Origin of the sequence: Pseudomonas sp. Root401 (assembly GCF_001425105.1) — a bacterium.
Taxonomy (GTDB): Bacteria; Pseudomonadota; Gammaproteobacteria; order Pseudomonadales; family Pseudomonadaceae; genus Aquipseudomonas; species Aquipseudomonas brassicacearum.
Genome location: NZ_LMDO01000028.1, coordinates 1 through 52,364, shown reverse-complemented (window position 1 = coordinate 52,364; position 52,364 = coordinate 1). Strand labels below are relative to the sequence as shown.

The window sequence follows — 52,364 nt, the reverse complement described above, 5'->3', positions numbered from 1 at the left end:
CGGGGCCCGAAGGTGCCCAAATCCAAAGAGTGGCTGGAAGGCAAAGCCGCGAATGCTCACGTGTCGACGGATCGGGTGCTCAAGGCCGCTAAAGCCAAAAGACCTTGAAAGGGCTGGCCGTAAGGGCGAAACCATAAGTAGCCGTTACCGAAGAAACGGATATACACACCATTCCCCCTAAACAAAAAACTACCACTGCAACGAAATACCGCTCTCGAACACCCGCTCCTGACCAGTAACCGGATCAACAAAACGCAACCCTTGAGCCAGCAGCTTCAAAGGATTCGAGTAGTCATCCTCAACATCCCGAAGCACATCAGGATAAAACGGATCATTGCAGATCCCCGCCCCAAGGGCATTCATGTGAACCCGCAACTGATGCTTCTTACCCGTAACCGGATACAAGCCATAGCGCCACAACTCGCCGTTCCTTTCCAGCACTTCGATGGCCGTTTCGGTATTGGGCTCGCCGGGTCCTTCCTGCATTCGGAAGAACGGTTCGCCATCGATCATCCGGCTTTTGTGCACCATGGGAAAGGTCAACCCAGGCAACGCGCGGGCAATGGCCTGGTAGCGTTTTTCGATCTGCCGCGTCGGAAATAACGACTGATACGCCGAGCGGGTGTTCGGGTTGGCCGAAAACAACACCAGCCCGGCCGTGTGCCGGTCGATGCGGTGCAGGGGCACCAGATGAGGATTGTCCAGCCGCCGGATCAGCCGTCGCAACAAGGTTTGCTCGACGTATTCACCCGCCGGGGTGACAGGCAGAAAATGCGGTTTGTCTGCCACCACCAGATGCTCGTCGGCATACAGGATCGACTCCACCACCGGGATCGGCTTCTCATCGGGCACTTCACGGAAATAGTGGATGCGCAGGCCTTCGCGGTATGGCAAGTCGACCTGGATGGCCCTGCCCTCCCCGTCCAATACCCGGCCCCGAGCGATCCGGTCCAGCCACTGCTCGCGACTGATGGCGCTGAAATGCTCGCACAGGCACTCCAGCACTGTCTGCCAGGAACCGGGCGGCAGGTACAGCGTACTGGCCTGATGATGAGCGGCGGAAAACGATGAACCGGGCATTGAAAACTCTTAGGCATTTTTGCGAGGCGGTATTATCCGACAGTCGCACAGGCCAGCCCAGCAATGATTGCTCACGCGGTGACTGACGTCGATTTTGCCGCCGCTTCGGTGAATTCTTTCAACCAGCGCAGCACTTCCACCGCCTCCCAGCGACCTGGATCGTACAGCGCGTACAACAGGCCCTGGTAACCCACCACATCCAACTGTTTGTGATAGCCGGCACGCTGGAACAACGCTTCAATCTCGGCGAAACAGGTGTTGAAATGCAGTTTATTGAAGGGTGTCTTGCCTTCGGTAACCAAGCCATCCAGGCGCAGCTCCAGGACTGCCTCGCGCACAACGTCCGCGGACATCCTGTTCACGCTGCTTTTCAGTTGTTCGACATTGACCAAGGGGATGCACTCCAGATAACTGTATAGACATACAGTAACCGAAGCACGATACTTTCGCCAACCGCAGTATCAGGAACTGACGAATGAACTGTTCAACCGAGAAAGTTCACGATTTGTTCGGCCTCGAAGGGCCAGTCCAGCTCGGCACCGGTATCCAGCCTGCGCAGCACGGGAATACGCAGCCCATAACTGTCCACCCAGTCTTCGCGTTCTGAAATGTCCACCAGTTCCACCAACAATCCATGTTCGACGAAAGGCATCAGTTCAGCTTCGGCTACTTCGCATAGATGACACCCCAGGGTGCCGAACAACTGGCATTCAGGAAGCATGGCGGGTAGACCCAAAAAAGATAGACGGTCATTCTAGGCCCGAGCCGGGAAACCGTCGAGTCGCTGGCTCGCTTCAAGGCGTTTCGGTAAAACGCTGATGCAAATCACTGAGCGCCAATGCTTTTCCAGCGACGCTTGTCGCATTTTCCCCTCTACGCTGTGCGTTGTAGCCTTGAAACGGAGTTCCCCTTGTTTGCCAACCTGCTGATCATCCTTGCCTCGTCCCTGGTGGTCATCGCCTTGTTCAGGCGGCTGCGCCTGCCACCCGTGCTGGGTTATCTCTGCGTCGGGCTGGCGGTCGGGCCTACCGCTCTGGACTGGGTCAACGACAGCGAAGAACTGCCTGACTTGGCCGAGCTCGGGGTGGTGTTCCTGCTGTTCTCGTTGGGGCTGGAGTTTTCCCTGTCGAAAATGCTCGAACTGCGGCGGGTCGTGTTCGGCCTCGGTAGCCTGCAGGTGCTGTGCTCGGGGGCGGTCCTGGCGGGATTGCTGGCGTTGGGCGGCGCGCCTGTGATCGTCGCGTTGTTGCTCGGCGCCGGGCTGGCCTTGTCCTCCACTGCCATCGTCAGCAAGGAATTGACCAGCCTGGGAGAGATCTTCAGCAGCCACGGCCAGAACGCCATCGGCGTGTTGTTGTTCCAGGACGTTATCGCGGTGCTGTTGTTGACGCTGGTGCCGGTATTCGCCGGCAGCAGCGACCACCCGTGGTACTGGGCGCTGCCCTTGACCTTGGGCAAGACCCTGGTTCTGTTCGGCGGCCTGCTGCTGGCCAGCCGGCTGCTGTTGCCCCGGCTGTTCCATGAAGTGGCGGCGTCCCGATCCGCAGAACTGTTCGTGCTGCTGGCCCTGGTGATCGTGTTGCTGACGGCATGGCTGACCCACCTGCTTGGCTTGTCGCCGGCCCTGGGCGCTTTCCTGGCGGGCATGCTGCTGGGGGAAAGCCACTACCGGCATCAGATCGAGGCCGACATACGCCCGTTCCGCGACATCCTGCTGGGGCTGTTCTTTGTCAGCATTGGCATGCTGATCGACCTGCAGCTGTTCCTCGATGACGGCTTGTTGATCCTCGGATTGACTCTCGGCTTGATGCTCATCAAGGGCTTTGTGGTCGCCGTCCTGGTGAAATGGCGCGGCAGCGACGTTGAAACCGCCTGGCGCAGTGGCCTGGCGTTGGCCCAGGGCGGTGAATTCTGCTTTGCCCTGATGGCCCTGATGCAGCAGAACCACCTCATCCCCGCCGACATCAGCGGCCTGCTGCTGGCCGCGACTTTCTGCTCGATGCTACTGACTCCACTGTTGCTGCGCGCCGCGCCACGCGTCGCCGCGCGCCTGCATCGCAAACCCAACGAAGAGGCGCAACTGGACCAGATCAGCGCACTCAATGCCGGCTTGTCGGGCCATGTGGTCATTTGCGGCTATGGGCGCGTCGGTCAATCCATCGGGCGGTTCCTGCGCCGCGAAGGCCAGGCGTTCGTCGCCCTGGATGACGACCCAGTGATCATCCAGGAAGCCACCGTCGGGGAAAACTGCGTGCATTATGGGGATTCGCGACGAGGAGACCTGCTGGCGGCCGTTGGCTTGAGCCGCGCCAGGTTGCTGGTGATCGCGGTGGACAAGACCGACATCGCCATCACCGTGCTCAAGGCGGCCCGACAGGTCAACCACCATGTACCTATCCTGGTGCGCACCCGTGACGACAGCCAACTGGCCGAGTTGCAGGCTGCCGGGGCCAGCGAAGTGGTCCCGGAGCTGCTGGAGTCGAGCCTGATGCTGGCCTCCCACGCCCTGATCATGCTCGGCCTGCCCGAGCAGCAGGTCCGGCATCATGTGGATCAGGTTCGTCATGACCGCTATCGCCTGCTCCATGGCTTTTATCCCGGCAACCAGGACAAGGAGCCATAGTGCGACGCTCAGTCCTGGCTGACCGCGCCGATCTTGTGAATCGACAGGTCGGCGCCGTAATACTCTTCTTCCTGGGTCAGGCGCAGCCCCAGTACGGCCTTGATCACGCCATAGACCGCAAACCCGCCGGCCAAGGCGACGACAACCCCCAACGCCGTGCCGATCAATTGGCTGACCAGGCTGACCCCACCCAGGCCGCCCAGGGCGCTCTGGCCAAAGACGCCACAAGCAATGCCGCCCCAGACCCCGCACAGCCCGTGCAGCGGCCAGACGCCGAGCACATCGTCGATCTTCCACTTGCCCTGGGCCGCGGTGAAGCACCAGACAAACAAGGCACCGGCAATGGCCCCCGTGACCAGCGCACCGACCGGGTGCATCAGGTCGGAACCGGCACAGACCGCCACCAAACCGGCCAGCGGACCGTTGTGCAGGAAGCCCGGGTCATTGCGCCCGACAATCAACGCCGCCACGGTACCGCCCACCATGGCCATCAACGAATTGACCGCCACCAGCCCGCTCACCCCGGGCAAGGTCTGGGCACTCATCACGTTGAAACCGAACCAGCCGACAATCAGGATCCACGAACCCAGGGCCAGGAAGGGAATGCTCGAAGGCGCAAACGCCACCAGGCGGCCGTCCCGGTAGCGGCCGTTACGCGGGCCGAGCAAAAGCACGGCAGCCAACGCCAGCCAGCCGCCCATGGCATGTACCACCACGGAGCCGGCGAAGTCATGGAAGTTGGCGCCGAACCGGGCTTGCAGCCAGGCCTGCAGGCCAAAATTGCCGTTCCAGACCACGCCTTCGAAAAACGGATAGACAAACGCCACGATCAGCACCGTGGCGCACAACTGCGGTGCAAACCGGGCACGTTCGGCAATACCACCGGAGATGATGGCCGGAATCGCGGCGGCAAAGGTCAGCAGGAAGAAAAACTTCACCAGGCTGTAGCCGTGATCGGCGCTGAGCTCCGCTGCCGGTTGCAGGAAGGTCACACCGTAGGCAATCCAATAGCCTATAAAGAAATAGGCCAGGGTCGAGACCGCGAAATCGCTGAGGATTTTCGACAGTGCATTGACTTGGTTCTTTTGCCGGACCGTTCCCACTTCAAGAAACGCAAAGCCGGCATGCATGGCCAGGACCATGACTGCACCGAGCAGGATGAACAGCGTGTTGGAGCTGTGGACCAGACCGTCCACGGCACTTTGCATATTTTCCATGGTATTGGCAGACCTGAAAAAGTTGAAAAAAGCACCAAACCGGTTCGCTTGCCTTGCGAGCGCACCAAGTTGAAACGACTCATTGGCCGAACGCAGGCCGATGAACCGCTTTGGTGCGCAAGAACGGTCAAAACGAAATCCCGCTTGGAGGTGCTTCGCGGGTTTTGATTATTTGGGTTAAGGTTTTTCGGGCTTTCGCCCAGCTTCAGCGCACTGGCGCAGGCTGATGCACCAGTACATGGCAAAAGCCTGAGCAAAAGTTGTACCAGTCACTTGTACTGAACCTTCCAGCAAGGCTCATACTCGAACGTTTCAGACGTCACTTACGGAGATCCACCGATGGCCAGAACCCAGGCAAAGACTGCTCAAGAAACCCTGATGGAAGATTTCCAGACGCTGGTCAGCGACACGGAACGGTTGCTCGATCACACCGCGACGCTGGCAGGCGATCAAGCCGATGCACTGCGCAGCCAGATTCACGAAACCCTCCTGCGCGCACGCGAAACACTCAAGCTGACGGAAGATTCCATGCGCGAACGCGGCCAGGCTGCGGTGGTCGCCACCGAGGAATATGTACAGGCCAACCCTTGGCAATCGGTGGGCATTGCCGCAGGCGTTGGCTTCCTGATTGGTCTGCTGGCGACACGGCGCTAAATGATGGGTATCGACGAATCCGGCTCGTCCGAAGCGGGCACACAACCTACAGCACGCCGCCTGGGCGCGGCGTTCCTTGGCTTGCTGCACAGCCACGTCGAATTGTTCGGCATGGAATTGCAGGAACAGAAGGCACGCACCGTCAGCCTCCTGCTGTTCGCCGGCCTTGCGCTGGTGTTCGGCCTGCTGCTGTTGGTCGGGCTTTCGGCGCTGGTACTGATCCTGGTGTGGGACACCTATCGCCTGGCGGGCATTATCGGCCTGTGCCTGTTCTACCTGCTGGCAGCGCTGTTCTGCGGTCTGCGGCTCAAGGCAGCGATCTATGACGAGTCCTCCCCTTTTAACGCCACCCTCGAAGAACTGGCCAATGACCGGGAGCGCCTGTTGCCATGAGCCTGCCTGATATTCCTCAAGCCCGAACCCGACAGGAAATGCGCAAGGCGCTGGTGCGTCTGCGCATGGAAATGCATCGCCAGGAAATCCGTCAGGAAACGCGCCAATTGCTACAGCCCTTGCAACGGGTGCGCGGCTTGACGCAAAGCTGGCACGAAGGCTTCGGTATCAAGCACGCGCCCCTGTGGGGCGTGGCGGCGGTGTCCCTGCTCGGTTTCATCACCGGCAAACGGACCCGCAATGGCGGTGGCGGTGGCTTGACTGGCCTGATCCGCCTGGCAACGACATTGCTGCCCTTGGTCAAGCTGGCCAAAGACCTGCGCAAGCCCTGAGGACCTACACATCGCGGCGAGCTTGCCCCCGCGGGATTGCATAGTAAGCGCGGTGTAGGAGCTGTGTAGGAGCTGTCGAGTGCAACGAGGCTGCGATCTTGCCCCAGCCAATTGAATCCTGAGTGAACGAAAAGATCGCAGCCTTCGGCAACTCCTACTCCCATAAGCCTTGCAGCGCGCCCCACGAACCGGGAAGCTAGGACACCGACATCATCAAACGGAGCAACCGGCCTTGGATTGGCACACCCTGCTGACTCGCGAACGTCTCGGAAAACCGCTGCACAGTCCGCAAGAACTGGGCCGCAGTCCTTTCCACAAGGACCACGACCGCATCATCTTTTCCGGCGCCTTCCGCCGCCTCGGACGCAAGACGCAAGTGCATCCGGTCTCCAGCAACGACCACATCCATACGCGCCTGACCCATTCCCTGGAAGTCAGCTGCGTCGGGCGCTCCCTGGGCATGCGCGTGGGAGAAACCATCCGCAATGCCCTGCCTGACTGGTGCGAGCCAAGCGACCTGGGCATGGTGGTGCAATCGGCCTGCCTGGCCCACGACATTGGCAACCCGCCGTTCGGTCACTCCGGCGAGGATGCTATCCGCTATTGGTTCCAGCAGGCCGCCGGCCGTGGCTGGCTCGATGCAATGAGCGAAGCCGAGCGCAACGACTTCCTCAACTTCGAAGGCAACGCCCAAGGATTCCGCGTCCTCACTCAACTTGAATACCATCAGTTCGACGGCGGAACGCGGCTGACCTATGCCACCCTCGGCACCTATTTGAAATACCCCTGGACTGCCCGCCACGCGGACTCGCTGGGCTACAAGAAACACAAGTTCGGTTGCTACCAGAGCGAACTGCCGCTGTTGGAGCAGATTGCCCACAAACTCGGTTTGCCACAGATCGAGGATCAACGCTGGGCACGGCATCCCTTGGTGTACCTGATGGAAGCCGCCGACGACATCTGCTACGCGCTGATCGACCTGGAAGACGGCGTGGAGATGGATCTCCTGGAATACCCCCAGGTGGAATCGCTGCTCCTGGACCTGGTGGGCGACGATCTTCCGGACACCTACCGGCAGCTGGGGCCGCTGGACTCGCGGCGACGCAAACTGGCGATCCTGCGGGGCAAGGCCATCGAACACCTGACCAACGCCGCCGCCCGGGCTTTTGTCGAACAGCAGGAAGCATTGCTTGCCGGCACATTGCCAGGGGATCTGGTGGAGCATATGCACGGCCCGGCAAAACGCTGCGTGTTGAATGCCAAGGACATGGCGCGCCGGAAAATTTTCCAGGACAAGCGCAAGACCCTGCACGAAATCGGCGCCTACACCACGCTGGAAATCCTGCTCAACGGATTTTGCGGAGCGGCCCTTGAACAGCACGGGGGCCGCACGCCTTCGTTCAAGAATCGCCGCATTCTCGACCTGCTGGGGAACAACGCGCCGGACCCCAATGGCCCTTTGCATAGCGCGTTCCTGCGAATGATCGATTTCATCGCCGGGATGACTGACAGCTACGCCAGCGAAATGGCCCAGGAGATGACCGGCCGCACGCGCCAATAAAAGGCGTGGATCGACAGTGTGCTGCACCTGGCACAAAACCTGTGGGAGCGAGCTTGCTCGCGATGGCAGTGGATCTGTGCGCATCAATGCAGGATGTGCCACCGTCATCGCGAGCAAGCTCGCTGCCACAGGGAATTGGCGGTGAATGTGAATTTTGTAGCGCTGCGCCACAAGGAGTTTGAAGTAGATAAATAACTATATGGTTTACAAAAAACCTCGATTAAAACGCTTTTTTTGTTTGCACAAACAACACTATCAAAGAAATATCCCTTCACACACAGCCAACTCTTCCCCCTCCTGTTGCCACCCGCCTACTAAAAAACCGATTACATCGTAATACGTTGCCTCTTTTTTTGTAGGAAACTTCTGAAATTGAAGTTGCATGCCCGTCTGTTCGTACGACCCTGGTTGTAAGTGGGCTAAGGTGCGCGCTTTATTCAAGTTCGCAGGGTAATTTATTCATGAACTCCGTTTTCATTGTCGACGATCATCCGGTCATCCGCCTCGCTGTTCGCATGCTTCTGGAGCATGAAGGCTATAAGGTCGTAGGTGAAACTGACAACGGCGTCGATGCGATGCAAATGGTGCGCGAATGCATGCCAGACCTGGTTATCCTGGATATCAGCATTCCCAAACTCGACGGGCTGGAAATCCTCTCGCGCTTCAACGCCATGACCACTCCACTCAAGACGCTGGTGCTCACGGCCCAGTCGCCGACGCTCTTCGGCATTCGATGCATGCAGTCGGGTGCCTCTGGTTACGTTTGTAAACAGGAAGACCTCAGCGAACTTGTCAGCGCGATCAAAGCAGTATTGTCCGGCTATAACTATTTCCCCAGCCAGGCGCTGAATCCGGTACGCCCGGATGATCCACGCAGTATCGAGCTGGACCTTTTCAAAAGTGTCAATGATCGGGAACTGATGGTGCTGCAACTTTTTGCCCAGGGTCGTACCAACAAGGAAATAGCCAAGGGAATGTTTCTAAGCAATAAGACCGTCAGTACTTATAAGAAGCGGCTGATGCAGAAGCTCAAGGTCAAGTCCTTGGTCGATCTGATTGAAATGGCGAAGCGCAACGCGCTGGTGTGAGAAAAACAGGATGCTCAGACGCATAACCGAATGTCTCCTGCTGATCAGTGCGGCGTTATGTACAGGAATGCTCGCGGCGGCGGCGAATGCGTCCGAGCAATATACCCTGCTGGGCCACTCGTCCATGGCCCATACCGAGGTCAAGCTGGATGATGTTCACCGCGCCTGGCTACAGGATCGGCAAGCGCTGGTCCTGGGAACTTCCGCCCCGGATTACCCGCCCTTCGATCTCTCCACCAGCGGACGCGACTACGAAGGCCTGACGGCCGATTACGCCGACATCATCGCCAAGGCCACTGGCCTGCCCATGAGCGTCCTGCGCTTCGACTCCCGCGAGGCGGCCATGGCAGCACTCAAGGATGGGCAAATCGACATGCTTGGCACCGCCAACGGTTTCGAAGCCCGCAACCCCGACATCGTGCTGTCGACGCCGTACGCAGTGGACCAACCCGTTCTCGTCACCCGAACGAATGAAAGCCGCTCCCTGACCGACGATCTCGAAGGGTTGCGGCTGAGCATGGTCTATCACTACCTGCCGCTGCGGGAAATTGAAAAACTCTACCCCAAGGCTCTCATCACCACCTACCCGTCCTACCAGAACGCCATCAATGCTGTCGCCTTCGGTCAGGCCGATGTATTTCTCGGCGATACCCTCTCCACCCATTACATGATCAACAAGGGCTACTTGAGCAATATCCGCATGGCCAGCTTCGGCAAACACGAATCCCACGGGTTCGGTTTTGCCGTACGACGTAGCGACACCCGCTTGTTGGAAGTCATCAACGCTACGCTGAACCAGGTCTCCATTACCGAGCAAGCCGCCATCTCCAAACGCTGGAGCGCAGGCAGCGACCTGTACCTCACGGACCACAGGATACAACTGACCGACCGCGAGCAACGCTGGCTGGCGAGGCATCCGGTGGTCCGGGTGGTGGTGAACGAAACCTCCGCGCCCTTCACCTTCTTCGATGCGGATGGGGACTTTCGCGGCATCAGTGCCGATCTGCTGGAATTGATCCGGCTGCGCACCGGCCTGCGCCTGGACATCCAGCGCCGCCAGAACGACAGCGAAATGATCGCTGCGGTCCTCAACGATCAAGCCGACATGATCGCCGCACTTTTGCCCAGCAGTGAACGACAACTCCAGTTGAAGTTCAGCCGCCCCTACGTCGACAGTTCGTTCGTCCTGCTGACCCGCAAACAGTCCGACACACCCACGACACTCGATCAGTTCGGCCACGCCAGCCTGGCAATCGCCAAAGGCAATCCGGTCATTGAATGGCTACGCAACCAGTACCCGAACATTCAAATCATCGAAACGGACGGCCCCTTGCACGCCGTGGAAATGCTCGCCCATGGCCAGGTCGACGGCAGCGTGAACTCGCAGGTGATGGCCAACTACTTCATTTCTTCCTATGCATGGCGCGACAGGTTGCAAATCAGCAGCACGGTGGGCACCCAACAGGCCATGTTCGCGCTGGCCACGGCAAAAAACGCCACAGCGTTGAACGCCATCCTCGACAAGGCCCTGACCAGTATCGACCCCGACGAACTGGGCGTCATCAACAACCGCTGGCGCGGTTACGTCTCGCCCTCGGAACACACCTGGCGCACCTACAACCGCCTGTTCCTCCAGGTCGTCGCGGGCGTTGGTCTGTTGCTGCTGTTTTCCCTGGCGTGGAACGCCTACATGCAGCGCCAGATCAGGCAACGCCAACGGGCGGAACTGGCCCTCAATGATCAGCTCGAATTCATGCATTCGCTGCTCAACGGCACCCCTCACCCCATCTACGTGAGGGATCGCAACGGCATCCTGCAAAGCTGCAATGACAGCTACCTGCAAACGTTCGACGTCAAACGCGAAGACGTCATCGGCAAGAACCTGATGCCAGGTTCCATGAGCAACGCCTTCGAAGCGCAGGAGTACCAGGCGGACTACCAACGCGTCATGGCCGAAGGCACCGCCCTGATCGTGGATCGGCCCCTGCACATCGGGGACAGGCAACTGACGATCTACCACTGGATCCTCCCCTACCGAAACTCCGCCGCCGAAGTGCAAGGCATCATCGGTGGCTGGATCGACATCAGTGAGCGACGCCAGCTGTTCGAGGAACTGCGCGCGTCCAAGCAACGGGCCGACGACGCGAACCGCGCCAAAAGCACGTTCCTGGCAACCATGAGCCATGAAATCCGCACCCCCATGAACGCGGTAATCGGCATGCTTGAGCTAGCCCTGAAACACGCTGACAAAGGCCACGTGGACCGCTCGACCATCGAAGTCGCGTACGAGTCGGCCTCAGGCATGCTCGAACTGATAGGCGACATCCTGGACATCGCCCGTATCGAATCCAGCCATTTGAGCCTGGCCCCCGAACGCGTCAATCTCAGGGCCCTGCTGCAATCGGTCATTAGAGTATTCGAGGGCGTGGCCCGGCAGAAAAACCTGGCGCTGTCCCTGCAGTTCGACGCTGCCGAGGGCAGCCCTGACGTGTTGATGGACCCGTTGCGGTTCAAACAGGTGCTGTCGAACCTGATCAGCAATGCCCTCAAATTTACCGAGCAGGGCCAGGTAGTGATCAAGGTCCGGCTGTCGCCAGCCGACCGGGACGACGCTCTGCAGATGCACCTGGAGGTCAACGACAGCGGCATCGGTATTGGCCCGGCGGACCTGCAACGTTTGTTCGAACCTTTTGCCCAGGTCGATAACACCAGCCGGATGGCCCGCAACGGCGCGGGGTTGGGGCTGGTGATCAGTCGCAACCTGTGCCAGATGATGGGCGGCAGCCTGCACATGAACAGCCAACCCGGCACCGGCACCCAGGTCCAGGTCCGCCTGCAACTGACCGTCCTGTCGACAGCGCCGGTTCGCCCCCCACCTGAACCGGTCATCGAAACGGCCCTGGCCACCCTGAACGTCCTGATCGTGGACGATCACCCCGCCAACCGCCTGCTGATGTCGCAGCAATTGGAATACCTGGGCCATCACTATCAGGTCGCCCATGATGGTGCCCACGGACTCGAGGTCTGGCAAAAGAACCATTTCGATCTGGTCATCGCCGATTGCAACATGCCCATCATGAGCGGCTATGAACTGGCCCGGTCGGTTCGTCGCGCTGAGTCCGAGCAGCAACGGCCGCCCTGCACCCTCCTGGGGTTCACTGCCAATGCCCAACCGGAGGAAAAACAACGCTGCCAGGACGCGGGGATGGACGACTGTCTGTTCAAGCCGATCAGCCTGAGCGCCTTGAGCCAATGGATCAATGCGGTCAAACCCACCGGCCGCCCAGCGGTTTTCAGCGTACAAAGCCTGCAGGCGCTGACTGGCGGCGACCCTTCGTCCAACCGGCGCCTGTTGGCTGAATTGCTCAGCAGCAGCCGCTCGGACCGCCAGGAGTTGCTCGACGTCGCCCGCGGCGCAAACCGCCAAGCGCTGAGCGAAATAGCGCACAAGATAAAAGGCGTCGCCCGCATCGTCCAGGCGACATCGCTGATCCAGCGATGCGAGGCGTTGGAGCGCGCTTGTCATCAGCCGCAGGCACCTGGGCGAATCAGCGATTGCATCGACGCCCTCGACCGCGCCATGAGCGAACTGGAGCGGGCCCTCGAAACGGAGATCGCCAAGGCAAAATAATCCAGCGTTTACTATGCTATTCGCTCAGCAGTGCGTACCTGGGGGGTTCTCGAGCGGTTTCCCCTGCACGCGGGAATACCCATCGAGAACACCCCCTGACACTTGGAGTGACTGCAATGCCCAGCGCACCGCGTCCGGAAAAACGCCGGTTCCCCCTGCACGTTCACATCAGCGTGATGTTTACCCTGCTTCTGTTGCTGACCGGGGTGGTGCTGGGGATTTTCAATTACCGGCAAACCACGCAAATCATCCTGTCCAGCAGTGAAAAGCTGTTCAACCGTATTGAACAGGATGTACGCCTGGATCTGTACGACACCTACGAACCCATCCGCCACCTGTTGAGCCTGCTGGCCGACTATCCAGCCACGCGCACGCCACAGATGGCGCAGCGCCTGGCCCTGCTCGTGCCCTTCAGCCAGGCACTGCGGGACAACCCGAACCTGGCGTCGTTGTACCTGGGCGATCATCAGGGCAACTTCCTGATGGTCCGGCCATTGCGCACCGCGGCCCTGAAAGCCGCCCTGCAGGCACCGGCCGACGCGGCCTACCAGGTCTGGACCGTGGAGCGGACAACCGAGCAAGGCCCGGTTCACTCCCAGTCGCTGTTCTACGACGAGACGCTGACGCTCATCGGGCGCCGGGATATTGCCGACGAAACCTACGACCCCCGCAGCCGCAGTTGGTTTCGCAGCGCCGCCGACAGCACCGAGCAGATCACCACCGAGCCCTACGTTTTTTTCTCCACCCATAACGTCGGCACCACCCTTGCCCGGCGCAGTGGCGAGCAGGCGGTCATCGGCGCCGACCTGACCCTGGCGGCCCTGTCCCAGACCCTGGCCAAGCATAAGGTGACCACCGGCACCGAAGTCGTCCTGCTCGATCCCACGGGCAACGCAGTGGGTTATCCCGACAGCAGCCGGCTGCTCGCCGACGCCCAGTCGGCACGCCTGACCAAGGCCCGCGACCTCAGCCCGGCTATCGCCGCCGCGCTCGACGACAACACCGACACCACGCGCCTGGAAGCGGCCGGACGCCAGTGGATCGTTTCTCGCAGCCACATGCAGGAAGGCGGGCCCCAGGGCCTGGAACTGGCGCTGCTGGTCCCTGAAGATGAGCTGCTGGACAATGCCTATCGCATGCGCTGGCAAGGCGCGCTCATCACCCTCGCCACCCTGCTGCTGTGCCTGCCCCTGGGCTGGCTGACGTCCCGGATCCTGGTCAAGCCCTTGCGTGAACTGGTGCAGGAAGCCGATGCCATTCGCAGCTTTGACTTCAACTACCCGGTGTCCCGTCGCTCCCCGGTGCTGGAAGTCGATCAGTTGGGCGTATCGATGGCGCGCATGAAAGAGACCCTGGCGAGTTTCTTTGAAATCACCGCCAGCCTGCGCGCCGAAACCCGCTTCGCCCCGTTGCTGGAACGGGTGTTATTTGAAACCGTGAAAATCGGCCAGGCCCAGGCCGGCCTGATCTATTTGCGCGAGAACGACGACAATCGGGTCAAGCCGTATGGGCTGATAATCAATGGGACACCCAGGGACCTCGACGCCTTCAAGCTGCGCAGTCATGAGCTACAGGCTGGCGACAGTCCGCAATGGCTCCAGCAACTGGCCACCTCAGACAACCTCGTCGCCCCCCTGGGCTTCGAACAGGCGGCCGATCTGCAGAGCGTCCTGCGGGCACTGGACTCGCCGCGGGTCCATTTGATCGGTATTCGCCTGCGCAATCGACACCAGGAAACCGTCGGCGTACTGGTACTGTTGATCACAGACAGCGGCACCGAAGCCGACCTGGAAAAACTGCAGCCCGACCGCATCGCCTTCCTGCAGGCCGTGTCCGGTGCCGCCGCCGTGAGCATCGAGGGCCAGCGCCTGCAAGCCAGGCAAAAGCAGTTGCTGGACGCCTTCATCCAATTGCTGGCCGGCGCGATCGATGCCAAGAGCCCCTACACCGGCGGCCATTGCCAACGGGTGCCGGTCCTGACCCTGATGCTCGCCCAGGCGGCCGCTGCCAGCCAGGCACCGGCATTCGACGCCTATCGGCCAACGGAGGATGAATGGGAAGCCCTGCACATCGCCGCCTGGCTGCACGATTGCGGCAAGGTCACCACCCCCGAATACGTGGTCGACAAGGCCACCAAGCTGGAAACCCTGAACGACCGGATCCACGAGATACGCACCCGCTTCGAAGTGCTCAAGCGCGACGCCTGGGTCGATTACTGGCAGGCCGTGGCAAGCGGCGGCGAACCGTCATCCCTGGCACAGCAGCGCGACGCGACATTGACGGCCCTGGATGACGACTTTACCTTCGTCGCCCGCTGCAACCTGGGCTGCGAAGCCATGGCCGAGGCCGATCTGCAACGCTTGCAACAGATTGCCCAACGCCCATGGACCCGGACCCTCGACGATCGCCTGGGGGTTTCCTGGGAAGAGCACCGACGCCAGAATCGCACGCCCAAGCCGACGCTACCGGTCACTGAGCCGCTGTTGGCAGACAAGCCCGAGCACCTGCTCGAACACCACCAAGCCGAACTGATCCCGGCGGACAACCCGTGGGGCTTCCAGCTCGACGTACCGGCCTGGAAATACAACCGCGGCGAGCTCTACAACCTGAGCATCACGCGCGGCACGCTGACCCGCGAGGAGCGCTACGTCATCAACCATCACATGGTGCAGACGATCATGATGCTCAGCCAGCTGCCCTTCCCCAGTCACCTGGACAATGTCGCGGAGATCGCTGGCGGTCATCACGAGAAAATGGATGGCAGCGGTTATCCCAAGCGCCTCAAACGCGAAGAGATGAGCCTGCCGGCGCGCATGATGGCCATTGCCGACATTTTCGAAGCGCTGACGGCAGCCGACCGCCCCTACAAGAAAGCGAAGAAACTGAGCGAGGCCCTGGGCATCATGGCCACCATGTGCCGTGACGCCCATATCGATCCCGAGCTGTTCGAGCTGTTCATCGAAGAAAAAATCTACGAGAGCTACGCCAACCAGTTCCTCGACCCGCACCAGATCGACGAAGTCGATCCCCACGGCTTGCTGGTCAAGGCAGGGTTGAAGCCATGAAAGCTATCCCTGCAGGAGCTGCTGTAGGAGCTGCCGAGCGAAGCGAGGCTGCGATCTTTCCACTGAAGATTGAGTCTCCAGCGAAAGATCAAAAAATCGCAGGCTTCGCCAGCTCCTACAGGAAGCGGTCAGCAATCCGTCAAGCGCAGGAATATCGCGGCCAACTGCTCGATGCCGGCTTGATCATGTTCGGTAAAACGCGCCAGTTTCGGACTGTCCAGGTCGAGCACGCCGATCAAGCGCCCGTCCTTGACCAGCGGTACTACCAGCTCGCTGTTCGACGCGCTGTCGCAGGCAATGTGCCCGGCGAAGGCATGGACGTCTTCGACGCGCTGGGTCTGCCGGGTCGCGGCCGCCGTACCGCACACGCCGCGGCCAAAGGGGATCCGCACGCAGGCGATCTGGCCCTGGAACGGTCCCAGGACCAGCTCTTCGTTGCGATTGAGGTAGAAACCGGCCCAGTTCAGATCATCCAGCTGACTGGACAGGAAAGCCGAGAACTGCGCGGCGTTGGCGATGAAGTCACGCTCATCGGCCAGCAAGGATTCCAGCTGTGCCGATAACAACGCGTAGCCGTCAAGGCCAACACCGGTATCCTTCAAATCGATCATGCCTTGTGCTCCAACAATTTCAGGCCCACCCAATAACGGGCAAACTGATAGGCGCAACGTCCGTTGCGGTTGCCGCGACCGGTTGCCCAACGCACCGCCAGCACATCCAGCGCTTCATCGCGCTGCCAGGCCAGCCCGGCCTTGGCTGCCAGTTCGCCGATCCAGTGCTCCACCACGTTGAGGAAATGCTCCTGGGTAAACGGATAAAACGACAGCCACAGGCCAAAGCGGTCGGACAAGGCGATCTTGTCTTCTACCGCTTCGCTGGGGTGAAGTTCGCCGTCGACCCGTTTCCAGTTCTCGTTGTCGCTTTCCTTTTCCGGCACCAGGTGACGACGGTTGGAAGTGGCATACAGCAGCACGTTGTCCGGCGCCTGCTCCAGGGATCCATCCAACACGCTCTTGAGCACGCGGTAATCGCCTTCACCGGATTCGAACGACAAATCATCGCAGAACAACACGAAGCGCTGGGGCAGTTTCGCAACCTGCTCGACCACCCGGGGCAAATCGGCCAGGTGATCGCGTTCGATCTCGATCAAGCGCAGGCCATGCGGGGCATGTTCAGCCAACAGGGCGCGTACCAGGGACGACTTGCCGGTGCCACGCGAGCCCCAGAGCAAGGCATGGTTGGCGGGCATGCCATCGATGAACTGCCGGGTGTTGCGGCCCAGTTGTTCGACCTGGCGGTCCACGCCGATCAGGTCCGACAGGCGCATGTCGAGGCTGACCTGCAGCGGCAGCAGGTAGCCGCTACGGCCGTCACGCTGCCAGCGGGCGGCCAGGGTCTGGGTCCAATCGATGGTGGGCCGGGGCGCCGGCAGCAAAGGCTCGATCCGGGCCAGCACGGCATCGGCACGCTCAAGAAAAGCATTCAATCGCGAGTCCACGTCTTCTCCTCGGACAGGTTCACAGTAATGATGGCGCTCGAGCTACGAAACGCCGTATCCAATGGCGGGTCTACTTCACACAATACACACTGGCTGCACCGGACTTCAGAGATGATCAGCTATGCTTGACCGGCGAAGGGAAACGTAAGTGGTTCATCACTCAATGGACATCAGATTCACCCAACGGCTTTCCTATAAGCAGGCCCGCCTGACCGTCCTGGTGGGCTTCGTGTTGGGCACCTTGCTCAGCCTGATGCAGATCGGCATCGATTATGCCAGCGAAGACGCGTCGATCAACCGTGAAATCCTCTCGCTGCTGGAAATCAGCCATAACCCGGCCTCGCGCATCGCCTACAACATCGACGCCGAGCTCGCCCAGGAGCTGTCCATGGGCCTGCTGCGCTCACCGGCCATCATCGGGGCCGAGCTGATCGACAACAACAATACCGTGCTCGCCAGCGTCAAGCGGCCCGAGCTGCAAAGCAGCTACCGGTTCATCAGCGACTTTCTGTTCGGCGCCCAGCGTCAGTTCGAAGACCGGCTCTACCTGGATCACTTGCCCAGCGAATCCTTGGGCATACTGCGACTGGACGTCGACACTTTTGCGTTCGGCAGTCGTTTCCTGCGCCGTGCCGAGGTCACCTTGCTCAACGGCTTCGCCCGCAGCCTGATCCTGACGGGCCTGCTGCTGGCACTGTTCTACGTGATGCTGACCAAGCCCTTGGTGCGGGTCATCCGCGAACTGAGCAGCCGCGACCCGAGCAGCAACGAACAGAGCCGCCTGGAATGCCCATCCGGCCACCAGTCCGATGAAATTGGCGTGCTGGTATCCGTCGCCAACCAGCAGTTCGAAAATATCTCCACCGAAATCCAGCAGCGGCGCACGGCCGAAAATCGCCTCACCGAATACCTCGCGCAACTGGAAAACATCGTTTCGGCACGCACCGCCGAACTCAAGGCCAGCAACGCCCGCCTCAGCCAGTCCAACGAGGAACTGGAAGTGGCCCGGCGCACGGCCCTGGACATGGCCGAGGCCCGCTCTGCGTTCCTCGCCAACATGAGCCACGAGATACGCACACCTCTCAACGGCCTGCTGGGAATGATCGCCCTGTCCCTGGACGGCCCCCTGACGGCCGAACAACAGCAACAGCTGTCGATTGCCCATGACTCGGGCAAGGTATTGGTCGAACTGCTCAACGACATCCTTGACCTGTCGAAATTCGACGCAGGTCAACTGGAGCTCGAACGCATCCCGTTCGACCTCGGCTCCCTGGTGGAGGATACCGCCAACCTGCTCTCCCAGAACGCAGCCCCCAGTGTCGAACTGGCCTGCCTGATCGACCCGCAGTTCCCGGCGCAGGTACTCGGCGACCCGACCCGGGTGCGCCAGATCGTCAGCAACCTGCTGTCCAACGCACTGAAATTCACGCGCTTCGGCCGGGTCGACGTGAAGTTGAGTCATTACGAGGGCGGGGTGCGCATCGAGATCCGCGACACGGGCATCGGCATTCCCCAGGAAGCCCAGGCAAGAATCCTGCAACCGTTCACCCAGGCCGGCGCCGGGATTACCCGCCAGTTCGGCGGCACCGGGCTGGGCCTGGCACTGACCTACAACCTTTGCGAAGCCATGCAGGGCCGGTTGACCATCAGTTCCGAAGCCGGCTTTGGCAGTCAGTTCTGTGCCGACCTGCCCCTGCCCTGCCATCTCCCGGCAACGCCGGTCGAACCGTTGCGCGGCAACGTCGTCGCCATCACCGGCAGCAGCAGCGGCCTGGCCGAATTGCTGGGCATGCTGTTGCCGGGATGGGGCCTGGATTATGTGCAGCGCTCCATCGATGACGGGTTGTTGGGGCTCACACCCGACGTACTGATTACCGACTGCCCGGAATGCCTGTTCAACCTGCGGCCAACCTTTGACGCACCGATCCTGCTGGTGACCGCCTATGGCAGCTTCATGCCCAGCGAAGAAGCCGCCGCCCTCGCCCCGTTGATACAACAGGCCCGGCCGCTGGCGCGCCATGCGCTGTACCAGATTCTGCGGCGCGCCATGCAGAGCGAGGCGACCGTCATCGATGACGCACAGATCGAAGCCCAGGCGCCGTCCAGGCGTGGACGGGTGCTGCTGGTGGAGGACAATCCGGTCAACCAACTGGTGGCCAAGGGGATGTTGGTAAAACTGGGCTGCGAAGTCACCGTCGCGGCCCACGGCGGCGAAGCCCTGGACCAACTGGAACAGGGGGTGTTCGACCTGGTGTTGATGGACTGCAACATGCCGGTGATGGATGGTTACGAAGCCAGCCGGCAGATCCGCCAAAGCGGGCGCTGGTCGGACCTGCCGATTGTCGCCCTGACGGCCAACGCGATGCCCGAGGAACGCGAGCGTTGCCGCGCGGCCGGCATGAACGATTACCTGTCCAAGCCATTCCGCCGCGAAGAACTGGCGGCAGTGCTGGACCAGTGGGTGCCGACTACGTCAGCGCTTTGATCTGGCCCAACAGGTGATCGAGACCGTCTCGCAACGTTCCGAGGCGGTCCAGGTCGATACCGCTGTCGCACAACAGGCGGGCCTTGAGCGGGCCGACCTGTTCACGCAAGGCTCGCCCTGCAGTCGTCAGGCTCAAGTGCACCTCCCGCTCGTCCCGGGCCGAACGCTGGCGCTGGACCAGATCCAGCTGTTCCAGGCGCTTGAGCAGCGGCGTCAGCGTGCCGGAATCCAGCAGCAAACGCTCCCCCAAGGCCTTGACCGTCGGCTGTGGCGGCGCCGTGTCCTGCCATTCCCACAACACCAGCATCGCCAGGTACTGCGGATAGGTCAGGCCGAGCTGATCGAGCATTGGCTTGTAGCCCCGGATCACCGCACGCGAAGCAGCGTACAGCTTGAAGCACAACTGGCTGTCGAGCTTCAGAGAATCGACTGACAGGTCATTCATTTGAGCAGCGCTTCGATCTCACCGGTCAGGTCCTGGGGCTTGGTGGTCGGGGCAAAACGCTTGACCACTTGGCCGTCCTTGCCGATCAGAAACTTGGTGAAATTCCACTTGATGCCTTTGGACCCCAGCACGCCGGGCGCCCGCTGTTTAAGCTGGACGAACAGGGGATGAGCGTTGGCACCGTTGACCTCGATTTTCTTGAACAGCGGAAAACTCACGCCAAAGTTCAGCTCGCAGAACTCGGTAATCGCCCCCTCGTTGCCCGGCTCCTGCTTGCCGAACTGATTGCAGGGAAAGCCCAACACCACCAGGCCCTGGTCCTTGTAGGTCTGCCACAGCGCCTCAAGCCCCTTGTACTGCGGGGTGAACCCGCACTGGCTGGCCGTGTTGACCACCAGCACAGCCTTGCCGGCGAAATCGGCGAGGGTCTTTTGCTCACCCTTGATGGTGGTGCACGGAATGCTCAACAGGTTATCGCTCATGGCAAGGCTCCGAAAACGTATAGGACAGGCGGCGAAGATAGCGAGCAATTAAATTGCATACAATTTAATTATCAAAAATACCCACACCACAAACTGTGGGAGCAAGGCTTGCCCGCGATGAAGGCGATACGGTCGTTCAGAAATCGAGATGCCCTGTTTCGCGAGCAAGCTTTGCTCCCACCGAATTACTCTCGGGGGACCAGATCCAGGCACACCGAGTTGATGCAGTACCGCAAACCCGTGGGCGGCGGGCCGTCGGGAAAGACGTGGCCCAGGTGAGCGTCACATTTGGCGCAGACCACCTCGGTGCGAATCATGCCGTGGCTGACGTCCCGGACCTCCACCACCGCGCTGCCCTCGATCGGTGCGTAGAAACTCGGCCAGCCACAACCGGAATCGAATTTGGTCTGCGAATCGAACAACGGCTCGTTGCAGCAGATGCAGTGGTACACGCCGTCGGTCTTGGTGGCGTTGTATTTACCGGAGAATGGCCGTTCGGTGCCCTTCAGCCGACAGACGTTGTACTGCTCCGGATCGAGCATGGAGCGCCATTCTTCAAGGGTTTTTTCCAACTTTTCCATCGTCCTACCTCGGCAATTGAAAAAGCCCGATCCGACGCTTTTCCGCAGATCGGGCGGCACGTATGATTGCGCCTCGTCAGGCGCCAGTCTGGCAGTCACGTCATGCACATTCAAACGGATTGTGGCGCCTATACCGCGTCAGGCCTGGGCACAGACGCAGGATTCCCAGTACGGTAGTTCATACGCCGCCTGGATCGTTCATTTTCGGGAACACATCGCCATGCAGGTCAGCAAATCGAACAAGCTCGCCAACGTCTGCTACGACATTCGCGGCCCGGTGCTCAAGCACGCCAAACGCCTGGAAGAGGAAGGCCATCGCATCCTCAAGCTGAACATCGGTAACCCGGCCCCCTTTGGTTTCGAAGCGCCCGATGAAATCCTCCAGGACGTCATCCGCAACCTGCCGACCGCCCAGGGCTACAGCGACTCCAAGGGCCTGTTCAGCGCCCGCAAGGCCGTGATGCAGTACTACCAGCAGAAGCAGGTCGAAGGTGTCGGCATCGAGGACATCTACCTGGGTAACGGTGTGTCCGAGCTGATCGTGATGTCCATGCAGGCCCTGCTCAACAACGGCGACGAAGTGCTGGTGCCGGCGCCGGACTATCCGCTGTGGACCGCCGCCGTGAGCCTGTCCGGTGGCAACCCGGTGCATTACCTGTGCGACGAACAGGCCAACTGGTTTCCCGACCTGGCGGACATCAAGGCCAAGATCACACCCAATACCAAGGCACTGGTGATCATCAACCCGAACAACCCGACCGGCGCCGTGTATTCCAGGGAAGTGCTGCTGGGTATGCTGGAACTGGCCCGCCAGCACAACCTGGTGGTGTTTTCCGACGAGATCTACGACAAGATCCTCTACGACGACGCCGTGCACATCTGCACTGCATCCCTGGCACCGGACCTGCTGTGCCTGACCTTCAACGGCCTGTCCAAATCCTACCGGGTAGCAGGTTTCCGTTCAGGCTGGGTCGTCATTTCCGGTCCCAAGCATCACGCCCAGAGCTATATCGAAGGCATCGACATGCTGGCCAACATGCGCTTGTGTGCCAACGTGCCGAGCCAGCATGCGATCCAGACGGCGCTGGGCGGCTACCAGAGCATCAACGACCTGGTCCTGCCCCAGGGCCGGCTGCTGGAACAGCGCAATCGAACCTGGGAACTGCTCAACGACATCCCCGGCGTCAGTTGTGTCAAGCCGATGGGCGCGCTGTATGCCTTCCCGCGGATCGACCCGAAGGTCTGCCCGATCCACACCGATGAAAAATTCGTCCTCGACCTGCTGCTGTCCGAGAAGCTGCTGGTGGTCCAGGGCACGGCGTTCAACTGGCCGTGGCCAGATCATTTCCGTGTCGTGACCCTGCCGCGGGTCGATGACCTCGACCAGGCCATTGGCCGGATCGGCAACTTCCTCAAGTCCTACCGCCAATAAGCCAGACAGCGTGCGGGGAGTCCTCGCCTCGCACGCTGTTTGATTCAGCAACATATCCGTTCTGCCGACTCCGCAACGCCTTCTACACTAGGGGTGAACAGCCAACGGGCACCCCTGGCTCAACGTTCACGGGGGGAAGGCGCCATATTTTTTTCCCCAGTCACTTTCAGAAAAGTCTTTCAAACATTTAGGACGGCTGTAGGACACAGTTTGAAATAGTCGGCGAGTTGAATAGCCAGCGGCGGCACCTTATATACCCCGCATAACGCTACATCTTTAGCACGAGGAGATTTTCACAACCATGATGCGCATCCTGCTGTTCTTGGCCACTAACCTGGCGGTCGTGCTGATTGCCAGCATCACCCTGAGCCTCTTCGGCTTCAACGGGTTCATGGCGGCCAATGGGGTTGATCTCAACCTCAATCAGCTGCTGATTTTCTGTGCGGTGTTCGGTTTCGCCGGTTCCCTGTTCTCGCTGTTCATCTCCAAGTGGATGGCGAAGATGAGCACCAGCACCCAGATCATCAGCCAGCCGCGCACTCGCCACGAACAATGGCTGCTGCAAACCGTCGAGCAGTTGTCCCGCGAAGCCGGTATCAAGATGCCGGAAGTCGGTATCTTCCCGGCCTACGAGGCCAACGCCTTCGCCACCGGCTGGAACAAGAACGACGCGCTGGTCGCCGTCAGCCAGGGCTTGCTCGAGCGGTTCTCGCCCGATGAAGTCAAGGCCGTGCTGGCCCACGAGATCGGCCACGTCGCCAACGGCGACATGGTGACCCTGGCGCTGATCCAGGGCGTGGTGAACACCTTCGTGATGTTCTTCGCCCGCATCATCGGCAATTTCGTCGACAAGGTGATCTTCAAGAACGAAGAAGGCCAAGGCATTGCCTACTACGTGGCGACCATCTTCGCCGAGCTGGTACTGGGCATCCTCGCCAGCGCCATCGTCATGTGGTTCTCGCGCAAGCGCGAGTTCCGCGCCGACGACGCCGGTGCACGCCTGGCCGGCACCAGCGCCATGATCGGCGCCCTGCAACGCCTGCGCGCCGAACAAGGTTTGCCGGTGCACATGCCCGACACCCTGAATGCCTTTGGCATCAATGGTGGCATCAAGCAGGGCCTGGCTCGCATGTTCATGAGCCACCCGCCGCTGGAAGAGCGTATTGACGCACTGCGTCATCGGGGCTGATCGTTAGCCTCAAGAGAAAACCCGCAGAAATGCGTAATGCTGGTTCAGCTTAGAGAAAACGGCGCTTCTTTCAGAAATGGGAAGCGTCGTTTTTTTTGCGGTATCTACTTGCTTTGGTGTGTATATCCGTTGCTGCGGTAACGGCGGCTTAGGGTTCCGCCCTGACGGCGGCTCACTTTTGAGAAGCGCAAAAATAAGCAAAACGCTTCATGCCCCGGCCGCCGCGAAGGGCCATCCATGGCCCAGCGCGGCTAACCCGGCATCCATGCCGGGTTGCCCACTGCGCAATACCTTCGTTCAGCCAGCGTGGTTAATGGGGCGCCGAGTGGTGGGGCAAGAGCGTTTTACTTTTGCGCTTTTCAAAAGTGAGCCGCTGTAAAAGCGGAACCGCCAGCAGCCGTTACCGCAACAACGGATATGTACTCGATCAACAAAATCCAGGCCACCCGTCAGGCCGCCTTCGCGAGCAAGCCCGCTCCCACAGGGGAACTTGGGTGACCACAGGTTTTGTATTCACAGCAGATCAAATGTGGGCAAGGGCGTCAGCACAACCACCGCTTCAACCTCTGGACAGCCGATAAACACGCTCATCCAGCCGCTTCACACCCGCCTGCAAAAACTTCCAGCTCTCTCCCAGTACATCCTGTTCCTGCAAGACCTCCAACTGCCAGACACCTCCCAGCAGCCGCTGCACCTCTTCATCACCGACGGAAAACGGTGGGCCAGGCATTTCATCCTGGTTGTAATCCAAGGTAATCAACAAGCCGACCCCATCGGGCAAGATCTTCTGCAGATGGGCCGCATACCGCTCGCGCATCGACAGGGGCAAAGCGATCAACGCAGCGCGGTCGTACAGTCCCACGCAATCGACCACATCCTTCGGGCCCAGGGCAAAGAAATCACCGCAGCGAATCTCGATATCACCGGCACGGAACACCCTGAAAGCGCCCTCTTCACTCACAACCGGCTCAAGCTGATGCTCAAGGAAAAAATCAGTGGCGGCTTTTTCCGACAACTCCACGCCCAGCACCGAATAGCCCTGATGGGCAAGCCACAGCAGATCCAGGCTTTTCCCACACAACGGCACCAGCACCCGACTGCCCTGGGCCAAGCCCAATTGCGGCCAGAAACGTTGCAGGTAGGGGTTTACCTCCGGCAAGTGAAAACCAATCTGGTTCGATGACCAGCGCTTGTGCCAAAACTCAGGCTCCATGATTCACTCCAGAAAATTCGATAAAAACAGGCTAAAACTTATATTAGATTTAGATCATTGACCTGATGGAAGATAACCCCATCTTAACGCTCAGGAGTCCGTTCATGCTGCCCAGCCTGTTTATCTCCCATGGCTCACCGATGCTCGCCCTGGAACCCGGCGACAGCGGTCCGGCATTGGCTCGCCTGGCCGCTCAATTGCCCAAGCCCAAGGCCATCGTCATCGTGTCCGCCCACTGGGAAAGTAACGAACTGCTGGTCAGCGCCAATCCACAGCCGCGCACCTGGCACGACTTCGGCGGCTTTCCACCGGCGCTGTATGAGGTGCAGTACCCCGCGCCTGGCGATCCTAAACTGGCGACGCAAGTCGCAGACATGCTCAACGCCGCGGACCTGCCGGTACGCCTCGACCCTCAACGGCCGTTTGACCATGGTGTCTGGGTGCCATTGTCCTTGATGTACCCCGAGGCCGACATCCCGGTGGTGCAGGTTTCCCTGCCCAGCCGCCAGGGACCGATGTTGCAAACACAGGTCGGCCAGGCCCTGGCGAACCTGCGCCAACAGGGCATCTTGCTGATCGGCTCTGGCAGCATCACCCATAACCTGCGCGACCTGGACTGGAACGCCGGTCCCGACAGCATCGAGCCCTGGGCCAAGGACTTTCGCGATTGGATGGTCGAGAAGCTGGCGGCCGACAACGAGGCCGCGCTGCATGATTACCGTCGCCAGGCGCCGAACGCCGTGCGCAGCCACCCCAGCGATGAGCACTTGCTGCCGCTGTATTTTGCCCGGGGTGCGGGGGGCAAGTTCAGTGTTGCCCACCAAGGGTTCACGATGGGGGCGTTAGGGATGGACATATATCGATTTGACTGACTGATTGACCGCGTCGCTGCAATCGCGAGCAAGCTCGCTCCCACAGGGGGTTGTGAGCGGCGAAAATCCAATGTGGGAGCGAGCTTGCTCGCGATTGGCCTCCACACCACTCTCCCTGACAGAACACCAAACGACAGGCGAAAAAAATCCCCGAACCAGTCGGGGATTTTCCATGTTCGATCAATCAGCCCAAGAGCCGATCAATCTTCGCGATAGCGACGCAGCTTGAGCTGCTTGCCAGCCACACGAGTGTCCTTCAGCTTGGTCAGCAACTTCTCCAGACCATCTTCCGGCAGCTCGACCAGGCTGAAGCTGTCACGCACCTGGATGCGGCCGATAGCTTCGCGGGCCAGGCCGCCTTCGTTGAGGATGGCACCCAGCAGGTTCTTGGCAGCGATGCCGTCACGGGCACCCAGCGCGGTACGGCAGCGAGCACGACCTTCGGCCAGCGGGATCGGCGCACGACGCTCGCGATCACCACGGTCCGGACGATCACCAGTGCGCTCAGGACGATCGCCACGCGGTGCGTTGTTCGGCACCAGGGGACGTTCCTTCTCGATTGCAGCCAGGTTCAGCGCTTGGCCATTGGTGGCCTTGCGCAGCAGTGCGGCGGCCAGTGCGCGTGGGCTGCAACCGATGTCGGCAGTCAGGCGATCGAGCAGATCACCGTGGGTCGATTCGGCGTCAGCCACCAGTGGCGACAGGCTGTTGGTCAGTTTCTTGATGCGGGCATCGAGAACGGCCTGGGCGTCCGGCAGGCGAACTTCAGCTACCTTCTGGCCAGTTACACGCTCGATCACTTGCAGCATGCGGCGCTCACGCGGGGTGACCAGCAGCAGCGCACGGCCTTCGCGACCGGCACGGCCAGTACGGCCGATACGGTGAACGTAGGACTCCGGATCGTACGGCATGTCCACGTTGAATACGTGGGTGATGCGCGGAACGTCCAGGCCACGGGCAGCGACGTCGGTCGCCACAACGATGTCCAGGCGGCCATCCTTGAGGGAGTCGATCACGCGCTCACGCTGGTTCTGGGCAATGTCACCGTTCAGCGCAGCGGCTTTGTAGCCTTTGGCTTCCAGGGCGCTGGCCAGGTCCAGGGTCGCTTGCTTGGTGCGCACGAACATGATCAGGGCGTCGAAGTCTTCCACTTCCAGCAAGCTGAGAACGGCAGACGTCTTCTGGTCAGCGTGAACCAGCAGGTGAGCCTGTTCGATCGCGGTGACGGTCTGGGTCTTGGTCTGGATCTTCACGTGTTGCGGATCGCGCAGATGGCGCTCGGCAATGGCACGGATCGATTGCGGCAGGGTGGCCGAGAACAATACAGTCTGGCGAGTCGCTGGCAGGGCCTTGAAGATGACTTCCAGGTCATCCATGAAACCCAGCTTGAGCATTTCGTCGGCTTCGTCGAGAACCAGGTGGTTCACGGTAGCCAGGACTTTTTCGTCACGACGCAGGTGATCGCACAGACGACCCGGGGTGGCGACAACGATCTGCGCGCCATTACGGATGGCTTTGAGTTGTGGGCCCATCGGGGCGCCGCCGTAAACGGCCACAACAGTAACGCCAGGCATCTGCTTGGAATAGGTTTCGAAAGCGGTTGCTACTTGCAGCGCCAACTCCCGAGTTGGCGCCAGGATCAGGGCTTGCGGTTCGCGCTTGGCAGGATCGATGCGATGCAGGATCGGCAGGGCGAACGCAGCGGTTTTACCCGTACCGGTTTGCGCCTGGCCAATCATGTCGTGGCCGGCCATGATGATCGGGATCGATTGCTGCTGAATCGCCGAAGGTTCTTCGTAGCCAGTCGCAGTGACGGCAGCAAGAATGTTCGGGTTGAGATTAAAAGCGGCGAAGCCGCCGGTTTCCTGGGTCATGGGTCTGCCTCTAAGTGCATCCGCAAAGACCCATGCTCCAAAGCTGCGCATGCCGTGTTGAGACTCAAGAGTCGCCCTGGCTGCTTTGTCGGCGGGGATTTGCGAAAACGAATGAATGAAAAAGAACGTCGTGGAAGCATCCGTTGTGCGGACATGCAACCGAAGCTGACTTCGGGGAATTGCGCTACCTTGACGCGGCCCGGCTAAAGGCCGGCGCGCACTATACCGGAATTCGCCCAAAAAGGGAGCTTTTTTTATTGCCAGACCCCGTTATGGGGCTCGCTGTCACAGGTCCAGGGGTTAACGGTACAACCGTTTGTTTTACAGAGGCCCAGCGTTGCGGGGATGGGATGCTAAAACGGTTCATCTTTACCTGTGGGAGCAAAGCTTGCTCGCGATGCGGACACCGCGATTTGCGCAGGTACTGAGTCGTGTTCATCGCGAGCAAGCTTTGCTCCCACAGGAGTTGTCGCACCTTGGACGGGGGTCACGTTGCCGGGCGAATGGCCTTGATCAACGACTGCAACGAATAACCCAGTCGCGGCGCCAGCCCTTCGGCCCTGGCGACCAGTCCCTGCATGTCCAGCTCCTGATCCAGGTCCGCCGGCACGATCAGGATCACATTGCCCTCCTTCACCGGCAGCTCCCAATAATGCCGGTGGTACAAGCCGCGCAACAACGCCGCCCCCAATGGCTTGCCGTCATCGGTGGCCCACTGGTTGATCACCAGCCAGCCGCCCGGGTTGAGGCGTTTCTGGCAGTTTTCCAGGAAACCCCAGGCCAGGTGCCCGACGCCGGGACCGACATCGGTATAGAGATCGACGAAAATCAAGTCCGCCGGCTCGGCGCTTTCAAGCAGTTCCAGTGCATCGCCGACGCGAATGTACAACCGCGGATCGTCATCCAGCCCAAGGTATTCGATGGCCAGGCGCGGCACGTCGGGGCGCAATTCGATGGCCTCGACATCTTCCAACGGCAGGAACTTGAGGCAGGCCTGGGTCAACGTACCGGCGCCCAGCCCCAGAAACAGCGCACTTTCCGGCTGCTCGTGACACAACGCGCCGATGAGCATGGCGCGGGTATAGTCATATTCGAGCCAGCTTGGATCGGCTGTGAACACGCAACTCTGCTCGATGGCATCGCCAAACTCGAGAAACCGGTAATCGGCCACTTCGAATACGCGAATCATGCCGAACTCGTCGTGCACCTCGGCGAGCAAATGCTCGACGCGCTCCTCTGTCATTTCATCTCCTGATGGTGACCGTGCCGGCTTGAGCCTGCGAATAAGGGGCAAAGGCGCGATTGTCCGCGAAGCAACCGGAGCAGGTCACGCACTAATTTGCTGATAACATGGCCGTCCGAGCGTAAATCACCTAGAGATCATGATGAGCCAACCCTGGAGCCCTGACAGCTGGCGCGCCCTGCCGATCCAGCAACAACCCCGCTACCCCGACGCCGCGCACCTGTTGCAGGTGGAGCAGACCCTGGCCAGCTACCCGCCTCTGGTGTTTGCCGGTGAAGCCCGGGAGTTGCGCCGTCAGTTCGCCGAGGTGACCCAGGGCCGGGCGTTCCTGCTGCAAGGCGGCGACTGCGCCGAAAGCTTTGCCGAGTTCTCGGCGGCCAAGATCCGCGACACCTTCAAGGTGCTCCTGCAGATGGCGATCGTCATGACCTTTGCCGCTGGCTGCCCGGTGGTCAAGGTCGGGCGCATGGCCGGGCAATTTGCCAAGCCGCGTTCGGCCAACGACGAAACCATCGACGGCGTGACCTTGCCGGCCTACCGGGGCGATATCGTCAACGGCATCGGTTTCGACGAGAAAAGCCGCGTACCTGACCCGGAGCGGTTGCTGCAGTCCTACCACCAGTCCACCGCCACCTTGAACCTGCTGCGCGCCTTCGCCCAGGGCGGGTTCGCCGACCTGCACCAGGTGCACAAGTGGAACCTGGACTTCATCGCCAATTCGGCCCTGGCGGAAAAGTACAGCCACCTGGCCGACCGCATCGACGAAACCCTGGCATTCATGCGCGCCTGTGGCATGGACAGCTCGCCGCAACTGCGCGAAACCAGTTTCTTCACGGCCCACGAAGCGTTGCTGCTCAATTACGAAGAAGCCTTCGTGCGCCGTGACAGCCTGACCAACGACTATTACGACTGCTCGGCCCACATGCTGTGGATCGGCGACCGCACCCGTCAGTTGGACGGCGCCCATGTCGAATTCCTGCGCGGGGTGAACAACCCGATCGGGGTCAAGGTCGGCCCGAGCATGGACCCGGACGATCTGATACGCCTGATCGACGTGCTCAACCCGCAGAACGACCCCGGCCGGCTGAACCTCATCGCCCGGATGGGTGCCAACAAGGTCGGTGAACACTTGCCGCCGCTATTGCGCGCCGTGCAGCGTGAAGGCAAGCAAGTGCTGTGGAGCTGCGACCCGATGCATGGCAACACCATCAAGGCCAGCAGCGGCTACAAGACCCGGGACTTTGCGCAGATCCTCGGTGAAGTGAAGCAGTTCTTCCAGGTCCACGAAGCCGAAGGCACCTATGCCGGCGGGATTCACATCGAAATGACCGGGCAAAACGTCACCGAATGCATCGGCGGCGCACGCCCGATTACCGAGGACGGGCTGTCGGACCGCTACCACACCCACTGCGACCCGCGGATGAATGCCGATCAGTCGCTGGAGCTGGCGTTTTTGATTGCCGAGACGTTGAAGCAGGTCCGGCGGTGAGTCAGTAGGTCCTTCTTCGCCTGTTCAATCGCTTCGCGAGCAGGCTCGCTCCCACAGGGATCTGCGGTGACCACAGCTTTTGTGTCCACAGAAAATCAAATGTGGGAGCGAGCTTGCTCGCGAAGGCGTCGGCTCAGTCACCATCAATTTGCGCTAATGCCATAGCCAACCGAACCCCACTCACTCGCTGGCAATTGAGCTGGACCCGCTCCAACCCCAGCCACCGGGCCATGCTCTTCAAGTTCAGCGCCAGGGCCTGCATCCCCTCCTCGTCCAGCCCAGATGCATCCTCGTGCACGGCATGCACGGCCAACTGCCCCAAGGCCCGCTCTGCCCGCAGGTCCACCCGCGCGGCAATGCGTTCGTGGTGCAGGAACGGCAACACGTAATAGCCATACACCCGCTTGTGGACAGGCGTGTAGATCTCCAACCGGTAGCGAAAGTCGAACAAGCGCTCGGTACGGCCGCGCTCCCAGACCAACGAGTCGAACGGCGACAGCAAGGCACTGGCGGCGACCTTGCGAGGAATTTTCGCCGCGGGTCGGCACCAGGCCGCTTGCTTCCAGCCTTGCACCTGACAACGCAGCAGTTCCCCGGCCTCCTCCAGCTCGGCCAGGCGCCCGCGACAATCGGCCGGGTCGAGGCGAAAGTAGTCACGCAGGTCTTTCTCGGTGGCAATGCCCAAGGCGTCGGCAGCATGCACCAGCAAGCCGCGTTGGGCCTGGGCCTCGTCCGGCAACGGTTGTTGCAGGATCGCGGCCGGCAGGACCCGTTCGGGCAAGTCGTAGAGCCGCTCGAACCCGCGCCGCCCCGCCACCGTGACTTCGCCCGCCGCGAACAGCCATTCCAGCGCATGTTTCTCCGCGCTCCAGTCCCACCATGGCCCGGCCTTTTCCTTGCGCGTAGACAAACTACCTGCGCCAAGGGCGCCCTGTTCCTGGACCGCGGCCAGGACGCGGCGGATGACATCCTGGCGTTCTTGGCCGAAACGCGCCAATTGCTGGTAGATCCCTTCGCCACCCGACGCCCGATCCATGCGCCAGCGCATCAGCGGATACATCGACATCGGCAGCAGCGACGCTTCATGCCCCCAATATTCGAACAGCGTACGACGTCGGCCCTGGCTCCAGGCTGCTTGATCGAGCAAATCGCGATTGTAGTGACCGAGGCGGGAGAACAGCGGGAGGTAATGCGAGCGCACCAACGCATTGACTGAGTCGATCTGCAGGACGCCGAGGCGTTCGATCAGGCGGTTGAGGCGTGAGGGTTGCACCGAAGCTGGCGGTGAGCGCCCATCGAATCCTTGGGCGGCCAACGCCAGACGCCGGGCCTGTTTGAGGGTAAAGGACAGAGTCGCGGGCATGGAGATCTCCTTGTCTGCTCGCAACCTACCTCACCAGTAAGGGGTTTGTGTAGGAAAGGATGGCTCATTTGTGCATTGGGTCGTCCCAGAATGGCCGAACCACTTCCTGCTCCACGTCGGCACGACTCACGCCAATGTCCTTGAGCGCCTCGTCGCTCATTCCAGCCAGCAGTTCGCGCTCGTGGTGCAATTCGTACCAGCGACTAAACTTGTGCAGCAGGGCGCTGACGGAAAAGCCGTGGGAGAGTTTGTCTATCAGTAGATAACCTTTTTGACCTTTCATCGTGATGTCCTCCGTTGGGGATGGATCAAGTCTCGCGCTAACGATAAGATCAATCCAACGAATGTTTCTTATGCAATACATCTCGGAGATTGATCAATTGTCGAGTTACCCGAGCATCGATACGGAAGTGCTGCGTACCTTTGTCGCCATCGCCGACCAAGGCGGTTTCACCCGGGCCGGGGAATTGGTCAATCGCACCCAGTCTGCCGTCAGCATGCAGATGAAGCGGCTGGAAGAAGACGTGTTGCAGCGCCGGCTGTTCGAGCGTGATGGGCGCCAGGTCAAGCTCACCGCCGAAGGCCAGGTGCTGCTGGGCTATGCCCGGCGGATCCTCAAGCTGCACAGCGAGGTGTTCAATACCCTGCGTGAACCACACATGGTCGGCACGGTGCGCATCGGCACGCCGGACGATTACGTGATGCGCTTCCTGCCAGGCATCCTGCAACGCTTCGCCCAGTTCTACCCGCTGATCGAAATTGAAGTGCACTGCGAATCGTCCAAGCAGTTGCTGCTGCGCCAGGACCTGGACCTGTCCATCGTCACCCGCAAGCCAGGGGACGAAATCGGCCAGTTGCTGCGCAAGGAGCGTTTTGTCTGGGCCGAAGCCGCCTGCTTCAACGTCCATGAACAAACACCGCTGCCGCTGGCGATGTTCAACAGTGACTGTTTCTGCCGGCAATGGGCCTGCAATGCGCTGGATGCCATGGGTCGCGATTATCGCGTGGCATACAACAGCTCGAGCCTGTCGGCGCTCATGGCGGTGGTGGGCGCCGGCCTGGCAATCACGGCGCAACTGGAAAGCCTGCTGACCCCGGACATGCGCGTACTGGGCGAAGCTGAAGACCTGCCGGAACTGCCCGAGGCCAGCATCATGCTGATCCGCAACCTGCATAACCCCTCGCCGATCACCGAGTGCCTGGCCGAGCACATCGTCGAAGGCTTCAAACTTTAAAGGCGAGCAGCACCGCGCAGAGCACCAGGAAACCGCAGAACAGCCCGCGCAACAGCCGCTCCGGCAAGGCGTGGGCGACTTTCACCCCCCAACTGATGCTCAGCAGGCCACCGACGGCCAGCGGCAGGCCGATGCTCCAGTCCACCTCATGGTGAAACGCATAAGTGGCGAGGGTCACGCCGGTACTGGGCAAGGCCAGCGCCAGGGATAACCCTTGGGCCACCACCTGGCTGGTGCCAAAGATGCTGGTCAGGATCGGCGTCGCGACCACGGCCCCGCCAACACCGAACAGGCCACCCATGGTGCCGGATGCCGCCCCCAGTACGGCGAGCCATGGCCAGCCATAACGCATCTGCGCCGAAGCCGGTGCATTGGCGGCGAACATGCGGGCCAGGTTGTAGAGGGTCAACGCGATCAGGAACGCGACGAAGCCGAGCCGCATGCTGTTCGCGTCGATCCCCACGGCCCAGATCGAACCCAGCCAGGCAAAGCAGAACCCCATGGAAGCCAACGGCAGGACATGGCGCAATTCGATGCGATTGCGCTGGTGATAGCGCCACAATGCGAGCATCACGTTGGGCACCACCATGACCAGCGCCGTACCTTGGGCCAGTTGCTGGTCGAGGCCGAACCAGACGCCCAGCACCGGAATGGCAATCAGGCCGCCACCGATCCCGAACAATCCCCCCAGGGTGCCCAATACGGCACCAAACACCAAAAACTGCACAAATTCGAACAAGACGATTCCCCTTTCCTTAGGGGCCATATCCTACGCAGTCGGCGTCGGCGGGGAAACGTAACATTGGTTCAGGAAAGCAGAATTATCTGGCGCATTAAAGATTCGCCCGCTAGATTCGTAACGATCATTGATTGAAGGTTTTGCCATGAACACCCTGCGCGACACCCCCGAAGCCTGCGAAGCCCTGCTGCTCGACAACCAGGTCTGTTTCGCCCTGCACTCCACCTCGCTGCTGATGACCAAAGTCTACAAGCCGCTGCTACAGGCCCTGGGCCTGACGTATCCGCAATACCTGGCGATGATGGTGTTGTGGGAAAAGGACGGATTGACCGTCGGTGAAATCAGCACACGTCTGCTGACAGACCCCGGCTCGCTGACGCCACTGCTCAAGCGCCTGGAGGCCGAAGGCCTGCTGAGCCGCACCCGCAGCCGTGAAGACGAGCGTGTGGTGATTGTCGAGCTCACCGAACAGGGCCGCGCCCTGCGCGAAAAAGCCCTCGACATCCCCCAGTGCATCCTCGCCGCCAGCGGCCTGACCCTGGAGCAGTTGAAGAAGCTGCAACTTGACCTGCAGGCACTGCGCGGGCATTTGCAAGACAGCCTCTGACTTACCTCCAACTGACCCACCGCTATCGCGAGCAAGCTCGCTCCCACACTTGATGCCCAGACGCAAATCTAATGTGGGAGCGAGCGTGATGACGGCAATCCTGCCGCTTCCTGATCTGTAACTCGCCCATCTAAAAATTTTTTCGCTGCGCTAAAACGCTCTAGTTCAAGGGTTACACGCCCTTTCAGTGGTGCAAATTCAACTCGCATCGAAAATTTATCTTGCGCACAAAATATTAGCGCTATACATTCTCTTCACACCTACTTAGCGCGCAAACATTTAGCGCAACAAAACCAACCCAGAAACGAGGCTCTCATCATGCAAACTCTCTACACCGCAATCGCAACCTCCACCGGCGGCCGTGATGGTCGTGCGATCTCCAGCGACAACATCCTCGACGTCAAACTCGCCACGCCCAAGGAACTCGGTGGTGCAGGCGGTGCGGCGACCAACCCTGAGCAACTGTTCGCCGCCGGCTACTCGGCCTGCTTCATCGGCGCACTGAAATTCGTTGCCAGCCAGAGCAAACGCAAGATCCCCGACGACGCCTCGATTACCGCCCATGTCGGCATCGGCCAGATCCCCGGCGGTTTCGGCCTCGACATCGACCTGCACATCAGCCTGCCAGGGCTGGACCAGGCCGACGCACAAAGCCTGGTGGATGCGGCTCACCAGGTCTGCCCGTACTCCAACGCCACCCGCGGCAACGTTGATGTGCGCCTGCACGTCACCGTCTAACCACCGACCCTGGACCCGAACCTAAGGAAATGCACATGAACACGCTCAGCAAAGCCTTGACCGCTACCCTTCTCGCCCTCAGCGTCAGCAGTGCCTTCGCCGACGGCATCGTCGAACACAACACCCAGGCGTTTCTCGACGCGCTGAATGCCGGCACCGGCAAGCCCCTGGAGCAACTGTCGCCCAAGGACGCCCGCGCCGTATTGGTGGGTGCCCAGGCGGGGGTGAAACTGACCTTGCCCAAGGCCGACATCAGCGAGAAAACCATCCAGGTCGATGGCCAGCCGATCAGCCTGACCATCGTTCGCCCAGCCGGGGTCAAGGGTGAGTTGCCCGCGTTCATGTTCTTCCACGGCGGTGGCTGGGTATTGGGTGACTTCCCGACCCACGAACGCCTGGTTCGGGATCTGGTGGCGGGCTCGGGTGCCGTGGCAGTGTTCGTCAACTACACACCCTCACCCGAAGCGCATTACCCGGTCGCGATCAACCAGGCCTACGCCGCCACGAAATGGGTGGCCGAACACGGCAAGCAGATCAACGTCGACGGCAAGCGCCTGGCCGTGGTGGGCAACAGCGTCGGCGGCAACATGGCGGCGGTCGTGGCCTTGATGGCGAAGGACAAAGGCACGCCGGCGATCCGTTTCCAGGCGTTGCTGTGGCCAGTGACCGATGCCAGCTTCGAGACGGCGTCCTACAACCAGTTCGCCGAGGGGCACTTCCTCAGTAAAAACATGATGAAGTGGTTCTGGGACAACTACACCACCGATGCCGGGCAACGCAGCGAGATCTATGCCTCGCCATTACGCGCCAGCACCGCACAACTCAAGGGTCTGCCGCCCGCGCTGGTACAGACCGCCGAGGCCGATGTCTTGCGCGATGAAGGTGAAGCCTATGCCCGCAAGCTGGACGCGGCCGGTGTACCCGTCACGGCCGTACGCTACAACGGCATGATCCACGACTATGGCTTGCTCAACGTGGTCAGCCAGGTGCCCGCGGTGCGTTCGGCGATGTTGCAGGTGTCACAAGAGCTCAAGCAACACCTGAAGTGACTTGTGGCGAAACACTGTGGGAGCAAGGCTTGCCCGCGATGACGACAGCACGGTGTCTCTGGAACCGAGGCGCCTGTATCGCGAGCAAGCTTTGCTCCCACAGGGCAAGGATCAATCCCCTCACCACAGACCCCATCCTGTCCCTTGGTCTGAACATGATTCGCAGACATAAAAAAGCCCGACTCAATGGTCGGGCTTTTTCATACAGAAGGCTTCGCTTACTTAGCGCGGCCTTTGTACGAACCGCCTTCGCGGGTATCGATCTCGATCATGTCGCCGATTTCGATGAAGTCAGCTACCGACAGCTCGGTACCGTTCTTCAGTTTGGCAGGCTTCATCACCTTGCCGGAAGTGTCACCGCGAGCGGAGCCTTCGGTGTAGTCAACCTGACGCACGATAGTGGTCGGCAGTTCTACGGAAACCAGGCGCTCTTCGAAGAACACGGCTTCGCAGACGTCGGTCATGCCTTCTTCGATGAACGGCAGAACGCTTTCGATGTCTTCGGCGTTCAGCTCGTACATGGTGTAGTCAGTGGTGTCCATGAACGTGTAAGTGTCGCCGCTGATGAAGGACAGGGTCGCTTCTTTGCGGTCGAGGATCACGTCGTCCAGTTTGTCGTCGGCGCTGTAGACGATCTCGGTCTTGTAACCGGTCAGCAGGTTCTTCAGCTTGGTCTTCATGATCGCGCTGTTACGACCCGACTTGGTGAACTCAGCTTTCTGAACCAGCCAAGGATCGTTTTCGAGACGGATCACGGTCCCGGGTTTCAGTTCTTTACCAGTTTTCATTGCGAATATCCGAATTTGGATGGGATTTACAAAAATCTAGGCCGCGTATCATATCCAATTTCCATAAAACTTCACCAGCGCTGCGGCAAGATCGGCTCGCGAGGCCTGTTCCAGACACCACGCCTGGGCATGTTCGGCCAGTTCCTGCTGCTGTTCACGGGTGGCTTTCCAATGTTCGGTCATGTCCTGGCCGGCATTCCAGGCCCGCCAAAGACCGCTGATCGCTTTTTGCGCCGCCTGGGAAAGCCCCTGGGTGTAGAGCCTGAGAAACGCCTCGAGTTTTTCCAGGTGGACGTCTTCTTCCTGCTGGTAGATGTGCCAGAGCAACGGCCGGCCCGCCCATTGGGCGCGCACGAAGGAGTCTTCGCCACGCACGGCGTTGAAATCGCAACACCATAACAATTGATCGTACTGGTCCTGGCGGATGAACGGCAACACCTGCACCGTCAGTGCGCCGCGTCGATGTACCGCACCGACCTCAAGGCCATCGACCCCAAGCCAACGCTCGACGTCGCCCAGCACCCGTCCTTCGGGAACCAGCACATGAAACGCCTGGGCATCGGCGGCCATTGCGTCAAACCAGCTCGCCAGCCCGGCGTTCTCATAGGCAAACAGCGAGATCAGGCAGGCATTCGGCGCCCGCTCGACGCCCAGCCCTTGCAGGAACACTCGTTGCGCCTCGGCATCCTGCTGAAATTGCTGACAGCGCTCCAGAAGACCCGCTTCACGCAGCAGGCCACCTGTTCCTTCCTGGAAGCCCGGGAAGAAGAAATATTTCTGCACGTGTTTGTATTTGACCGACGGTAGGCCGTGACAACCGATCACCCAGTCCTCGGCGCTCAAATAATCAAGGTTCATCCACAGGGGCGTCGTCTGGCGCGCGGCCATCGCATCCATGTAGGCGCTCGGCAGCTGGCAGGCAAACGCGGCGATCACCACGTCGGCGGCGTCGGTGGCCGCCCACTCCCCGGGCCAGTGACGCACTTGCACGCCCTGCTGCCGTTGCTCGGACAGGGTGACGTCGATTTCCGGACACAACCGTTCGAAGGCACGCAGGTCATCGACCCATAGCCGCACCGCGCATCGATGCTCGGCCACCAACTGCCGAGCCAGGCGCCACGTGACACCAATGTCGCCATAGTTATCGACGACGGTGCAAAAAATATCCCAACGCACGGTCATTCCCGACTCCCTGTGGCAAAGGCCTGATTGTCCCGAATAAACCGATCACGCAGAAGAGCCGACGGCGATTAATCTTCATGCGACAATCACCGCCTGCCCATGACCCTGCCAGGAAGCAGCCATGCCCGATCACTCGACACCCTCGCGCCTCACGGCTTTGCAATTGACCTTCAGCATCGCCCTGGGCCTGTGGCTGGGGTTCCTCGCCATCGTGTTGACGGGCTGGCTGCTGTCCAGATTTCTGTTCAATGAACAACTGGCACCCGTGGCCGCCGCCGTCCATCAACTGGCGCAACCACCGGCGGTGCAACCACCCCCAGAGCCGCCCACGCCGATGTTCGAGCAATACCAGCAGAACCTGCAACGGAACGAGCAGCGCCAGGCGCTCGATCAGGTCCGCAACAATCCGCGTAACCTGTCCAACCCCAAGTGCCAGTTCTGGCTGCAACAGGACCAGACTGCGCCCAGTGAAAAAAGCCGCGCCAACGTTCTGCAATTCTGCGAATGACCATGAACAAACAGACCGTCCACCAGCTGATTCTCGACAAGCTCAAGATTGATCTCGACATCGCCGAACGCGCCGCGCAGACCGCCTACGAAACCGCGACCCACGAAGAAAACATCGCCGAGAACAAGTACGACACCCTGGGTCTCGAGGCGTCCTACCTCGCCGCCGGACAAGCCAGGCGCGTGGAAGAAATTCGCCAGGCCCTCACCCTCTGCCAGAACCTGACGCTAAGGCCTTACGACGAACAGCGCGGTATTCAGGTCGGCACCTTGATCGGGCTGGAAGATGAGGACGGCCGTCAGCAATGGCTCTTCCTGGGGCCGGATGCGGCGGGCTTGAAGGTCTCGCTGGTGGGCCAGCCGATCACCGTCATCACCCCTCGCTCACCGCTGGGCCGCGGCCTTCTGGGCAAGTTCGAAGGGGATGAAGTAGAGATCGTGGTAGCGGGTGCCCGGCAACAGTTCGCTGTCACCGAGGCGATCTAGAAGGGTCTTAGTGCACCGGTAGTTCGACGCCGTCGAACAACTCTTCGAGTTCTTGCTTGTTGTGGCACTGGATGGCCTTGGCCATGACTTCCCGGGTCAGGTGCGGTGCAAATTTCTCGATGAAATCGCACATGAAACCCCGCAGGAAAGTGCCGCGACGGAAGCCGATCTTGGTCACGCTGGATTCGAACAACTCGCTGGCATCCAGCACCACCAGATCACCGTCGAGCTTGGTATCGACGGCCATCTTCGCGACGATGCCCACGCCCAGACCCAAGCGAACGTAAGTCTTGATCACGTCGGCGTCGGCGGCGGTGAACACCACTTTCGGCGTCAGGCCACGATGGCTGAAGGCTTCGTCAAGTTTGGAACGACCGGTGAAACCGAATACGTAGGTCACGATCGGGTATTCGGCCAGGGCTTCGAGGGTCAGCTTCGGCAGCTTGGTCAACGGATGGCCCTGGGGCACGACCACGCAGCGGTTCCAGCGATAGCACGGCATCATCACCAGGTCCCCGAACAACTCCAGGGCCTCGGTGGCAATGGCGAAATCCACCGTGCCATCGGCCGCCATCTCGGCGATCTGCATCGGCGAGCCTTGGTGCATGTGCAGTGCCACGTCGGGGTATTGCTTGATGAAGTTGCTGATCACCGGCGGCAACGCATAGCGGGCCTGGGTGTGGGTGGTAGCGATCGACAGGGTGCCTTTTTTCTCGTTGGAGAATTCCTGGGCGATCTGCTTGATGCTCTCGACCTTGCGCAGGATCTCGCCAGCGGTGGTGATGATGCGCTCGCCGGCCGGAGTCACGCGGGTCAGGTGTTTGCCGCTGCGGGCGAAGACTTCGACGCCCAGTTCATCTTCCAACAGGCGGATCTGCTTGCTGATGCCGGGTTGCGACGTGTAGAGGCTTTGGGCAGTAGCGGAAACGTTGAGGTCGTGGTGCGCCACTTCCCAGATGTAGCGCAGTTGTTGAAGCTTCATATGTATCCCTCAAAGCAGTTGGACGCCACGGGCATCAGCGACGGTATATAACTATATGAAAGGTTACGACAATAAATCTAGAACTTTTTATAAGAAGCCATCATTTAGCCTCAAGCCTCTCCCTGGCGTCGGCGCTGTACCAGCGGTACCAGGTAGACCGGTACCCGGGATAACTGCAATACCCGTGCAGCGGTTCTGCCCAAGGGGGTTTCACCGCTTGCCCCTTGGCAATGACTGCCTACGATCAGCAAGTCGACGGAGAGTTTCGCAGCCTGCTCCAGGATGACCTGGGAAGGATCGCCCTGGTACACCCTGACCGACTTGATCAGTTTCAAGTCCTGCTGCCCGTCCCCCAACTCCTCGCGGAAACTGTCGAGCACCCGCTGTTCGATATTGGCCATCACCGTATTCAGACCTTGGCGGTGGAATTCGTTCAGCGCCTGCTCGTCCAGATAGCTTTGCAACACCGACTCGGCGAACAGCCCCATCGGTTCTACCGCATGCACCACATACAACTCGGCTTCAAACGTCCGTGCTAACGCCAAGGCATGCTGCATCACATAAGGGGCGTACAGGCCCAGGTCTGTGGCGTACAGCATCGAACGAATCATGTGACCTCCTCGCGTGCCAAAATGGCGGAGATTGATTCAGCTTAGCAGCGCCTTGGAGACTGCGACGTGCGGCTTGACGTCCCGGACCAAGGGCAGTCAGGGCTTCATTTCGTTACTGATACCGTGGGGCACGTGACCGGTGGCGACCACCTCTCGGGCCAGTTCGCAATGGCCGGTCTGGTCATCGAAAAAAACATCGGCGGCGAAGGCTTCGAGGAAAGCCGATTTGGTCAGGCCACCCAGGAACAACGACTCGTCCAGGCGAATATCCCACTCACGCAAGGTCCGGATGACCCGCTCGTGGGCCGGTGCCGAACGGGCCGTCACCAGCGCCGTACGAATGGGGCAGGCGTCCTCGGGAAACTCGCGCTGCAGGGCATTGAGCGCTGCCAGGAAGCCCTTGAATGGCCCGCCTCGCAGTGGCTCGCGGGCGGCCTGTCGCTCGCTGGCCTGGAAGGCTTCCAACCCATCGGCCTGATAGACGCGCTCCGATTCGTCGGAAAACAGCACGGCATCGCCGTCGAAGGCAATGCGCAGTTCCTCGCTGGCCGCGCGACTGGCACCACCCGACAGGATGGTCGCGGCGGCAAACCCGGCGTCCAGGGCGCTGCGCACGTCTTCAGCGTGGGTCGACAGGAAGAGGTCGCAACCGAACGCCTTGAGGTACGGGTAAGGACTGCGACCGCCAACGAAAGCCGCGCGCGAGATCGCCAGCCCATAATGATGAATCGAGTTGAACACTCGAAGGCCGGTGTCGGCGCTGTTGCGCGAAACGAGAATTACCTCGACCCGGGCACGCCCCAGGTGCTCGTTGAGGTTCAGCAGCTTTTGCACGAGGGCGAACGCATCACCGGGCGCCAGGACTTCGTCTTCATGCTCGATCTGGTATTGCCGATAGGCTTCGACGCCACTGGACAAGTACACCTTGTGACTTTCCCGCAGGTCGAACAGCGCCCGCGACGAAATCGCCAGCACCAGTTTGTCGTCGATGTTGTTTGCCATACCGCTCCCCTTTCGCCCGCTCAGCGGTTATATCGGTCCACGAACGCCAACGCCTGGTACAAGGCTTCGATTTTCGGCAGCTCACACCCTGCCGCTTTCGCTGCTGCCAATGGCCGGCCGTAGATCGCGTCCAGCTCCAGCGCACGCTTGTGGGAATAATCGTGGTACATGCTCGGCCAGTAGTCGGGCATTTTCTCGGTCATCGTGAACAGATACTCGGCATAACCCGGCGCGATGTGATGCCCGCAGGCTTGCGCGCCGCGGACCACCTCCCCCATCAGTGCCTGGATCAATTCGCGGCTATGGTCGTTGGCCATCAACGGCGTGGTACTGGCACCCAACAGAACCGAAAGACCGTTGTACGGTACATTCCACACCAGCTTCTGCCAGCGGGCCTGTTGCAGGCCCGGCATGGCCTGGGCATCGATACCGGCGCTGCGGAACAACGTCGCCGCCTCTTCGACGATCACCATGCGTTGTGCCTGATCGGCGCAAGGCCCACTGTGATAACCGACGTTGACCGCACCGAGGGCCTGGTGGGTGACAACCCCAGGGCCGACGCGATGCACGCAGATCAGGCACAGGCCACCCAACAGGTGCAACGAATCGGGCAACAAAGGTCGAAGATCGTCTTCGACATCCAGGCCGTTCTGCAGCAGCAGGACTTTTGCACCGTCAGCGGCAGCCTGGGCAATGGCCGGGGCCAGCTCGGCATTGCTGGTGGTCTTGGCGCCGACCAGCAGCCAGTCGCAGGGCGGCATGTCGGCTGCCGCGCGATACGCCTGGACGGGGTTGAGGGCCAGCGTACCGTGAACCGCGCTGTCGATCCGCAAGCCGGCTTCGGCCACGGCAGCAAATTCGCTGCGCAGTAAAAAATGCACGTCAAAACCGGCACGCGCCAGCATCACGCCGTAGAACCCACCGATCGCCCCGGTGCCGATCATCCCGATCCGCGGTTTCACGCCTGCCTGCATCTTTGCAACTCTCCTGGTAAAAGTCCCTGCACACTATCAGCGCGAGCGGCATGGCATGCAATCATCATTACATCTGCTCACGAATCTGCTGCAGAGCCATGCCCAAGGCCTTTTCCCCAGCCTTTAGGGCATTAAACCCGACCCAGCCCATTGTCGAGCCACCTCGTAACGCGCTAAGGTTCGGCTCCCCGACGCGCTTAAAATCCGCTGTGCACCGCCGCGCGGGGATCGCTGGCGGCCGGCACCCGTGACCTGACGAGTAACACGATGGCTGATTTACCGATCAACGACCTTAACGTCGCCTCCAACGAGACCCTCATCACGCCTGACCAGCTCAAGCGCGATATTCCCCTGAGCGACGCTGCCCTGCGCACCGTGACCAAGGGCCGGGAAGTCATCCGCAATATCCTGGACGGCACCGATCATCGCCTGTTCGTGGTCATCGGGCCCTGCTCGATCCATGACATCAAGGCCGCCCACGAATACGCCGAGCGCCTCAAGGTGCTGGCTGCGGAAGTCTCCGACACCTTGTACCTGGTCATGCGGGTGTATTTCGAGAAGCCTCGGACCACCGTCGGCTGGAAAGGCCTGATCAACGACCCGTACCTGGACGACTCCTTCAAGATCCAGGACGGCCTGCACATCGGTCGCCAATTGCTGCTGGACCTGGCGGAAATGGGCCTGCCCACGGCCACCGAAGCCCTGGACCCGATCTCGCCGCAATACTTGCAGGACCTGATCAGCTGGTCGGCCATCGGCGCGCGCACCACCGAATCCCAGACCCACCGCGAAATGGCCTCCGGCCTGTCGTCGGCAGTGGGCTTCAAGAACGGCACCGACGGTGGCCTCACCGTGGCGATCAACGCCTTGCAGTCGGTCTCCAGCCCACACCGTTTCCTGGGCATCAACCAGGAAGGTGGCGTGTCGATCGTCACCACCAAGGGCAACGCCTACGGTCACGTGGTACTGCGCGGGGGCAACGGCAAGCCGAACTACGATTCGGTCAGCGTCGCGCTGTGTGAACAGGCGCTGAACAAAGCCAAGATCAAGCCGAACATCATGGTCGACTGCAGCCACGCCAACTCCAACAAGGACCCGGCACTGCAACCGCTGGTGATGGAGAACGTGGCCAACCAGATCCTGGAAGGCAACCAGTCGATTATCGGCCTGATGGTCGAAAGCCACTTGAACTGGGGCTGCCAGGCCATCCCGAAAGACCTCGCAGACTTGCAGTACGGCGTCTCCATCACCGATGCCTGCATCGACTGGAGCGCCACTGAGAACACCCTGCGCAGCATGCATGCCAAGCTCAAGGATGTTCTGCCTAAGCGGCAGCGTGGCTAAAAAGATCGCAGCCTCGTTTCACTCGACAGCTCCTACACGGCTCCTACACAGCTCCTACACAGCTCCTACACGCTCCTACGTAGGTTCTATACATATTTGGAGCGGGGATGTAGGAGCTGGCGAAGCCTGCGATCTTTTACTTTCCTCAAGCCATGAAAAACGCCGGGCTCTTCAGCCCGGCGTTTTTTTTGGGAATCCGTTTTCTCAGAGTTTCGCCGCGTGCCGCTGGTGACGCTCCATGTAGCGCTCCACGTAGGAACAGGATGGGATCACCGTATAGCCCATTTCTTCGGCGTACTGCAGCGCACTTTCGGTCAACGCCGCCGCGATGCCCCGACCGCGCAAGGCGTTGGGCACGAAGGTGCGATAGATATCCAGGGTCTGCTTGCCCAGGTCCATATAGGTCAGATAGGCACGATGACCGTCCACATTGGTCTCGAACTGATGACCAGCCTGGTCATGGTGGATGGTAACCGCCTCGCTCATCACTACTCCTCGCGGGTCTGAATGCCGACCCCTACCTTACCGATGTTTTTCCGGCGAAGGAACATCTACGCCACCCCGTGCCTTCCTGGTCACCGAGCGCCAAAACCGATCCGCTCAAAACCCGAGCACGTCGTGAATAGTAGGCACCAATGACGCAAATGCTCAAGGCACGCCTGTCATCGAAGGGGTAAACCTCGTCCGGTTTATCGATTGAGCGCCATCGTCGCGCTGTAGTCGGTCACGGTGCAATAGCTGAACATCGCCAGTTGTTGAGTCTTGAGACGAGCGCGCGTAGTTAAAGTCACCGCCAATACCAATAAAGATGCCTGGAGCATTGCACAAAAAATGTACAAAAGTGTAGGTGAATCAATAAACAACGGTGTTAGCGAGGGCTGCTAGAGTTCTCCGTCGCTACGGAACTTTTTTTCGTTGACACGCTCCAGCCAAGGGCTTCGGGCTGTATATTTTTTAAACACCCCTTAGAAAAGTTGCTCGAAAAAGAATCACCGCCTACAATTTTTTTGCTTCTTGCGCTACGTCAGTTTACTTACTACAAGTAATGGGTAGTATGTACGCCGGCTAACTCCTCAGTCTGGGGAGACAGTCACTAATAGAATGTCCTTGAAGGGGAACACGATGAACAACGTTCTGAAATTCTCTGCTCTGGCCCTGGCCGCAGTTCTGGCTACCGGTTGCAGCAGCGCATCGAAAGAAACCGAAGCACGTCTGACTGCTACCGAAGACGCAGCAGCTCGCTCCCAGGCTCGTGCAGACGAAGCTTACCGTAAAGCTGATGAAGCTCTGGCTGCTGCTCAAAAAGCACAACAGACTGCTGACGAAGCTAACGAGCGTGCTCTGCGCATGCTGGAAAAAGCTAGCCGCAAGTAATAGTCCTTCGGGATTGTTATCGAGCCGACCCATTTTTGGGTCGGCTTTTTTTTTGGATTCAAGAGCTATTGCCCGGTGTTTTTCCAAGCAATAAAAAACCCGCCGACATCGCGAAACGTCGGCGGGTTGTTGTCGAGTCTTTTACTGCTGCAAGTCGATCGGCGCGCTCGTGACCATCGGTGCCGAGGTATTCGGAACAGCGATTTCCACCGGCATGCCATCTTCGGCCGCCACCACGTCCCGCACCACGTCCCAGTTCATGCGCAAGTTGCTGGTGATGTCTTCACGCTTGAGCATCGCATTGATCACTGAGGTGTGCTTATCCACCACTGACGGGTTGCCCTTGTCGTCCAACGGTGTGTGAGCTTCCAAGTACACCTTGCCACCGCTCAAGCCCAGCTTGTAGGGGTCGTTGATGATCCGCACCGATGTACCCACCGGCACCATGCCAGCCATTTCCAGCACGTTGTTGTTGAACATCCGGAAGCAGCCGTGGCTGGTCCGCATGCCGATGCCGAACTTCTTGTTCGAACCATGGATCAGGTAGCCCGGGGTGCCCAGGGTGAACTTGAAGGGACCCAGCGGGTTATCAGGGCCGGCGGGCACGACATTCGGCAGCGGGTCGCCGTCGGCGGCGTGCTCGGCCTTGATCGATGCCGGCGGGGTCCAGGTCGGGTTCGGCGTCTTGGCGATGATGCTGGTGTGGGCGATCGGCGATCCCCAACCCTCACGCCCAATCCCCAGCGGGAAGGTGTAGACCACGTTCCGCCCCTTGGGGAAATAGTAGAGACGGTACTCGGCAAGGTTGATCACGATGCCTTCGCGCGGGCCCGGCGGCAGGATGAAGCGAGTCGGCAGCACGATCTCGGTGCCAGCGCCCGGCAACCAGGGGTCGACCCCCGGGTTGGCGGCGACCATCTCGCTGTAGCCCAGGTCATAGGTGGTGCCCAGGTCGGCGAAGGTGTCTTCGTATTTGGCCTTGATAACCTGCACCTGGCCAACGATGTCTTCACCCGGCGGTGGCAGAGGCAGCTCCAGGGCGGCAACGGGCCCCGCCATACACAGGGCGGCAAGAGACAGGCAGCGGGCGACGGCAGGCAAGCGCGGCAACATCCGGGAAATCCTTCGCAGATCGAACAGGGGGTTATGAAAATGGCGATTGTACACTGCCACCTGTTATTTCGGGGAGAGCGGTACGCAGGCGTCCGATGCGCAGCATTGTTTCAGGCGTTCACATTTATGGATGGTTCGACCAAATCCCTGTGGGAGCGAGCCTGCTCGCGATAGCGGTGGGTCTGCTTGCATTAATGTTGAATGTACCGCCGCCATCGCGAGCAGGCTCGCTCCCACAAGGGACATGTCGGAAATCTGAGGGATTACAACTCGAACCGCAGCTCCGGCCAGATTGGCGAGGTGCCGCGCTTCTGGGACTCCAGGATCGCCCGGCACAACGAGCACAGGCGATGATCCTGGAAAATCTTGCGATCGACGCTCGACCAGCGTGGCTGGGCCGGCAGCAGGCTGCCGCAGAGGGTCCGGTCGGCCGAGCCACCGAGCTCCAACTGCCGGGTTACCAGGTGCACCCGTACTTCCTGGCAGGCGAACAGATCCAGCTGCTCGTCAGGCTCGATCAGTTGGTAGGCAAACAGGGACCAGGCGGGACGCGGCATCGGGGGCTCCAAATCGGGGGCGCCACATTAGCCGAAAGCCCGCCGGTAGAAAAGCGTCAAAGCAGCGGTTTCAGTGTCGGCCAGACATTTTCCAGCAACTTGCCCTGGGCCGCGACGGACGGGTGCAATCCGTCGCCTTGCATCATGGTCGGGACGCCACCGACGTCCTTGAGGAAAAACGGCACCAGCGGGACTTTTTTCTCCTCGGCCAGGGTGCTGTAGACCCGGGCAAAGGCATCGGTGTAGCGCCGTCCGTAATTGGGTGGCAGTTGCATACCCAGCAAAAGTACCTGGGCACCGCTGGCGCGGGCGCTGTCGATCATCGCTGCAAGGTTTTGTTGCAATTGTGTTGGTGGCTGTCCGCGCAAGCCATCGTTGCCGCCCAACTCCAGGATCACCAGGTCCGGCTTATGGGCTGCAAGCAGCGCCGGCAGCCGCGCCTGGCCTCCGGCACTGGTGTCGCCACTGATGGAAGCATTGACCACTTTATCGTCAAAACCCTCGGCCTTGAGCCGTTGTTCGAGCAACGACACCCACCCTTGCCGGGTATCCAGGCCGAAAGCCGCGCTGATACTATCGCCAACGATCAGGACTGTACCCGCCGCTGCGTTCTGGGCCATGCACATCAAGGCCAGGCCGGCACTCAAAAACCACACACGCATCGGATTCTCCATGGGCTCAAGCATTCTCACCGCGACGGACCTTAGCAAAGTGGTCTCCAGCGCGGAAGGTGAACTGACCATCCTGCACGAACTCAGCCTGGAACTGAACAAAGGCGATAGCCTGGCTATCGTCGGCGCGTCCGGTTCCGGCAAATCCACTCTCCTGGGCCTGCTGGCCGGCCTCGACCTGCCGAGCAGCGGCGAGGTGACGCTCGCCGGCCAGGCGCTCAGCGCTCTGGATGAAGACCAGCGTGCGCGGATCCGCGCCGAGCATGTCGGCTTCGTCTTCCAGTCGTTCCAGTTGCTCGACAGCCTCAATGCACTGGAAAACGTCATGCTGCCGCTGGAGCTGGACGGGCGCAAGGATGCCCGCGAACGGGCCACGCAACTGTTGCAGCGCGTAGGCCTGGGCCAGCGCCTGACCCACTCGCCACGCCAGCTCTCCGGCGGCGAACAGCAACGCGTGGCGATAGCCCGCGCCTTTGCCGCCGAGCCCGACGTGCTGTTTGCCGACGAACCCACCGGCAACCTCGACAGCCACACCGGCGAGCGCATCAGCGACCTGTTGTTCGAATTGAACAAGGAGCGCGGCACGACCCTGGTGCTGGTGACCCATGATGAACGCCTGGCCCATCGCTGCCGGCGCCTGATCCGACTTGAAGCCGGCGAGATGGTCGCCCCTCTGGAGCCTTGATGGCACGCTTGCCGCTGTTGCGCCTGTTCAGTCTCGCTGTCCGTCAATTGCTTCGCGATGCCCGCGCCGGTGAGTTGCGGGTGTTGTTCTTCGCCCTGCTCGTGGCAGTGGCGGCAAGTACCGCCATCGGTTACTTCGGTGCCCGCCTCAACGGCGCGATGATGATGCGCGCCACCGAGTTCCTTGGTGCCGACCTGCTGCTTGAAGGCAGCTCTCCCGCGCGCCCGGAGCAGATCCGCAGCGGCACCGACCTGGGGCTGGAACACGCCCGGGTCGTAGAGTTCTCCAGTGTCGTGGCCACCGACAATGGCATCCAGCTGTCCAGCGTCAAGGCGGCCGATGACAGCTACCCCCTGCGCGGCGAGCTGAAAAGCACCCCAACCCCGTTCGCCCCGGAAGAAATCGGCGGACGCCCGAACCCTGGCGAGGCCTGGGTCGAAGCTCGGCTGCTGACGGCACTGGACCTGAAGATCGGCGACAGCATCGACGTCGGCAACCAGACCTTGCGCCTGAGCCGCGTGCTGACTTATGAGCCCGATCGCGCCGGCAACTTCTACAGCCTCACCCCTCGGGTGCTGATCAACCTCAAGGACCTGGAGGCCACCGGTGTGGTCCAGCCGGGCAGCCGTGTCAGCTATCGCGACCTGTGGCGCGGCCCGGCATCGGCGCTGCAAACCTACCGCGACCTGGTCAAGCCTGGCCTTGAAGCCAACCAGCGCCTGCAGGATGCCCGCGACGGCAATCGGCAGATCGGTGGTGCCCTGGGCAAGGCCGAACGCTATCTGAACATGGCCAGCCTGGTGGCGGTGTTGCTGTCCGGTGTCGCCGTCGCGCTCTCGGCCAACCGCTTTGCCACCCGACGGTTCGATGCCAGCGCGCTGCTGCGCTGCCTGGGCCTGTCACGCCGGGAAACCATGGTGCTGTTCAGCCTGCAATTGACGGTGTTGGGCCTGCTCGCCAGCATCAGTGGCGCCCTGCTCGGCTGGATCGCCCAACTGGGCCTGTTCGCCCTGCTGCATGACCTGCTGCCCACCACCGTTCCGCCGGGTGGCCTGCTGCCGGCGATCGCCGGGATCGGCACCGGGCTGGTGGCATTGGCGGGGTTCGCCCTGCCGCCATTGGCTGCGCTGGGTCGGGTACCGCCGTTGCGCGTGCTGCGCCGGGACATGCTGCCGATCCCCTCAAGTTCCTGGGTGATCTACGGTGCCGCGCTGGGCGCCCTGGGCCTGATCATGTGGCGCCTGAGCCTGGATCTGGTCCTCACCTTCGCCCTGCTGGGTGGTGGCGTCGTTGCCGCGCTGGTGCTTGGCGGCTTGTTGTTGCTGCTGCTCCAGAGCCTGCGTCGCCTGCTGGCCCGCGCTTCCCTGCCCTGGCGGCTGGGCCTCGGCCAATTGCTGCGTCATCCCTTGGCGGCAGCTGGCCAGGCCCTGGCGTTTGGCCTGATCCTGTTGTCCATGGCGTTGATCGCGCTGTTACGCGGCGAGCTGCTGGACACCTGGCAAAACCAGTTGCCAAAAAACGCCCCGAACTATTTCGCCCTGAACATCCTGCCCAACGACAAGCAGGCCTTCACCGACAAGCTGCTGGCATTGTCGGCGCAATCGGCCCCGCTCTACCCCGTGGTACCCGGGCGCCTCATCAGCATCAATGGCGAACCGGCCACAGAGTTCGTCACCAAGGACTCCGCGGGGGACCGGGCGCTGCAACGTGACTTGAGCCTGACCTGGGCCGCGGACCTGCCGACGGGCAACATCGTCACCGCAGGGACCTGGTGGCCGCAGCAACCATCGGACGATATCCCGGGGGTTTCGGTGGAAGGCAAAGTGGCCGAGAACCTCAAGATCAAGCTGGGCGACCGCCTGGTGTTCAGCGTGGGCGGCGTCAACCGTGAAGCGAAGGTCACCAGCCTGCGGGAGATCAACTGGGACAATTTCCAGCCCAACTTCTTCATGATCTTCCAGCCCGGCACATTGAAGGATCTGCCTGCGACCTATCTCACCAGTTTCTACCTGGCGTCGGGCCACGACCAACAGATCGTCGACCTGTCCCGGGCCTTTCCGGCAGTGACGATCCTGCAAGTCGAGGCCCTGCTCGAGCAACTGCGCAGCATCCTGGCCCAGGTCACCCTGGCGGTGGAGTATGTGTTGCTGTTTGTGCTGGCAGCGGGAATGGCGGTGTTGTTTTCCGGCCTGCAGGCGACCCTCGACGAGCGCATTCGCCAAGGCGCGCTATTGCGCGCACTGGGCGCCGAGCGGCCCCTGCTGGTCAAGGCCCGGCGCATCGAGTTCGGCCTGCTGGGCGCGGTCAGTGGCCTGCTCGCGGCCCTGGGTTCGGAGCTGGTGAGCCTGGTGCTTTACCGGTACGCCTTCGACCTGCCCTGGCATCCGCATCCTTGGCTGTTGGCATTGCCGCTGCTGGGGGCCTTGTTGATCGGCGCGGCCGGGGTGTTCGGCACCCGTCGAGCGCTCAATGCCAGCCCGCTGACAGTATTGCGCGAGGGTTGATAGACTCCCGGCTTCGCTATTACAAGAAGTTGCCATGAGCCGTTATCGCCCACCCCGCACCGCCGGCACCGCGCTGATCACCCCCGAGGGTGAAGCGCGGATGCGCGCTGAGCTCCATGAACTGTGGCATGTGCGCCGCCCCCAGGTAACCCAGGCGGTCAGTGAGGCGGCGGCCCAGGGTGATCGTTCGGAAAACGCCGAATACACCTACGGCAAGAAAATGCTGCGGGAAATCGACAGTCGCGTGCGCTTCCTCACCAAGCGCCTTGAAGCGCTCAAAGTGGTCAGTGAAAAACCCAGCGATCCAAACAAGGTGTACTTCGGTGCCTGGGTGACGGTCGAAGATGAGGATGGCAAGGAATCACGCTATCGCATCGTCGGCCCGGACGAGCTGGACCTGAAACAGAACCTGATCAGTATCGACTCACCGTTGGCACGAGCCCTGATCGGCAAGGCCCTGGATGCCGAGGTCAGCGTCCAGACGCCTACCGGCGAGAAACGGGTCTACATCGTGGACATCGCGTATCCGTAATCCTCGCCTCAGCGGCGCGTGATCAATCCCTGCCGGGCGACACGGGTCAACTGCCGGATCATTTCAGGAGCGTCCATCGCGCTGGGGGACTGGATGACGGCCAGGTCGAAACTGTCATTGGCGAACCGCGTCAGTGACTCGCCGTCTTCGACAAACTGGATCAGGAAAGCTGCGGGCCCATGATTACGACGTGGCCAGCCGTCGAGATAGCGCAAGAGCGTTGGCTGGTGAGTGCCGCCCAGAAGAATTTTCGGATTGCGTTGCACAAGGTTCGCCGTGATCGGCGCAAGACGTACTAGGGGGCTGGGTGCGTTCATCGTGTCGTGTCTCTGCCTCAAAAGTCTGCATGGCAGGTGAGAGGCAACACCGAACCAGCGCTTTAGCGGTATTTCGAAGCCTTTTCTTCGGCTTCTATCGGCGACTGGATTGAGTCACCTGGCGCCCCGCAAGTAGCTGTTTAAATCGGCGCATGAGCGGCATCCTAGAGAAGCTGACTGGCCAGTGTCAAGAATCACTTCCCATAAAAAGGCCGGACTTAAGGAAACGGCGCTTTTCCGAGAGAGCGTCGTTTCTTTGAGGTTGGGTTGAGTTGGATTGGGTACATACCGTTGCTGCGGTAACGGCTGCTTATGGTTCCGCTTTTACAGCGGGTCACTTTTGGAGAGAGCGCCAAAAGTAACCAAAAGCGCTTTGCCCCACCACTCGGCACCTCGCCTAGGCTCGGTGTGCCCTCACTCCGGCATTACTCCGTGGGCCGCCGCGAAGGGCCATCCATGGCCCAGAGTGTGTAAAAACACCGAAGCCAACCCTTGCTATGATTCCCCCAGGATTTCATCGCAAGGGCTGCCCATGAAACGCTTCATCCAAGGTGAAC

Annotated in this window: 50 protein-coding genes; 24 read left to right on the top strand and 26 right to left on the bottom strand. The window is 60.7% G+C overall.

Translation table 11 applies throughout. From position 1 onward, the window contains the following. Positions 1 to 189: 189 nt before the first annotated feature. The 3 genes from ASC85_RS20290 to ASC85_RS20280 form a co-directional block, all read right to left on the bottom strand. Positions 190 to 1,080 (bottom strand): pseudouridine synthase, encoded by an 891-nt coding sequence (locus ASC85_RS20290; RefSeq protein WP_057451062.1) that lies wholly within the window; start codon positions 1,078 to 1,080, stop codon positions 190 to 192. A gap of 71 nt (positions 1,081 to 1,151) precedes the next feature. Beyond that, complete coding sequence (locus tag ASC85_RS20285) at positions 1,152 to 1,472, bottom strand: hypothetical protein (protein WP_003199451.1); 321 nt, start codon at positions 1,470 to 1,472, stop codon at positions 1,152 to 1,154. Between the two features lie 92 nt (positions 1,473 to 1,564). Beyond that, positions 1,565 to 1,801: a glutaredoxin family protein gene (locus ASC85_RS20280; RefSeq protein WP_057451061.1), complete on the bottom strand. Its 237-nt coding sequence runs from the start codon at positions 1,799 to 1,801 to the stop codon at positions 1,565 to 1,567. A gap of 189 nt (positions 1,802 to 1,990) precedes the next feature. Between ASC85_RS20280 and ASC85_RS20275 the strand changes: the two genes are divergently transcribed. After that, positions 1,991 to 3,703 carry a cation:proton antiporter gene (locus ASC85_RS20275; RefSeq protein ID WP_057451060.1) on the top strand — a complete coding sequence of 571 codons (1,713 nt, stop codon included), beginning with the start codon at positions 1,991 to 1,993 and terminating at the stop codon, positions 3,701 to 3,703. Positions 3,704 to 3,711: 8 nt separating this feature from the next. On the opposite strand, the gene ASC85_RS20270 is transcribed toward ASC85_RS20275, so the two are convergent. Continuing rightward, positions 3,712 to 4,920: an ammonium transporter gene (locus ASC85_RS20270; protein WP_057451059.1), complete on the bottom strand. Its 1,209-nt coding sequence runs from the start codon at positions 4,918 to 4,920 to the stop codon at positions 3,712 to 3,714. 339 nt (positions 4,921 to 5,259) lie between these two features. On the opposite strand from ASC85_RS20270, the gene ASC85_RS20265 reads away from it, so the two are divergent. The 7 genes from ASC85_RS20265 (at position 5,260) to ASC85_RS20235 (ending at position 15,644) form a co-directional block, all read left to right on the top strand. Further along, a complete protein-coding gene (locus ASC85_RS20265) occupies positions 5,260 to 5,574 on the top strand; it encodes a DUF883 family protein (RefSeq protein ID WP_003199441.1) in 315 nt (104 codons plus the stop codon). A 3-nt stretch (positions 5,575 to 5,577) separates the two neighbouring features. After that, on the top strand, positions 5,578 to 5,967 hold the full coding sequence (locus tag ASC85_RS20260; RefSeq protein WP_024618372.1) for a phage holin family protein: 390 nt from the start codon (positions 5,578 to 5,580) through the stop codon (positions 5,965 to 5,967). Then, entirely contained in the window at positions 5,964 to 6,299 is a 336-nt protein-coding gene (locus ASC85_RS20255) for a hypothetical protein (protein WP_003199437.1), read from the top strand. The genes ASC85_RS20260 and ASC85_RS20255 overlap by 4 nt, the downstream gene beginning before the upstream one ends. A gap of 232 nt (positions 6,300 to 6,531) precedes the next feature. Then, positions 6,532 to 7,860 carry a deoxyguanosinetriphosphate triphosphohydrolase gene (locus ASC85_RS20250; RefSeq protein ID WP_003199435.1) on the top strand — a complete coding sequence of 443 codons (1,329 nt, stop codon included), beginning with the start codon at positions 6,532 to 6,534 and terminating at the stop codon, positions 7,858 to 7,860. Positions 7,861 to 8,321: 461 nt separating this feature from the next. Further along, a complete protein-coding gene (locus ASC85_RS20245) occupies positions 8,322 to 8,948 on the top strand; it encodes a response regulator transcription factor (protein ID WP_003199430.1) in 627 nt (208 codons plus the stop codon). Between the two features lie 10 nt (positions 8,949 to 8,958). Further along, the gene (locus tag ASC85_RS20240; RefSeq protein WP_057451058.1) at positions 8,959 to 12,579 is read left to right on the top strand and encodes a transporter substrate-binding domain-containing protein; all 3,621 of its coding nucleotides are present in this window, start codon (positions 8,959 to 8,961) and stop codon (positions 12,577 to 12,579) included. A 116-nt stretch (positions 12,580 to 12,695) separates the two neighbouring features. Further along, entirely contained in the window at positions 12,696 to 15,644 is a 2,949-nt protein-coding gene (locus tag ASC85_RS20235; protein ID WP_057451057.1) for an HD domain-containing phosphohydrolase, read from the top strand. A gap of 128 nt (positions 15,645 to 15,772) precedes the next feature. Here the strand turns inward: ASC85_RS20235 and ASC85_RS20230 are convergent, their stop codons facing one another. Then, positions 15,773 to 16,255, bottom strand: coding sequence for a GAF domain-containing protein (locus ASC85_RS20230; RefSeq protein WP_057451056.1), 483 nt, complete (start codon positions 16,253 to 16,255; stop codon positions 15,773 to 15,775). Beyond that, positions 16,252 to 17,142, bottom strand: a complete 891-nt coding sequence (locus tag ASC85_RS20225; RefSeq protein WP_003199422.1) for an ATP-binding protein — start codon at positions 17,140 to 17,142, stop codon at positions 16,252 to 16,254. Before ASC85_RS20225 ends, ASC85_RS20230 begins: the two co-directional genes overlap by 4 nt. 163 nt (positions 17,143 to 17,305) lie before the next feature. Between ASC85_RS20225 and ASC85_RS20220 the strand changes: the two genes are divergently transcribed. Then, complete coding sequence (locus ASC85_RS20220; protein ID WP_057451055.1) at positions 17,306 to 19,627, top strand: hybrid sensor histidine kinase/response regulator; 2,322 nt, start codon at positions 17,306 to 17,308, stop codon at positions 19,625 to 19,627. Here ASC85_RS20220 and ASC85_RS20215 read toward each other — a convergent pair. The 3 genes from ASC85_RS20215 to msrB form a co-directional block, all read right to left on the bottom strand. Next, positions 19,611 to 20,072, bottom strand: a complete 462-nt coding sequence (locus ASC85_RS20215) for a MarR family winged helix-turn-helix transcriptional regulator (RefSeq protein WP_057451054.1) — start codon at positions 20,070 to 20,072, stop codon at positions 19,611 to 19,613. The genes ASC85_RS20220 and ASC85_RS20215 overlap by 17 nt on opposite strands. Further along, a complete protein-coding gene (locus tag ASC85_RS20210) occupies positions 20,069 to 20,554 on the bottom strand; it encodes a glutathione peroxidase (RefSeq protein WP_003199416.1) in 486 nt (161 codons plus the stop codon). The genes ASC85_RS20215 and ASC85_RS20210 overlap by 4 nt, the downstream gene beginning before the upstream one ends. Positions 20,555 to 20,739: 185 nt before the next feature. Next, positions 20,740 to 21,135: a peptide-methionine (R)-S-oxide reductase MsrB gene (gene msrB, locus ASC85_RS20205; RefSeq protein WP_003199414.1), complete on the bottom strand. Its 396-nt coding sequence runs from the start codon at positions 21,133 to 21,135 to the stop codon at positions 20,740 to 20,742. Positions 21,136 to 21,355: 220 nt separating this feature from the next. On the opposite strand from msrB, the gene ASC85_RS20200 reads away from it, so the two are divergent. Further along, on the top strand, positions 21,356 to 22,567 hold the full coding sequence (locus tag ASC85_RS20200; protein WP_057451053.1) for a pyridoxal phosphate-dependent aminotransferase: 1,212 nt from the start codon (positions 21,356 to 21,358) through the stop codon (positions 22,565 to 22,567). Between the two features lie 301 nt (positions 22,568 to 22,868). After that, on the top strand, positions 22,869 to 23,756 hold the full coding sequence (htpX, locus tag ASC85_RS20195; protein ID WP_057451052.1) for a protease HtpX: 888 nt from the start codon (positions 22,869 to 22,871) through the stop codon (positions 23,754 to 23,756). Positions 23,757 to 24,315: 559 nt separating this feature from the next. On the opposite strand, the gene ASC85_RS20190 is transcribed toward htpX, so the two are convergent. Then, a complete protein-coding gene (locus ASC85_RS20190; RefSeq protein WP_057451051.1) occupies positions 24,316 to 24,969 on the bottom strand; it encodes a thiopurine S-methyltransferase in 654 nt (217 codons plus the stop codon). Positions 24,970 to 25,073: 104 nt separating this feature from the next. Between ASC85_RS20190 and ASC85_RS20185 the strand changes: the two genes are divergently transcribed. After that, entirely contained in the window at positions 25,074 to 25,841 is a 768-nt protein-coding gene (locus tag ASC85_RS20185) for a DODA-type extradiol aromatic ring-opening family dioxygenase (protein WP_057451050.1), read from the top strand. Between the two features lie 200 nt (positions 25,842 to 26,041). On the opposite strand, the gene ASC85_RS20180 is transcribed toward ASC85_RS20185, so the two are convergent. Beyond that, positions 26,042 to 27,715: a DEAD/DEAH box helicase gene (locus ASC85_RS20180; protein WP_003199404.1), complete on the bottom strand. Its 1,674-nt coding sequence runs from the start codon at positions 27,713 to 27,715 to the stop codon at positions 26,042 to 26,044. 487 nt (positions 27,716 to 28,202) lie between these two features. Continuing rightward, entirely contained in the window at positions 28,203 to 28,958 is a 756-nt protein-coding gene (locus ASC85_RS20175) for a spermidine synthase (protein ID WP_003199402.1), read from the bottom strand. A 142-nt stretch (positions 28,959 to 29,100) separates the two neighbouring features. Between ASC85_RS20175 and ASC85_RS20170 the strand changes: the two genes are divergently transcribed. Continuing rightward, complete coding sequence (locus ASC85_RS20170; protein WP_057451049.1) at positions 29,101 to 30,447, top strand: class II 3-deoxy-7-phosphoheptulonate synthase; 1,347 nt, start codon at positions 29,101 to 29,103, stop codon at positions 30,445 to 30,447. A 133-nt stretch (positions 30,448 to 30,580) separates the two neighbouring features. On the opposite strand, the gene ASC85_RS20165 is transcribed toward ASC85_RS20170, so the two are convergent. After that, complete coding sequence (locus ASC85_RS20165; protein WP_057451048.1) at positions 30,581 to 31,810, bottom strand: winged helix-turn-helix domain-containing protein; 1,230 nt, start codon at positions 31,808 to 31,810, stop codon at positions 30,581 to 30,583. Between the two features lie 64 nt (positions 31,811 to 31,874). Then, positions 31,875 to 32,093, bottom strand: a complete 219-nt coding sequence (locus ASC85_RS20160) for a DUF1127 domain-containing protein (RefSeq protein ID WP_003199394.1) — start codon at positions 32,091 to 32,093, stop codon at positions 31,875 to 31,877. A gap of 97 nt (positions 32,094 to 32,190) precedes the next feature. Between ASC85_RS20160 and ASC85_RS20155 the strand changes: the two genes are divergently transcribed. Further along, complete coding sequence (locus ASC85_RS20155) at positions 32,191 to 33,045, top strand: LysR substrate-binding domain-containing protein (RefSeq protein WP_027912697.1); 855 nt, start codon at positions 32,191 to 32,193, stop codon at positions 33,043 to 33,045. Here the strand turns inward: ASC85_RS20155 and ASC85_RS20150 are convergent. Then, on the bottom strand, positions 33,035 to 33,811 hold the full coding sequence (locus tag ASC85_RS20150) for a sulfite exporter TauE/SafE family protein (protein WP_430458891.1): 777 nt from the start codon (positions 33,809 to 33,811) through the stop codon (positions 33,035 to 33,037). The two genes, ASC85_RS20155 and ASC85_RS20150, sit on opposite strands and share 11 nt — an antisense overlap. A 118-nt stretch (positions 33,812 to 33,929) precedes the next feature. On the opposite strand from ASC85_RS20150, the gene ASC85_RS20145 reads away from it, so the two are divergent. From ASC85_RS20145 to ASC85_RS20135, 3 genes are all read left to right on the top strand, one after another. Continuing rightward, positions 33,930 to 34,391: a MarR family winged helix-turn-helix transcriptional regulator gene (locus ASC85_RS20145; protein ID WP_003199391.1), complete on the top strand. Its 462-nt coding sequence runs from the start codon at positions 33,930 to 33,932 to the stop codon at positions 34,389 to 34,391. A gap of 318 nt (positions 34,392 to 34,709) precedes the next feature. Further along, positions 34,710 to 35,129: an organic hydroperoxide resistance protein gene (locus tag ASC85_RS20140; RefSeq protein ID WP_003199389.1), complete on the top strand. Its 420-nt coding sequence runs from the start codon at positions 34,710 to 34,712 to the stop codon at positions 35,127 to 35,129. A gap of 35 nt (positions 35,130 to 35,164) precedes the next feature. After that, positions 35,165 to 36,178, top strand: coding sequence for an alpha/beta hydrolase (locus ASC85_RS20135; protein WP_057451046.1), 1,014 nt, complete (start codon positions 35,165 to 35,167; stop codon positions 36,176 to 36,178). A 218-nt stretch (positions 36,179 to 36,396) separates the two neighbouring features. On the opposite strand, the gene ASC85_RS20130 is transcribed toward ASC85_RS20135, so the two are convergent. Together ASC85_RS20130 and earP are read right to left on the bottom strand one after the other, a co-directional pair. Further along, positions 36,397 to 36,966, bottom strand: a complete 570-nt coding sequence (locus ASC85_RS20130; protein ID WP_003199385.1) for an elongation factor P — start codon at positions 36,964 to 36,966, stop codon at positions 36,397 to 36,399. Between the two features lie 48 nt (positions 36,967 to 37,014). Beyond that, positions 37,015 to 38,148 (bottom strand): elongation factor P maturation arginine rhamnosyltransferase EarP, encoded by a 1,134-nt coding sequence (gene earP / locus ASC85_RS20125; protein ID WP_057451045.1) that lies wholly within the window; start codon positions 38,146 to 38,148, stop codon positions 37,015 to 37,017. Positions 38,149 to 38,269: 121 nt separating this feature from the next. On the opposite strand from earP, the gene ASC85_RS20120 reads away from it, so the two are divergent. Both ASC85_RS20120 and ASC85_RS20115 read left to right on the top strand, forming a co-directional pair. Beyond that, positions 38,270 to 38,656, top strand: coding sequence for a hypothetical protein (locus ASC85_RS20120; protein WP_057451044.1), 387 nt, complete (start codon positions 38,270 to 38,272; stop codon positions 38,654 to 38,656). Positions 38,657 to 38,658: 2 nt separating this feature from the next. Then, positions 38,659 to 39,141: a GreA/GreB family elongation factor gene (locus tag ASC85_RS20115; RefSeq protein ID WP_003199378.1), complete on the top strand. Its 483-nt coding sequence runs from the start codon at positions 38,659 to 38,661 to the stop codon at positions 39,139 to 39,141. A gap of 7 nt (positions 39,142 to 39,148) precedes the next feature. On the opposite strand, the gene cysB is transcribed toward ASC85_RS20115, so the two are convergent. The 4 genes from cysB to ASC85_RS20095 all read right to left on the bottom strand — a co-directional run bounded on the left by cysB (position 39,149) and on the right by ASC85_RS20095 (position 42,710). Then, complete coding sequence (cysB, locus tag ASC85_RS20110) at positions 39,149 to 40,123, bottom strand: HTH-type transcriptional regulator CysB (protein WP_018603112.1); 975 nt, start codon at positions 40,121 to 40,123, stop codon at positions 39,149 to 39,151. A 110-nt stretch (positions 40,124 to 40,233) separates the two neighbouring features. Then, positions 40,234 to 40,734 (bottom strand): universal stress protein, encoded by a 501-nt coding sequence (locus ASC85_RS20105; RefSeq protein WP_057451043.1) that lies wholly within the window; start codon positions 40,732 to 40,734, stop codon positions 40,234 to 40,236. Between the two features lie 96 nt (positions 40,735 to 40,830). Then, a complete protein-coding gene (locus tag ASC85_RS20100) occupies positions 40,831 to 41,736 on the bottom strand; it encodes a 5'-nucleotidase (RefSeq protein WP_003199368.1) in 906 nt (301 codons plus the stop codon). A 20-nt stretch (positions 41,737 to 41,756) separates the two neighbouring features. Beyond that, on the bottom strand, positions 41,757 to 42,710 hold the full coding sequence (locus ASC85_RS20095) for a putative 2-dehydropantoate 2-reductase (RefSeq protein WP_057451042.1): 954 nt from the start codon (positions 42,708 to 42,710) through the stop codon (positions 41,757 to 41,759). 267 nt (positions 42,711 to 42,977) lie between these two features. Between ASC85_RS20095 and ASC85_RS20090 the strand changes: the two genes are divergently transcribed. Beyond that, complete coding sequence (locus tag ASC85_RS20090; RefSeq protein WP_003199364.1) at positions 42,978 to 44,054, top strand: 3-deoxy-7-phosphoheptulonate synthase; 1,077 nt, start codon at positions 42,978 to 42,980, stop codon at positions 44,052 to 44,054. Between the two features lie 204 nt (positions 44,055 to 44,258). On the opposite strand, the gene ASC85_RS20085 is transcribed toward ASC85_RS20090, so the two are convergent. Beyond that, entirely contained in the window at positions 44,259 to 44,540 is a 282-nt protein-coding gene (locus tag ASC85_RS20085; RefSeq protein WP_003199362.1) for a GNAT family N-acetyltransferase, read from the bottom strand. A gap of 636 nt (positions 44,541 to 45,176) precedes the next feature. Here ASC85_RS20085 and oprI point away from each other — a divergent pair. Continuing rightward, the gene (oprI, locus tag ASC85_RS20080) at positions 45,177 to 45,428 is read left to right on the top strand and encodes an outer membrane lipoprotei OprI (protein WP_003183784.1); all 252 of its coding nucleotides are present in this window, start codon (positions 45,177 to 45,179) and stop codon (positions 45,426 to 45,428) included. A gap of 141 nt (positions 45,429 to 45,569) precedes the next feature. Here the strand turns inward: oprI and ASC85_RS20075 are convergent, their stop codons facing one another. From ASC85_RS20075 to ASC85_RS20065, 3 genes are all read right to left on the bottom strand, one after another. Then, positions 45,570 to 46,541 (bottom strand): L,D-transpeptidase family protein, encoded by a 972-nt coding sequence (locus ASC85_RS20075; protein ID WP_003199349.1) that lies wholly within the window; start codon positions 46,539 to 46,541, stop codon positions 45,570 to 45,572. 263 nt (positions 46,542 to 46,804) lie between these two features. After that, positions 46,805 to 47,098: a hypothetical protein gene (locus ASC85_RS20070; RefSeq protein WP_003199347.1), complete on the bottom strand. Its 294-nt coding sequence runs from the start codon at positions 47,096 to 47,098 to the stop codon at positions 46,805 to 46,807. Positions 47,099 to 47,154: 56 nt separating this feature from the next. Continuing rightward, positions 47,155 to 47,760, bottom strand: a complete 606-nt coding sequence (locus ASC85_RS20065) for an arylesterase (protein ID WP_057451041.1) — start codon at positions 47,758 to 47,760, stop codon at positions 47,155 to 47,157. Between the two features lie 10 nt (positions 47,761 to 47,770). Here ASC85_RS20065 and ASC85_RS20060 point away from each other — a divergent pair, with 10 nt between their 5' ends. The 3 genes from ASC85_RS20060 to greB are packed head-to-tail and all read left to right on the top strand — an operon-like array spanning position 47,771 to position 51,490. Further along, positions 47,771 to 48,454, top strand: coding sequence for an ABC transporter ATP-binding protein (locus ASC85_RS20060; protein ID WP_003199342.1), 684 nt, complete (start codon positions 47,771 to 47,773; stop codon positions 48,452 to 48,454). Continuing rightward, on the top strand, positions 48,454 to 50,958 hold the full coding sequence (locus ASC85_RS20055; RefSeq protein ID WP_057451040.1) for an ABC transporter permease: 2,505 nt from the start codon (positions 48,454 to 48,456) through the stop codon (positions 50,956 to 50,958). The genes ASC85_RS20060 and ASC85_RS20055 overlap by 1 nt, the downstream gene beginning before the upstream one ends. 34 nt (positions 50,959 to 50,992) lie before the next feature. Further along, on the top strand, positions 50,993 to 51,490 hold the full coding sequence (gene greB / locus ASC85_RS20050; protein ID WP_057451039.1) for a transcription elongation factor GreB: 498 nt from the start codon (positions 50,993 to 50,995) through the stop codon (positions 51,488 to 51,490). A gap of 8 nt (positions 51,491 to 51,498) precedes the next feature. Here greB and ASC85_RS20045 read toward each other — a convergent pair whose 3' ends face one another. Further along, positions 51,499 to 51,807, bottom strand: a complete 309-nt coding sequence (locus ASC85_RS20045) for a hypothetical protein (RefSeq protein WP_057451038.1) — start codon at positions 51,805 to 51,807, stop codon at positions 51,499 to 51,501. Positions 51,808 to 52,364 lie beyond the last annotated feature (557 nt).

Excerpts from the sequence above, each read along its gene's own strand:
- ASC85_RS20290 (WP_057451062.1), bottom strand. The coding sequence starts at position 1,080 with ATGCCCGGTTCATCGTTTTCCGCCGCTCATCATCAGGCCAGTACGCTG.
- ASC85_RS20280 (WP_057451061.1), bottom strand. The coding sequence starts at position 1,801 with ATGCTTCCTGAATGCCAGTTGTTCGGCACCCTGGGGTGTCATCTATGC.
- ASC85_RS20270 (WP_057451059.1), bottom strand. The coding sequence starts at position 4,920 with ATGGAAAATATGCAAAGTGCCGTGGACGGTCTGGTCCACAGCTCCAAC.
- ASC85_RS20265 (WP_003199441.1), top strand. The coding sequence starts at position 5,260 with ATGGCCAGAACCCAGGCAAAGACTGCTCAAGAAACCCTGATGGAAGAT.
- ASC85_RS20260 (WP_024618372.1), top strand. The coding sequence starts at position 5,578 with ATGGGTATCGACGAATCCGGCTCGTCCGAAGCGGGCACACAACCTACA.
- ASC85_RS20255 (WP_003199437.1), top strand. The coding sequence starts at position 5,964 with ATGAGCCTGCCTGATATTCCTCAAGCCCGAACCCGACAGGAAATGCGC.
- ASC85_RS20245 (WP_003199430.1), top strand. The coding sequence starts at position 8,322 with ATGAACTCCGTTTTCATTGTCGACGATCATCCGGTCATCCGCCTCGCT.
- ASC85_RS20240 (WP_057451058.1), top strand. The coding sequence starts at position 8,959 with ATGCTCAGACGCATAACCGAATGTCTCCTGCTGATCAGTGCGGCGTTA.
- ASC85_RS20235 (WP_057451057.1), top strand. The coding sequence starts at position 12,696 with ATGCCCAGCGCACCGCGTCCGGAAAAACGCCGGTTCCCCCTGCACGTT.
- ASC85_RS20230 (WP_057451056.1), bottom strand. The coding sequence starts at position 16,255 with ATGATCGATTTGAAGGATACCGGTGTTGGCCTTGACGGCTACGCGTTG.
- ASC85_RS20220 (WP_057451055.1), top strand. The coding sequence starts at position 17,306 with ATGGACATCAGATTCACCCAACGGCTTTCCTATAAGCAGGCCCGCCTG.
- ASC85_RS20215 (WP_057451054.1), bottom strand. The coding sequence starts at position 20,072 with ATGAATGACCTGTCAGTCGATTCTCTGAAGCTCGACAGCCAGTTGTGC.
- ASC85_RS20210 (WP_003199416.1), bottom strand. The coding sequence starts at position 20,554 with ATGAGCGATAACCTGTTGAGCATTCCGTGCACCACCATCAAGGGTGAG.
- msrB (WP_003199414.1), bottom strand. The coding sequence starts at position 21,135 with ATGGAAAAGTTGGAAAAAACCCTTGAAGAATGGCGCTCCATGCTCGAT.
- ASC85_RS20200 (WP_057451053.1), top strand. The coding sequence starts at position 21,356 with ATGCAGGTCAGCAAATCGAACAAGCTCGCCAACGTCTGCTACGACATT.
- htpX (WP_057451052.1), top strand. The coding sequence starts at position 22,869 with ATGATGCGCATCCTGCTGTTCTTGGCCACTAACCTGGCGGTCGTGCTG.
- ASC85_RS20190 (WP_057451051.1), bottom strand. The coding sequence starts at position 24,969 with ATGGAGCCTGAGTTTTGGCACAAGCGCTGGTCATCGAACCAGATTGGT.
- ASC85_RS20185 (WP_057451050.1), top strand. The coding sequence starts at position 25,074 with ATGCTGCCCAGCCTGTTTATCTCCCATGGCTCACCGATGCTCGCCCTG.
- ASC85_RS20180 (WP_003199404.1), bottom strand. The coding sequence starts at position 27,715 with ATGACCCAGGAAACCGGCGGCTTCGCCGCTTTTAATCTCAACCCGAAC.
- ASC85_RS20175 (WP_003199402.1), bottom strand. The coding sequence starts at position 28,958 with ATGACAGAGGAGCGCGTCGAGCATTTGCTCGCCGAGGTGCACGACGAG.
- ASC85_RS20170 (WP_057451049.1), top strand. The coding sequence starts at position 29,101 with ATGAGCCAACCCTGGAGCCCTGACAGCTGGCGCGCCCTGCCGATCCAG.
- ASC85_RS20165 (WP_057451048.1), bottom strand. The coding sequence starts at position 31,810 with ATGCCCGCGACTCTGTCCTTTACCCTCAAACAGGCCCGGCGTCTGGCG.
- ASC85_RS20160 (WP_003199394.1), bottom strand. The coding sequence starts at position 32,093 with ATGAAAGGTCAAAAAGGTTATCTACTGATAGACAAACTCTCCCACGGC.
- ASC85_RS20150 (WP_430458891.1), bottom strand. The coding sequence starts at position 33,811 with ATGGCCCCTAAGGAAAGGGGAATCGTCTTGTTCGAATTTGTGCAGTTT.
- ASC85_RS20145 (WP_003199391.1), top strand. The coding sequence starts at position 33,930 with ATGAACACCCTGCGCGACACCCCCGAAGCCTGCGAAGCCCTGCTGCTC.
- ASC85_RS20140 (WP_003199389.1), top strand. The coding sequence starts at position 34,710 with ATGCAAACTCTCTACACCGCAATCGCAACCTCCACCGGCGGCCGTGAT.
- ASC85_RS20135 (WP_057451046.1), top strand. The coding sequence starts at position 35,165 with ATGAACACGCTCAGCAAAGCCTTGACCGCTACCCTTCTCGCCCTCAGC.
- ASC85_RS20130 (WP_003199385.1), bottom strand. The coding sequence starts at position 36,966 with ATGAAAACTGGTAAAGAACTGAAACCCGGGACCGTGATCCGTCTCGAA.
- earP (WP_057451045.1), bottom strand. The coding sequence starts at position 38,148 with ATGACCGTGCGTTGGGATATTTTTTGCACCGTCGTCGATAACTATGGC.
- ASC85_RS20120 (WP_057451044.1), top strand. The coding sequence starts at position 38,270 with ATGCCCGATCACTCGACACCCTCGCGCCTCACGGCTTTGCAATTGACC.
- ASC85_RS20115 (WP_003199378.1), top strand. The coding sequence starts at position 38,659 with ATGAACAAACAGACCGTCCACCAGCTGATTCTCGACAAGCTCAAGATT.
- cysB (WP_018603112.1), bottom strand. The coding sequence starts at position 40,123 with ATGAAGCTTCAACAACTGCGCTACATCTGGGAAGTGGCGCACCACGAC.
- ASC85_RS20105 (WP_057451043.1), bottom strand. The coding sequence starts at position 40,734 with ATGATTCGTTCGATGCTGTACGCCACAGACCTGGGCCTGTACGCCCCT.
- ASC85_RS20100 (WP_003199368.1), bottom strand. The coding sequence starts at position 41,736 with ATGGCAAACAACATCGACGACAAACTGGTGCTGGCGATTTCGTCGCGG.
- ASC85_RS20095 (WP_057451042.1), bottom strand. The coding sequence starts at position 42,710 with ATGCAGGCAGGCGTGAAACCGCGGATCGGGATGATCGGCACCGGGGCG.
- ASC85_RS20090 (WP_003199364.1), top strand. The coding sequence starts at position 42,978 with ATGGCTGATTTACCGATCAACGACCTTAACGTCGCCTCCAACGAGACC.
- ASC85_RS20085 (WP_003199362.1), bottom strand. The coding sequence starts at position 44,540 with ATGAGCGAGGCGGTTACCATCCACCATGACCAGGCTGGTCATCAGTTC.
- oprI (WP_003183784.1), top strand. The coding sequence starts at position 45,177 with ATGAACAACGTTCTGAAATTCTCTGCTCTGGCCCTGGCCGCAGTTCTG.
- ASC85_RS20075 (WP_003199349.1), bottom strand. The coding sequence starts at position 46,541 with ATGTTGCCGCGCTTGCCTGCCGTCGCCCGCTGCCTGTCTCTTGCCGCC.
- ASC85_RS20070 (WP_003199347.1), bottom strand. The coding sequence starts at position 47,098 with ATGCCGCGTCCCGCCTGGTCCCTGTTTGCCTACCAACTGATCGAGCCT.
- ASC85_RS20065 (WP_057451041.1), bottom strand. The coding sequence starts at position 47,760 with ATGCGTGTGTGGTTTTTGAGTGCCGGCCTGGCCTTGATGTGCATGGCC.
- ASC85_RS20060 (WP_003199342.1), top strand. The coding sequence starts at position 47,771 with ATGGGCTCAAGCATTCTCACCGCGACGGACCTTAGCAAAGTGGTCTCC.
- ASC85_RS20055 (WP_057451040.1), top strand. The coding sequence starts at position 48,454 with ATGGCACGCTTGCCGCTGTTGCGCCTGTTCAGTCTCGCTGTCCGTCAA.
- greB (WP_057451039.1), top strand. The coding sequence starts at position 50,993 with ATGAGCCGTTATCGCCCACCCCGCACCGCCGGCACCGCGCTGATCACC.
- ASC85_RS20045 (WP_057451038.1), bottom strand. The coding sequence starts at position 51,807 with ATGAACGCACCCAGCCCCCTAGTACGTCTTGCGCCGATCACGGCGAAC.